Raw genomic sequence first — 54,628 nt, 5'->3', positions numbered from 1 at the left:
TTGTTCAGCATGGCCTTCCCGACGGTCGTGTCGCGGCAGCCCCTGGTGACCACCGGCGCGCCCATCGTAGTCACGCGTGCGGGCCCGCGGCGGGCGGGCACCCTGGGGTTGTGGCCCTGTCGTGATGTTGCGGGGCCACCGCGGGGGCGGTACGGCGGCGGTACGGGGGCGCCGGAACCGCCCGGAGCGGTGTCCGTCGTATGGACGTGGCATGGCCCAGGTGGAAAGCTCGAAGGACCGCGGGCGTCGCAGGAGCCGCCAGTGCACGCGGTGCCGCGTGTCCGCGCCCACAGTGACCTCACCGTCCACGGGAGGCAGGATCATGGGCGAAAAGGCGCAATCACATCCCGGGGCCGCCGGCAGGGCAGTGACGGCCGACCACCCCGAGTCCATACGGAACGTCGTGCTGGTCGGCCACTCCGGAGCGGGCAAGACCACCCTGGTGGAAGCCCTCGCACTCACGACGGGGGCGGTGAACCGGGCCGGCCGCGTGGAGGACGGCGGCACGGTCTCCGACTACGACGACATCGAGCACCGCCAGCAACGCTCGGTGCAGCTCTCGCTGGTCCCGGTCGAATGGGACGGCATCAAGATCAACGTACTCGACACCCCCGGCTACGCCGACTTCGTCGGGGAGCTGAGGGCCGGTCTGCGAGCGGCGGACGCGGCCCTCTTCGTCGTCTCCGCCTCCGACGGCGTGGACGGCTCCACCCGCGCCGTCTGGGAGGAGTGCCAGGCCGTCGGCATGCCCCGCGCGATCGTCGTCACCCACCTGGAATCCGCCCGCGCGGACTTCGAGGAGATGACCCGGCAGTGCGCGGAGGCCTTCGGCGCCGACGACCCCGACGCCGTACTCCCGCTCTACCTCCCGCTGCGCGCCCCCGAGGGCCCCGACGGACACGCGCCCGTGACCGGCCTGGTGGGACTGCTCTCCCGCAAGCTCTTCGACTACTCCACCGGCGAGCGCGTGGCGTCCGAACCCGGCGAGGACCAGCTGCCCGGCATCGAGGAGGCCCGCAACCGGCTCATCGAGGGCATCATCGCCGAGAGCGAGGACGAGACCCTGATGGACCGCTACCTCGGCGGCGAACAGGTCGACGTCAAAACCCTCGTCCAGGATCTCGAACGGGCCGTGGCGCGCGGCACGTTCTTCCCCGTCCTCGCCGCCGCCCCCGCCGCCGACGGCGCCCGCGAGGGCCTCGGCACCGAGGAGCTGCTGGAGCTGATCACCGGCGGCTTCCCCACCCCCTTCGAACACCCGCTGCCCGAGGTCACCACCCTCGACGGCAGGCCCCGCGAACTCCAGCCGTGCGACACCGAGGGCCCCCTGGTCGCCGAGGTGGTCCGCACCTCCTCCGACCCCTACGTCGGCCGCGTCTCCCTGGTCCGCGTCTTCTCCGGCACCCTGCGCCCCGACGACACTGTCCACGTCTCCGGACACGGCATGACCGACCGGGGCCACGAGGACCACGACGTCGACGAACGCATCGGCGCCGTCTCCATGGCCTTCGGCAAACAGCAGCGCCCCGTCCCGCACGGGGTCGCCGGCGACCTGGTCTGCGTGGCCAAGCTGAGCCGCGCCGAGACCGGCGACACGCTCTCCGCCAAGGACGACCCGCTGCTCATGGAGCCCTGGCAGATGCCGGACCCGCTGCTCCCCCTCGCCATCCAGGCCCACAGCAAACCCGACGAGGACAAGCTCTCCCAGGGCCTGGCCCGCCTGGTCGCCGAGGACCCGACCATGCGGCTCGAACAGAACCAGGACACCCACCAGGTCGTCCTGTGGTGCCTGGGCGAGGCCCACGCCGACGTCGCCCTGGAACGGCTGCGCAGCCGCTACGGCGTCCAGGTCGACGTCGTCCCGCACAAGGTGTCGCTGCGCGAGACCTTCGCCGGCAAGGCCGCCGGACGCGGCCGGCACGTCAAGCAGTCCGGCGGCCACGGCCAGTACGCCATCTGCGAGATCGAGGTCGAACCGCTGCCGAACGGCTCCGGCATCGAGTTCGTGGACAAGGTCGTCGGCGGCGCCGTACCCCGGCAGTTCATCCCCTCCGTGGAGAAGGGCGTACGCGCCCAGGCCGCCAAGGGCGTCGCCGCCGGATACCCGCTCGTCGACGTGCGGATCACCCTCCTCGACGGCAAGGCCCACTCGGTCGACTCCTCCGACGCCGCCTTCCAGACCGCCGGCGCCCTCGCCCTGCGCGAGGCCGCCGCCGAGACCCGCATCCACCTCCTGGAACCGGTGGCCGAGGTCACCGTCCTCATCCCGGACGACTACGTCGGCCCCGTCATGAGCGACCTCTCCAGCAGGCGCGGCCGCGTGCTGGGCACCGAACAGATCGGCACCGGACGCACGTTGGTGCGCGCCGAGGTCCCCGAGTTCGAGATCGGGCGCTACGCCATCGACCTGCGCTCCCTCTCCCACGGCACCGCCCGCTTCAGCCGCGCCTACGCCCGGCACGAGCCGATGCCCCCTCAGGTGGCCGACCGCATCCGTGAACAGGCGGGCGACACCCCGTAGTTCACCCGGCGTACGCCGAGCGCACCGGCGGGCGGCTTCGGTCGTCCGCCGGTGCGCTGTCGGTGCCCGCGGCTAGGCTGATCAAGCCGTTCGCGGCGGACCCCGGCACACCGGTGCCCGCACGACGGCCCGTTCAAGATGGCCTGTTCAACAGGTGTGCGAGACACGGAAGTCGGGAAGGCCGCAGGAGCGAGAAGGCGGCGATGGGGGCGGGAATGTCAGTCGGAACGGAGTGGGACGGGCCACAGGTGCCCGTCTCCGGCGACGAGGGCCAGGCGGCGACCTTCGCGCTGGCCTCGGCGGCCTACCGGGACAACGCGATCGAGGACATCAAGAAGACCGACAACGAGTGGCACCAGTCCACCGTCAACGCCGGCCGCGTCCGCCTGTTCCGGCCCAACCTCGGCGAGGCCTTCTCCCGCGCCGTCGTCGACCGGCTCCTCGCCTCCGGCCGCAAACCGCTGATCCAGTCCTTCGGCGCCGAACCCCAGGTGATCGTCGAGCACTGCCTCGCCGCCAACAACATCCGCCGCGACCGCGACAACAAACTCTCCACGATCATGGTCGTCTGCGGCCTGATCTTCCTGCCCGGCCTCATCGCCTGGCTCGTCGTCTTCCAGCTCCGCGCCTTTCTCGCCAAGCGCGACGACAAACGCGCCGGAGCCATCGGCACCGCCCTCCTCGCCGGAGTCGGCCTCCTCGCCGTCCTCTTCCTGCTGAAGCTCCCCTTCAGCGGCTTCTGGGGCTGGTACGCCCGCGCGGCCGTCGTCGCCCCCGTCCTCGGCTGGTACTGGGCCAAGCGCGTCTGCGAGCAGACCGCCGCCGACCTGCGCGCCCGCTGGGACGGCCTGCTCTCCGGCAGCAGCGTCGGCGCCAAGGTCCCCGAGGCCGTACCCCGCAGCCCCGGCGAGACCGCCGCCGAACAGCTCCGCCAGTCCCTGGCCCGGCTCAGCGCCGAACAACGCTCCAACTCCGTCTTCTACGCGGGCCCCAAGGGCATCCTCGGCATGGGCACCCGCTGGGGATCCTGGCAGCTCGCCGAGGACCTGGTGCCCGCCGAGACCGGCCGCGAGATCCACCCCTTCCGCAGCTGGGACGTCATACGCTCCATCCACGACCAGCTCCGGATGCTGGAGCGCGGCCCGCTCAACACCGGCGGCTTCCCCCGCCCGTCGATACGGCACTGGATCGTCACCCCCATCGGCGAGAACGCCAAGGCGGTCTCCCGCCCCGAGGGCACCGACGTCGAGGCCTTCCAGGTCAAGCAGCACGCCATACAGGAGATCTGCAACAAGCAGCAGTTCGGCAGCGGCGACCGCCACTACCTCGGCGTGCAGTGGACCCTCTGGGACGGCCAGCTCGTCATCACCATGATGACCACCGTGACCGTGCTCCACGAGACCCTGCGCATCGAGGTCACCGGCCACGCCCTCGGCCCGGTGAACCCCCTGTTCACCTCGAAGTCCGAGGCGCCCACCAAGACGGTCACCAAGTCCGTCAAGCGCTGGGAGAGCCGCACGGTCAAGCTGCCCCTCGTCGACACCGACGAGGTCGTACGGCTCGCCGTGCGCGCCCCGCTGACCTGGTACCCGCCGCTGCTCAACTGGCTCGGCGGCTCCATCGCCCTGCCCGAACCCTTCGGCCTGCGGCACGCCTGGGCCGACCAGCCCTGGCGCCACCGCTTCATGGCCGACGACGCCCTGCGCGCGGCCACCCCGGTGCTGCGCGTGGTGCACGCCGCCGCGATCAAGGTCCTCAAGGAGAACGGCGTGGACACCGAGAAGTTCGGCGCCCGCTCGTCCTTCCTCAGCGGCCAGGTGCAGGACCCGACGCCGGGGAAGGCCGACCTCTACAACGCGTAGGACCTCCGGAGGCGGGACCTCCGGAGGCGTTCCCGGCGGGGGGGGGCGCGGTCGGCGTCAACTCGCCGGCCAGGCCTCCGCCAGCATCTTCCGCGTGTCCGCGAGCAGCTGCGGCAGCACCTTCGTGTGCCCCACCACCGGCATGAAGTTCGTGTCCCCGCCCCAGCGCGGCACGATGTGCTGATGCAGATGGGCCGCGATACCCGCACCGGCCACCGCGCCCTGGTTCATCCCGATGTTGAACCCGTGCGCCCCGGACGCCGTACGCAGCGCCGTCATCGCCTGCTTGGTCAGCTCCGCCAGCTCGGCCGTCTCCGGGCCGGTCAGATCGGTGTAGTCGGCCACATGCCGGTACGGCACCGTCATCAGATGGCCGCCGTTGTACGGATACAGGTTGAGCACCGCGTACACGTGCTCACCCCGCCGCACGATCAGCCCGTCCTCGTCGGATTTCGCCGGAATCACACAGAACGGGCAGCCGTCGTCCGCACCCGGACCACTCGGCTTGTTCTCACCCTGGATGTAGGCCATCCGGTGGGGCGTCCACAGGCGCTGGAACGCGTCCTGCGTCCCCACTCCGATCTGCTGCTCCGGCTCACTCGTCATGCTAGGCAGCATATGGCTTCGCCCGTTCGCGGCGTGTCGCCGGGGCGGCACGAGGGACCCGAACGGCCAAGCTGACCCGGTGGACCACGACAGCCCCAAGGCACGCTGGGAGCGCCGCGCCGAGATGCCGCTCACCGTGGCCTCGATGACGTTCCTCGGCTGCTACGCCGCCCTCGTCCTCGCCCCCCGCCCCGGCACCCCGTGGGACGACCTCTGGCTTTCCCTGCTCTTCGCCTGCTGGGCGCTCTTCGCCGCCGACTACGCCGTGCGCTGGACCCTCAGCGGCCAGGGCCCCGGCTTCATCCGCGACCACTGGCTGGACACCCTCGTCCTGATCCTGCCCCTGCTGCGCCCGCTGCGCATCGTCCGCGTCTACGAGGCCATGGAGCACCGGCGCGGACTCCCCCGGCTCCCGCTGTACGCGCGCGTGATCGTCTACTCCGGGCTCTCCACCCTGCTCATGGGCTTCACCGGCGCGCTCGCGGTCTACCAGCAGGAGAAGGACGCCCCGGCCTCCCAGATGAAGAACTTCGGCGACGCCGTCTGGTGGGCCTGCTCCACCCTCTCCACCGTCGGCTACGGCGACATCGTCCCGGTCACCACGGGCGGCCGGGTGATCGCCGCCGCGATGATGGCGGGCGGTCTGGCGCTGCTCGGGGCGGTGACGGGGTCGTTCTCGTCGTGGCTGCTGCAGGTGTTCTCGCGGGAAGAGGACGAGCCCCCGAGGAAATAGTCCTCGGGGGCTCGTTCAGGGGCCGATCGGGGTCAGACCTGGACCCGCTCCTCCACAACCTTCGCGATCTTCGCGATGGCGTCGCCGAACGGGATGCCGTTCTCCTGCGAGCCGTCGCGGTAGCGGAAGGAGACCGTGTCCGCGTTCATGTCCTCGTCGCCGACGATGATCATGAAGGGGATCTTCTGGCGCTGGGCGTTGCGGATCTTCTTCTGCATCCGGTCCGAGGAGGAGTCCACCTCGACCCGCAGGCCCTTCTTCTTGGCCTCGGCCGCGAACTTCTCCAGGTACTCGACGTGCCCGTCACCGATCGGGATGCCGACGGCCTGCACGGGGGCGAGCCACGCCGGGAAGGCACCCGCGTAGTGCTCCAGGAGGACGGCGAAGAACCGCTCGATGGAGCCGAACAGCGCGCGGTGGATCATCACCGGCCGCTGCTTGGTGCCGTCGGCCGCCGTGTACTCCAGGTCGAACCGCTCGGGCAGGTTGAAGTCGAGCTGGATGGTCGACATCTGCCAGGTACGGCCGATCGCGTCTCGCGCCTGGACGGAGATCTTCGGGCCGTAGAAGGCGGCACCGCCCGGGTCGGGCACGAGCGGCAGGCCCTGCTTCTCGGCGACCTGGCGCAGCGTCTCGGTGGCCTCTTCCCAGGCGTCGTCCGATCCGACGAACTTTTCCGGGTCCTTGGTGGAGAGCTCCAGGTAGAAGTCGGTCAGACCGTAGTCGCGCAGCAGGCCGAGGACGAAGGTGAGCGTCGTGTCGAGCTCCTCCGCCATCTGCTCACGGGTGCAGTAGATGTGCGCGTCGTCCTGGGTGAAGCCGCGGGCCCGGGTGAGGCCGTGCACGACGCCCGACTTCTCGTACCGGTACACGGTCCCGAACTCGAAGAGGCGCAGCGGCAGTTCACGGTACGAGCGGCCGCGCGCGTCGAAGATCAGGTTGTGCATCGGGCAGTTCATGGGCTTGAGGTAGTAGTCCACGCCCTCGTCGAGCTGCATGGGCGGGTACATGCCGTCGGCGTACCAGTCCAGGTGGCCCGAGGTCTCGAAGAGCTTCCCCTTCGTCGCGTGCGGGGTGTAGACGAACTCGTAGCCCTCTTCCTCGTGGCGGCGCCGCGAGTAGTCCTCCATGGTGCGGCGGATGATGCCGCCCTTGGGGTGGAAGACGGCGAGGCCGGATCCGATCTGCTCCGGGATGGAGAAGAGGTCCAGCTCGTTGCCGAGCTTGCGGTGGTCGCGCTTCTCGGCCTCGGCGAGGAACTCCAGGTGCGCCTTCAGCTCGTCCTTGGACGGCCAGGCGGTACCGTAGATGCGCTGGAGCTGCTTGTTCTTCTCGCTGCCGCGCCAGTAGGCCGAGGCGTTGCGCATCAGCTTGAACGCCGGGATGTTCCGGGTGGAGGGCAGGTGCGGACCCCGGCAGAGGTCCTTCCAGCACAGCTCGCCGGTCTTGGCGTCCAGGTTGTCGTAGATGGTCAGCTCGCCGGCGCCGACCTCGACGTCCGCGCCGTCGTCGGAGGAGGCCGAGCCCTTGAGGCCGATCAGCTCCAGCTTGTACGGCTCGTCCGCGAGCTCCTCGCGGGCGTCCTCGTCGGAGACCACGCGGCGGGAGAACTTCTGGCCCCGCTTCTGGATCTCCTGCATCTTCTTCTCGATGGCCTTGAGGTCATCGGGGTGGAAGGGCTTCTCCACGTCGAAGTCGTAGTAGAAGCCGTCCTTGACCGGCGGGCCGATGCCGAGCTTGGCCTCGGGGAACAGCTCCTGCACGGCCTGGGCCATCACATGCGCGGTGGAGTGGCGCAGGATGTCGAGGCCGTCCTCGGAGGAGATCTCGACGCCCTCGACCTCGTCGCCGTCGGACAGCTCGTGGCTGAGGTCCTTCAGCTCGCCGCCCACGCGCGCGGCGATGATCGAGCGCTCGCCCGCGAAGAGGTCGGCGGCCGTAGTGCCCGTCGTCACCACGCGTTCTTCCCGCTCGGAATCGCGTTGGATGATCACACGGACGTCTGACACCGGTCTCTCCTGACTGAAGTGGGATGCGGCGCCATACCAGGAGCGCGCGCACAAGGGATCGTACCGACCCGCCCCCGTCCACCGCGAAACGGTTACTTTCCGTCCCCTTCGCCGTACGTCTCGCCGCACGCCTCCTCGAAGGAGCCGAGGTTCTCCTGGAGGGACTTCATCAGCCGGTCGCGCTCGGCCTCGTCCACCTGGACGGGGACGACGCCGGTGGCGCCGGTGAGCCTGCGGAAGCCGCCCCGGCGCTCCAGCCTGCCGTGTACGCGCACCGGGAGGCCGACGAGGTGGGCGTAGCCGGCGATGCGGTAGTCCTCCTCGCCGAGGGTGAGGCGCAGATGGGCCACCTCGGCGCCGGTGAGCACCCGGAGCCGTACGGTGCCCGCGCCGCGCGGTCCCGAGCGGCGCAGGCGGACGACGACGCCGGTGACCGCGACGGGCACGGAGGGCTCGGCGCGCAGATAGCGGGCCGCGGCGGCGCGCAGGACGGGCAGGTCGCCGGGTGAGAACTCGACGGGTTCGGCGTGGGCGGCGCAGCCGTCGGGGACGCCGGCGGCCGGCGCCCAGGCGACGGTGACGCGGGCGCCCTCGCTGCCGCGGACGAGGACGGTGAGCGCCTCGGTCAGTTCGCGGCTGACGCCGGCGGCGACGGCGCCGTCGAAGGCGTCGGCGCGGCCGGTGGCGCGCTGGTAGTCGACGGCCTCGCGGGTGGCGTGCAGGGCCTGGTGGAGGCGGACGGCGAGGGGGCGCCCTGCGGGCAGGGGTGCGAAGGCGGTGAGGCGGCGGCCCTCGGCGGCGGGTCCGACGAGCACCTTGTCGAGGAGGGCCGCGGCGGCGCCCCGGTGGCGGGCGCCGTGGTAGCCGGCCGGGGCGCGGGTGGCGAGGGCGGCGGCGAGGAGGGTGCGGCGGGCGGCGGTGCGCAGGTGTTCGTCGGCGGTCCAGGGGGTGGCTCCGGCGGGGCCGCAGGGGGTGTCGCGCTGCCAGCGGATCTCGTCGCTGGGGACGGCGAGGGCGATGAGCACCTCGCGGGCGGTGGGGGCGGTGCTGCGGGCGAGGGCGTCCAGGGCTTCGCCGAGGAGGTCGTCGCTGTCGGGGAAGGCGCGGTTCTCGGGCACGAGGAGGCTGGTGCCGGGTCCTGCCGGGGCGGGCGGGGTCCAGCGGCCGTAGCGTCCGGTGGCGCCGCCGCGTCGTTGCCAGCCGTGGCGGTGCAGGAGCGTGGTGAGGGCGGCGGGGTCGACGCGGGCGGGGTCGGGGGTCTCGTGCCAGGGGAGCTGGTCGGGGTGGGCGCGCGGGTGGTGGACGGTGGTGTCGTCGCCGGAGTCGTCGGAGCGGCTTCTCATGGTCTGCCTCCCGTCCCGACGCGCGTCATGATCTCGCAGAGCGCGCGGTCGTCGAAGATGCGGGTGACCGGGACGCGCACGGTGGTGCGGTGGCGTCCGGTGACGGGGTGTCCGGCGAGGTTGACCCAGTAGCAGCAGTGGCGGAGGTCGAGCCGGTCGTGTCCGGCGCGCAGCCAGTCCTCCTGGGCGCGCGGGACGATCATGACGACGAGGATCTTGTGCACCGAGACGGGGGTGCGGGCGAGCTTGCGCAGATGGTCGTTGTCGAGCGTGAAGGAGAAGGTGGGCCCCGGCGGGTGGGGGGCGATCTGGTAGGTGCACTTGAGCTGCACCTTGATCGTCACTTCGTCGTCGACGGTGTGGCCAGGTGCGCTGTGGCTGACGTGCCAGTCGATGCCGTTGTCCGGGAAGGGCTGGGACAGGGAGCAGCCCGCGGCGGCGGCGACCGCGTGCAGATAGCCGACCTGCAGCGTCTCCATGCAGGCGGTGGTGGCGAGTGTGCCGCGAACCAGTCCCGTGCGTTCGGGCAGCAGCCCGCCCCGCTCGGGCTGCGCAATGGCCATGACCAACAGCCTTCCCAGCCAAGGGTTTCCCCGTCGCGGGCCGCTGAACTGCAAAGACCCGTACTCCTGTTGTCTCCGTCCGGCGTACGGCGCAAACAGCCCGGGTATCACCAAACGGGCAGAAGACGGCATGTCATCTGTCGTGGGTGAACGAGGAGTTGGGTTGGGATGACTTGCTGGTACGAAGGGGCCCTGGCCGCCTTCGACACGGAGACGACGGGTGTGGACGTCGAGGGCGACCGGATCGTGTCGGCCGCCGTCGTGGTGCAGGACGCGCCGGGTACGCGGCCCCGGGTGAGCCGGTGGCTGGTGAACCCGGGGGTGCCGGTGCCCGAGGAGGCGACGGCGGTGCACGGGCTGACGGAGGAACACCTCCAGCACAACGGCCGCTGGCCGGCGCCGGTGATGTACGAGATAGCCCAGCAGCTGGCGGAGCACACGGCGATGGGGCGGCCGTTGGTGGTGATGAACGCGCCGTTCGATCTGACACTGCTGGACCGGGAGTTGCGGCGGCACCGGGCGTCGTCGCTGGACCGCTGGTTCGAGGGGGCGCCGCTGCGGGTGCTGGATCCGCGGGTCCTGGACAAGCAGCTGGACCGCTACCGCAAGGGCCGCCGCACGCTGACGGATCTGTGCGAGCACTACGGCGTGGCCCTGAACGACGCGCACGACGCGGCGGCGGACGCGCTGGCGGCGCTGGACGTCGTGCGGGCGGTGGGGCGGCGCTTCTCGGCGCGCCTTGAGCGGTTGTCCCCTGCGGAGCTGCACGCGTTGCAGGTGGGCTGGCACGCGGCGCAGGCGCGGGGCCTGCAGGCGTGGTTCGCGCGCAGTGGTTCGCCGGAGACGGTGAGCACGGAGTGGCCGTTGCGGGCCGAGCTGTCGGCGGCGGCGTAGCGGGTGGGGGCGGTTCCGCGTGGGCGTACGACGACGGCCCACCTGCTGGTAGGCAGATGGGCCGTCGGTCCGGGTGGGCGATACTGGGTTCGAACCAGTGACCTCTTCGGTGTGAACGAAGCGCTCTTCCGCTGAGCTAATCGCCCGGGAACGCACTGAACAATACAGGTCTCGGCGGGGTTCCTCCAAACCGCCTCGGAACGGTGCGCGGGCCGGGGGTGCCGAGGTGTGTCCGGGTGCCGGTGGCGGAGGTCGTGGGCGGGGTGCCGGGCGCACCCCGCGCGGTGTGCTCCTGGTGCGCTCCCGGTGTGTGCGGCATTGCGCGTGCGCTTCCCATGAAGTGACTTGTACTCATATGACCTGTCGGAACACAGGACTTGAGGATTCCGGAATTCCGGGTGGGGCTGCGGGGTGCCGTGGAAATGCGGGTGCAATGGGAATTGCGGGGGCGGTCGCGCAATAGGGTCCGGGGGTATTTCCGGCGACGGCCTGAATGGGGTGGTTCGGCGCGCGCGGGGCGGTCCGTCCGGAAGTCGGTCTTGACGGGTGTCCGCGGGGAGCGGCGGGCGCGGAGCGTAGCGCATATGCCGACGGCCCGCCTGCTGGCAAGCAGGCGGGCCGTCGGTCCGGGTGGGCGATACTGGGTTCGAACCAGTGACCTCTTCGGTGTGAACGAAGCGCTCTTCCGCTGAGCTAATCGCCCGGGTGCAGAGAGAACATTACCGCATGTCAGGGGGTGGTTCCGACCGCCCTAGATCTTCCAGGGCGCCACGAAGCCGAACTTCCAGACGTAGATCCCGGTGAGCACGCCGATGATCACCAGGCCGATGACGGTCAGGGTGATGTTGCGGCGGCGGACGCGGGGATCGAGGGCACGCTGTGTCGCGGCGGTGACCTTGCGCTTCGTCCAGCGCAGGACGAGCTGGGCCCAGACGAACTCGGTGGCCCAGATCATCATGCCGCCGAAGATCACGGCCCAGCCGGGGCCGGGCAGCGGGAGCATGACGACGCCGGCGGCGACGACCGCGAGGCCGACGAGGAAGACGCCGACCTGCCAGCTCACGTGGAGGGCGCGGCGGCGCTTGATGAACGAGGGTGCGCGGGAGCCGAGGCCCTGCCCGGACCCGTCCTCGTCCGCCCCCGTCTTGTCCGTCACGACAACCTCACCCGGATCGTCACTCCCCGTATTCATACCGTCGAACCCTACCCGAGTGTTTCCAGTCACCGGAATGGTGGCAGATGTCGCACAAGTTCTCGGCCGGAAGAGGTACGGAAACTCATGCAAAACCCCCAGAGGGGTTTACAACGGCACCGTAGGTGGCATGTCGATTTCGCCGACGTGCGAATCCCCGAGCGCACACTGAGCGAAAGGCCCTGGCGCTTATGAACACCACGGTCAGCTGCGAGCTGCACCTGCGCCTCGTTGTGTCGAGCGAGTCCTCCCTGCCTGTCCCCGCAGGCCTGCGGTACGACACGGCCGACCCCTACGCCGTGCACGCCACCTTCCACACCGGAGCCGAGGAGACCGTCGAGTGGGTGTTCGCCCGCGACCTCCTCGCCGAGGGGCTGCACCGGCCCACCGGCACCGGCGACGTCCGCGTCTGGCCATCGCGAAGTCATGGCCAGGGCGTCGTGTGCATCGCCCTCAGTTCTCCCGAGGGTGAGGCTCTGCTGGAGGCCCCCGCACGGGCCCTGGAGTCCTTCCTGAAGCGGACCGACGCCGCCGTGCCGCCCGGCACGGAGCACCGGCACTTCGATCTGGATCAGGAGCTCTCCCACATCCTGGCGGAGAGCTAGACCGCCGCCCGTCCAAGACGCCCGGCGCCGTCCACTCGGGGAGACGGCTCGGGCCCGCATCGCCGTATACCGGCAGGCTGGGCGCCGTCACCGTGCACACGCGCGGTGACGGCGCCCAGCCGTGTCCGCACGCCCCCCGCCCCCGCGTCCGTCCGCCCCGGCCGGGAACCCGGACGGCGCGCGGGGCGTTGCCCGGGCAGTCACCCGGGGCGGGCCCGGTGCGGCGGCCTCGGTTGTCGCTACCATCGGCCAGCATCGGCGGGCGTCCGCCCGACCCCCAGGCCAGGGAGCGAAACGTGCTGATCACCCACGACACCCGGTGCGCCCTCGACACCGTGGTGGATCTGGTGAACACCGCGCCGGAGGACGACACGGCGGCGGACGGGCTGCCGGACGTCGAGGCGCTCACCGTGTTCGTGCGCGGCCACGCGGTCAGTGACGTGGGGGTGCTGTCCGAGTTCGACCTGTCGGCGGTGCGCCGGGTGCGGAGCCGGTTCGCGAGGATCTTCGCGGCACCGGACGCGCGGGCGGCCGCGGGGCTGATCAACGAGCTGGTCGCCTCGGCGGGCACCACTCCGCGCCTGACGGACCACGACGGCTACGACTGGCATGTGCACTACTTCGCCCCCGGGGCGTCGCTGGCCGACCATCTCGCCGCCGACTGCGGGATGGCGCTCGCCTTCTTCGTGGTGGCCGGGGAGCAGGAGCGGCTGCGGCGCTGCGAGGCTCCGGACTGCCGGCGCGCCTTCGTGGATCTGTCCCGCAATCGCTCGCGCCGCTACTGCGACAGCCGCACCTGCGGGAACCGGCTGCACGTGGCCGCGTACCGCGCGCGGCGCAAGGAGTCGGAGTCGGCGGGCTGAGACGGCGGGCGCCCGCGGGGCCGGCGGGGCTTCGGGTCGACGCCGGTCCCGGCGGGTGACGCCGGGACGGACGCGTACGGCTCACAGCAGCAGCAGGTCGTGCAGCGCCGCCATGAGGATCAGACACCCGATCACCGCTAGGAAGATCATCAGCGGTGGCTGGGAAAGGGCGAAGAGGCACCCGCGCGGCTCGTCCTCCTGCGGCGGGGCCTCGCTCTGTGTCGTATCGACCATCTCGCCGGTGATGATGGACCACGGGGCGCCCTGTACGCGATCAACACACCTGTAAAGCGCGGGAGTCTGCGAAATTCGCACCGATTCGTTCGGCTCGCTCCGGGTCGTGAACGTTTTCGGACGTACCGGGGCGACCTGTGACGCCTCGCTCCATCAGGGCCGGGTCATATGCCGTGCTTCTTGAGGATGGCCTCGATGTCGCTGAAGTCGTCGCCGGCACCGGCACCGGCGGACGGGGCGGCGGGGCGGTCCGCGCGCTTACCGCCCCGGCCGAGGGACGGCGCCGAGGCGGCGGGCGCCACGGGGTCGGCCTCCGCGCCCCGTATCGCGCCCTTCCCGGCACGGCCGCGCCTGCGCTCGACCGCGCGGGTGAGCAGGAAGAGCACCGCGGACAGCGCCAGCACACCGAAACCCGCCCAGGCGAGGGGGCTGAAGGCCGTGCGGGCGAGCCAGCCCACGACGCCGGTCATCACCAGGCCGACCGGCACCAGCGAGTAGGCCGTGACGCGCAGGGCGGTCAGGAAGCGCTTGCGGTAGGCCGTGACCGCGGCGATGCCCAGGCCCGCGGCGGAGACGGCGGAACAGATGGTCTCGGCAAGCATCCGGTCCTCCAGACGGGTCCGGCCGGCGGGGCGCCGACGCGACGACGACACGAGGCGCACGGTGCGCTTCGTCCCTTCCATCCTGCACCGCCCCCGCCCCGCGATGCCATGCCCCGGCCCGCACATCAGGGAGATCTCGGGGTCGGGACCGGAGATCTCTCGGGGTGACGGGGAGCGCCGAGGTCAGGGCCTGGAAGACTGGGGCACATGAACGACTCCTCCCCCGCACGCGTCGAGCCCGTCGTCCTCGATGTGTGGTGTGAACTTCAGTGCCCCGACTGCCGTACCGCCCTGGACGACGTCCGCGCCCTGCGCGCCCGCTACGGTGACCGGCTCGACGTGCGGCTGCGGCACTTCCCGCTGGAGAAGCACAAGCACGCCTTCGCCGCCGCACAGGCCGCCGAGGAGGCCGCGGAGCAGGGGCAGGGCTGGCCGTACGTCGAGGCCGTGCTCGGGCGGGTCGAGGAGCTGGAGCGCGGGGGCGAGAAGCTGCTGATCGAGGTCGCCCGTGAACTCGGCCTGGACGCCGAGGAGTTCGACACCGCGCTGATCGACGGCCGGCACATCCTGATCGTGGACGCCGACCAGGCCGAGGGCAAGGCGATCGGTGTCACCGGCACCCCCACCTATGTCATCGGCGGCGAGCGCCTGGACGGCGGCAAGAGCCAGGAGGGGCTGCGCGGGCGCATCGAGGAGATCGCGGACCGGCTGCTGACCGAGCGGGCCTGAGCCGACACCTCCCCCCGCCGGGCGCCGGAGACCGGATCACGCCCCCGGCCCGCGCCCGGCCCGGCCCGCTCCACGCCCGGGCCGCCCCCGCTCCGCGCCTGGCCTCGCCCGCTCCACGCCCGGTCCAGGCGGCCCCCGCTCCACGCCCGGCCCCGCCCGGCCTCGCTCCACGCCCGGTCCGCGCCGCTCTCGCGCCGCCCTCGCTCCGCGCCCGGCCCGCGCCCGCGCCGCGCCCGGCCGCCCCGCCCCCGGTCCCGCCCCCGGCCGCCCAGGAACGCCACCCGCCCCCCCCTAAAGCAGCGGCTTGGCGAAGGAGCGTTCCGTCGTCTCGTAGCCGAGCGACTCGTACAGCCGCTCGGCGGGGACGTTGTCCGCGAACACGTTGAGTCCGAGGCGGGTGCGGCCCGCGCCGATCGCCTGGCGCTCCGCCAGCAGCATGAGCGTGCGGCCGTGCCCCCGGCCCCGGTGGGCGGCGGCGGTCTCGACCTCGTAGACGTACGCGCCGGAGTCCGTCAGGGCCACCCACAGGAGGCCGACCCGCGTGCCCTCGTGCTCCAGGACGCTGAAGAGCATGCCCTCGGTCTCCGGGCCGCGCGGGAGCAGCGTCTCGTGGTCCCGGTGGGCCTTGGCGCGGGCGGCGGCCTCGGGGACGCCGCGCTTGATCCAGTCGCGGGCGTAGTCCTCGCGCGCGTACTCCTGCCACGTGTCGTACTCGGCCGGGGTCATCGGCCGTACGTGGCTGCCCGGCGGCAGTCCGGGCGGGGTGTCCCCCAGGCTCTTGGCCATCCTGCGGTTGCGCGGCGCGTAGCCGAGGACGGTGGCGAGCCGCAGCGCCGCCTCCGCCCCGGCCGGGACCGCGGCCTCGATCTGGACGCACCCCCACCCGCGCGCCACCTCCTCGGCCGCGAGCGCGGCCACCGTGGCCCGGCCGCGCCGCCGGTCGGGCTCGTCCACGCGCAGCTCGGCGATGCGGGCGACCGAGGCGCCGAGGGACGGGGAGGTGCCGAGGTGGATCTCGCCGACGTGACGTCCGTTCACGCACACCTCGTAGCGGCGTGAACAAGTTCCGTCGGCGTGCTGCTGAAGCGGCTCGGCCGGCCGCAGGGTGGTGGTCATCACCGGAGTTCTACCCGCTCCGGGGCGTCGGTTCAGCTGTATTTCCCGACCGGTTCCCCCGGACCCGCGCCGACTCCCTTGTTCCGCTCAGGGGTTGAGGTCCTGCCGGGACCGCTCCTCGAAGATCCGCATCGCCTTGGCGGTCACGGGGCCCGGGGCGCCGGGCAGTTCGCGGCCGTCGACGCGGTGCACGGCCTGTACGTCGCGCAGGGTGGAGGTCAGGAAGATCTCCTCGGCGCGCTCCAGGACGTCCAGCGGGAGGTCGGTCTCCTTGGCGCCGGTCCACTCCACGGTGAGGGCGCGGGTGATGCCCGCGAGGCAGCCGGAGGCGACCGGCGGGGTGTGGAGCTCGCCGTCGAGGACGACGAAGACGTTGGAGCCGGTGCCCTCGCAGAGCTGTCCGACCGTGTTGGCGAACAGCGCCTCGGACGCGCCCTGTTCGTGGGCGCGGGCGAGGGCGACGACGTTCTCGGCGTACGAGGTGGTCTTCAGGCCGGTGAGCGCGCCGCGTTCGTTGCGGGTCCAGGGGACGGTGATCACGGCGGTGGAGTCGGGGCGGCGGGTGGTCTCGCCGAGGGCGACGAGCAGGGTGGGGCCGTGCTCGCCCCGGTCGGAGCCGAGGGGGCCGTGGCCGCCGGTGTAGGTGATGCGCAGCCGGCCGAGCGGCATGGGGTTGGCCTGGAGGACGGCCTCGCAGGCGCGGTGCAGCTCGTCGTGGTCGGGGTCGGGCAGGCCGAGGCCGCGGGCCGAGCGGGTGAGCCGGTCGAGGTGGCGGGTGAGCGCGAAGGGGCGTCCGTCGACCGCCTTGACGGTCTCGAAGATGCCGTCGCCCACGGTGAGCCCGTGGTCGAAGACCGAGACGCGCGCGGACTCGGCGTCACGCAGTTCGCCGTCCAGCCAGATCCTCATGTGAGTGCCTCTCCACTTTCCTGGTACTCCCCCGACGCTATCGCGAGCAGCCGGGACGCCTTCAGTTCCGTCTCGCGCCACTCCCCCTCGGGGTCGGACCCCCAGGTGATGCCGGCGCCCGCGCCGAAGCGGAGTTCCCCGGCGGCCCGGTCGATCCAGAAGGTGCGGATGCCGACGGCCAGCCCGGCGGTGCCCCGGTCGGCGTCGACCCAGCCGACGGCGCCGCAGTAGGGGCCGCGCGGGGCGGGCTCCAGGGCCTCGATGATCCGCAGGGCGCTCGTCTTGGGGGCGCCGGTGACCGAGCCGGGCGGGAAGGCGGCGGTGAGCAGCTCGGGCCAGCCCGCGCCGGGGCGCAGTTCGCCCCGGACGGTGGAGACCAGGTGGACGAGCCCCGGGTGCTTCTCCACCGCGCACAGGTCGGGGACGGTGACGCTGCCGGTGGCGCAGACGCGGCCGATGTCGTTGCGGACCAGGTCCACGATCATCACGTTCTCGGCGTAGTCCTTCTCCAGGAGGTCGGCCTCGGTGCGGCCTGTGCCCTTGATGGGGCCGGACTCGACGGTGTGCCCGGCGCGGCGCAGGAACAGCTCGGGCGAGGCGGTGGCTATCTCCACCCCGTGCTCCGGGAGCCGGACCGTTCCTCCGTAGGGGGCGGGGTTGCCCCGGGCCAGAAGGGCGGTGAGGGCGTCCACGTCGGCGCCGGGGGCGACGGGCGCGCTGAGGACGCGGCAGAGGTTGGCCTGGTAGACCTCGCCGGCCGCGATGTGTTCCCGGATGCGGCGTACGGCGGCGGTGTACGCGGCGCGGTCGAGGGAGGAGGTCCAGGCGTCCCGCGCGGGTCCGCGCCAGGCGCCGGGGCGCGGGGCGGGCACCGGCTCCTCCCGTACGTGCGCGAAGCGGGCGCAGGTCAGGCCGCCCTCGAAGTCCGCGACGACGGCCCAGAAGCCCTCGGAGTCCAGCGCGGCCGGGTCGCCGGTGACGTCCAGCAGGCCGGTGGCGACGCGGTCGCCGAAGCGGGCCATAGGGGGGAGAACGGGAGGAAGGTGAGGCACGTGGCCGAGTCTAGGCGGGGCCCCCGGGGGCGGTCCGGGGCTGGTCCGGCGATGCCCGCGAGGCCCTCCGGGAGGACCGTGACCATGCCGTTCGCGAGGTGCACCGCAGCACGCTGCGCAAACGCGTTTTTGTCCTGGCCGAGGAATCCGCTAAAGTTCAACACGTCGCCGGGACGCGGAAGCGGACCGAAACGACAAGCGGACGTAGCTCAGTTGGTAGAGCGCAACCTTGCCAAGGTTGAGGTCGCGAGTTCGAGCCTCGTCGTCCGCTCGCTGGAAACAGGGGTCATCCCGATCCCCTACACTCCTGGTGGAGTGGCCGAGAGGCGAGGCAACGGCCTGCAAAGCCGTCTACACGGGTTCAAATCCCGTCTCCACCTCCAAGGACGATTAGCTCAGCGGGAGAGCGCTTCCCTGACACGGAAGAGGTCACTGGTTCAATCCCAGTATCGTCCACTGGATCTTCTCGGAGATCCGATCCCGCGCGATTAGCTCAGCGGGAGAGCGCTTCCCTGACACGGAAGAGGTCACTGGTTCAATCCCAGTATCGCGCACGCAGTGCCCACGGTCCGCTCCATGGAGTGACATCGAGTGATCGTGGTCCCGAGGACGATTAGCTCAGCGGGAGAGCGCTTCCCTGACACGGAAGAGGTCACTGGTTCAATCCCAGTATCGTCCACACACCGGAAAAGCCCCGGCCGTCTCGTACGGCCGGGGCTTTTCGCTGCTCTCGGCTCAGCTGGAGAACAGCATGTGGCCGAAGCTCTTGTGGCGGTGGTGGCCGCCGTAGTGACCGCCGTGGCCGCCATGGCCGCCGCCGTGCGGGGCGCCCCAGGCGGGGGCGGGCGGGGCGGCCGGGTACGCCTGCGGGGCGGGGGGCTGCGCCCACTGGGACTCCACGCGGGTCAGCGCCTCCAGCTCGCCGTAGTCCAGGAAGATGCCGCGGCAGCCGTCGCACTGCTCGATCTGGATGCCGTTGCGGTTGTAGGTGCGCATGGGCGCGTGACACTTCGGGCACTGCATCGTCGGCTCAACTCCTCGCCGTAGGGTCCTGCTTGGTGTTTCCCCAGGACAGACTCCGTCCTGCCCCGGCCGGTTGCACCCTATTCCGGGAAATCCCGGCTCAACCGGCCGGGGTCCGGCGACCGTTACGGGTGGGCGGTCATGCGGGCGCAGGCGTCCACCACGGCCTGCTCGACCTCGTCCGGTGAACGGCCCGCGGCCAGCGCCTTGCTGAGCGCCAGGGCGGCGGTCTGCACGGTGAGGGCGCGGGCGGGTACGTCCAGTACGGGCCAGGGGTCGCCCTCGGGCGGTACGGCGGGGCCGCCGGCCGCGCGGTACGCCTCCAGGAAGCGGGTCCACTCCTCGGGCGGCAGCAGCCCGCAGGCGTACCAGGCGGCGGGCCGGGCGAGGTCCCAGGCCGGGACGCCGGCCCCGAGGTCGTCCACGTCGATCAGGCGCCAGGGGCCGTCGGGCGCGGGATGCCGGACGAGCTGGCCGAGATGCAGATCGCCGTGGCAGAGGGCGGGTGCGCCGGGCGCGGGGTCCTCGCCTCGGGCCCAGCCGGGCAGCGCGGCCCAGGCCCGCAGCACCGGGGCCGCGTCGGGGCAGGGGGTGGCTTTGAGGGCCTTCTCCAGCCTGGATGTCGCGGCGGCCGCCTTGTCCGGTCCGCGCATCGGGGGCAGCGAGGTGTCCAGGGGCGTGCGGTGGAGCCGGGCGAGGAGGGTGGCGGCGGCTTCCCAGGGGGCGGCGTCGGGGTCGTCGCGGTCGACGGGGGTGCCGTGGGGCCAGTACGTGACGAGACGGCCGTCCACGGCTTCGGGGGTGCCGCCGAGCGGGGCGAGCAGAACGTCCGGGAGAGCGGCGGCCACCGCCAGGCGCCGGGCGAGCGCGTCGGGGTCGGTACCGGGGGCATGGGCCTTCGCGACGGTGTCGCCGTGCCGGACGACGGTGGCGTCGGGCCGGTCGGCGAGGAGCCCGGTGGGGCAGGGGCAGGGGGTCGCCGTGCCGGGGTGGACGGTGGCGGCGAGATGGACGGTCAGGGCGTCTGGGGTCACGGGGGCCTCGGGGCGGGGTGGCGGGGTGCGGTGAGGGTACGGGGGCGCTCCGGGCGCCGGACGACCGGGGGGCGACACGCGCAGCCGGCACGCGAGCTCGGCGTACGGAGCCCGGAGCCCGGAGCCCGGCACCCGGCACCCGGCACCCGGCACCCGGCTGACCACAGCCCGCACACGCACCCGCGCCCCCGGCGCCCTTTCCGGACTGACGAATGGCGGTCACTGCGATGTCCCGACGTCGTCAGACAGGGCGATGATCGCGGTCGGATAGGTTCTGGCCATGGTTGATGACTGGCGGACGGACCGGATCGGGAGTGCCCTGCGAGGCGAGAACCCCGCAGTTCTGCGGCGCTTGAACGCGGGATTCGCGGCGATCGGCGATGTGCAGTTCCTCCCGGGCTACTCAGTGCTCCTGGTGGACGATCCCGAGGTGGAACGGCTGTCGGACCTGCGCCGGGACAAGCGGCTGGCCTTCCTGTCCGACATGGACCAACTCGGGGAAGCGGTCGAGCGAGCATCGCGTCACCTGGACGCGGCTTTCCGGCGGGTCAATCTGGAGATCCTGGGCAACACCGATGGGTTCCTGCACGCACACGTGTGGCCCCGGTTCGAGTGGGAGCCGGCCGACCTGGTGCGCATGCCGGTGTGGCTGTATCCCCGCGAGAGGTGGACCGAAAAGCAGTACGCACTCGGACCGCAGCACGACCCGCTGCGTGCAGCGATCGGGGACGAGCTGGACAGACTGCGGTCCGCGAACAATTGATCTTGTGGCGGGTCGTGTCGGATGCGCAACAACTACCGGCGAAGTCATGCCCCGCCCCGAAGACCCCCGTCCTCAATGCCGCAGCATCATCACCAGCAGCAGCACCAGCCCGATCAGCAGCGCGCCACCCACCGAGGCCAGGGTGATCTTCGTCGCGCTGTACGGGCGTTCGCCGATGACTTCGCCGGTGCGGGCGTTGACCATCACCGGCCAGGTCTTGCCCGCGTGGACGTAGGTGAGGAACCAGACGGGCAGCAGGAGCAGTTTGTAGGTGAGGGCGCTGTAGGAGGTGGACATCGAGAGGACCCGCTGCTCGTTGCCGCCGATGTCCCGTTTGCAGTCGGCGCGGATCACCGGGGCCATGCGGGCCTTCGCCGACTCGAGACCGGCCTCGGGCTCGACGTCGTAGCGGACGGTGCGGAAGCCCGCGAGGTACTCCTCCTGGTACGGGACGGTCTCCTCCAGGGGCCAGGGGGCGAGTTCGTCCAGTTCCTTTTCCGGGACCTGGGTGCTGCCGGGCACCAGTACGTCGTCGAAGAACCGGTCGACCGTGCCGAACGCGGGCTGCCAGTCGGTGTGCCGTACGCGCCGGGTACGGCCCTCGGAGTCCTCCTCCTCGACCCAGTAGTAGTCGCCGCGCTGGCCGGAGTACCGGGTGCTGGTCTGCGCGTCGTACGTCCAGTGCGGCAGGTAACTGCCCCGGAAGGTCTCGGCCTCGGTGACCTTCTTCAGCTCGTCGGGCGCGAACCAGCGGGACTTGGTCCACTTCGCCAGCGCGTCACGGGCCTGGTCGCGGCTCACCCCGAAGGGCAGCACCGCCTCGGGCACCACGCGTTCGGTGCCGGAGGCCTCGGAGACCAGCGGGGTGGCGCAGAAGGGGCACTTGTCGCTGAGGGTGTCGCTCTCGGTCACGGCGTGGCAGCCGGGGCAGGTGTACGTCTTGACCCGGTCCGGAGCGGCGGCCCGGTGGGGCAGCGCGGCCAGTTCCTCGATCGGGTGCTCGGTGACCTGCCGGGGTACCGGCGTGATGTCCTGCTCGTGCTTGCAGTAGGGGCAGCGCAGCGCGTACGTCCCGGGCGCGTACTCGCTGACCCCGCCGCACGCCTCGCACTGGAACGCCCGGTCGGGCGCGGGCGCGACGTCCTGGTCCGTCAACTCTGTTCTCCTTGTGACCTGTTGCCGAAAAGTCCGCGCTCAGCCCTGCGGGGGCAGCGGCGGCGGAACGTCGGCGAACAGCGGCGCCAGCTCCGGGATTCCCTCCGCGGGCTGCCAGGCGGCCTGCCCGCTGCGCCAGACCAGGGTGGCGCGGGTCAGGTTCCCGGCCGCCACCTGCCCGGCCAGCGCGCTCTCGTCGTACGGGCCCTGCTGCTGTCCGCCGACGGCGAGGAACCAGCGCGGGGCGGTGGGCAGCGGCGGCGGGACGTCGGCGGAGGCGGGGGCGGGGACGGGCTGTGCCGCCGGGACCGGCGGGGCCGTCGCCGCACCGGACGCGCTCTGCGCGATCCGCTGGCCCAGCGCCATGCCCACGCCCAGGCCGACCGCGTCGCCGCCCGTCCCGGGGTTGGCGGCGGCGATCGTCATCGCGTCGGCCGCCTGGAGCTTGGCGTAGTCGTCCAGGTTGCCGGTGACGGCCATCCGGGAGCGGGTGTCGATCGCCGCCTCGACCTCCGGCGGGACGCTGATGTTCTCGATGTGGAAGCGGGGGACGGCGATGCCGGTGGCGGCCAGCTCCTGGGTCAGCGCCTCGGCCAGCTGCCGCCCGATGCCGTCCTGCCGGGCGGCGAGGTCGAGCAGCGGTACGCCGGCGGCGCCCAGCGCGGAGCCCAGCTTGGAGACGATCAGCTGCCGCAGGTGCTCGCCGACCTCCTCGGTGCGGAACTGCGGGTCGGTGCCGACCAGTTCGCGCAGCAGCGCGGCGGCGTCCACCACCTTGGCGGCGAAGGTGCCGAAGGCGCGGACGCGGACCATGCCGAAGTCGGCGTCCCTGAGGATCACCGGGTTCTGGGTGCCCCACTTGAAGTCGGTGAACTGCCGGGTGGTGACGAAGTAGACCTCGGCCTTGAAGGGCGACTCGAAGCCGTGCTTCCAGCCCTTCAGGGTGGACAGGACCGGCATGTTCCGGGTGGAGAGGGTGTATGTGCCGGGCTGGTAGACGTCGGCGAGGCGGCCCTCGTTGACGAAGACGGCGACCTGCGACTCGCGCACCACGAGCTGGGCGCCCATCTTGATCTCGTTGCCGTGGCGCGGGAAGCGCCACACGATGGTGTCCCGGCTGTCGTCGGTCCACTCGATGATGTCGATGAACTCACCGCGGATACGGTCCATCAGCCCCATGACAATCCCCCACTCCCCCTGTTTCCGAAGGACCGCACATCCCGGGACGAAGGGCACCCCGGCGATCGAGCGATCAGCCGACAGTATGCCCATCACAGTGCAGGCTGTCGTGGTCGGGGCCGGACAGCGCAATGCCGGCGCAGCTCCCCAGCTGCGCCGGCATTCGTGCCGTCCGCCGCACCCCCGTCCCCACGGGGTTGAAAGGATGGATGGATGGAGCCCGGACCGCTCTTCCGGGTCTGGAGCGCTGGTCAGCGCCCCAGCATCGCACCCACGGACGACGCCTGTGTGGCCACCGTCTCCCACCCGTCGAAGACGAGGAGGAGCAGCAGTGCCAGGGGCAGGGCCATGAGGGTCGCCACCGCCGGGTGGCGGCGGCCGGTCCGGCGGGGGCCGGGCGTGGTGCGCCTCGGTGCCGTGTGGGCCATGATCCCTCCAGGCTTTCCCTGGTCGTGCTCGGTGGTTCTTGTGTTGTCGCGCTTCGTGAACAGCGGCGGGCGTGTGACCTCGGGGGACGAGTACCGCACCCGCCGCTTGACCTCAAATGTAGGCGCGGGGCGCTATCCCGGGCGTCATGCCCTCGTACCGAATGGCGGGCCTCCCGGAGGATGAGCCCTCCCGCACGGAGTACTCCCCTGGGTGGAGACCCCGCTCCGGTTCTCGGGGTCTTCCCGGAGGGGTCGCCCGTTGCCGGCGCCGGGGACCGCCGCAGGGGCCGCTCTCCACCCACGGGTGGATACGTATGACTTCGGTCACTTTGACCTCCTCGTGGTGACCCGCGTCGCCCGGGAGCGGGGCGGAGGGCGCGGCGGCGGACCGCCGGGGACCGGTCCCGCGCGGCCCCCTCTCGCGGCCGACGGGCCGGTCACTGATCCACAACACCCTTGTCTGGTCGACTTGTTGATATCCAGCGACTCTCAACAGCTCTGCAATTGACCGTCTGCTGACCGGGCTTCACCTGGCGTGGCCGTCCGCGCAATCCGTCGGTACCGGAGGGCGCGGCCTCTGCGCGCGGGCGGCCGTGGAAACGTAAGCTGGGCCGAGTCACAGGGACCGGGCAGCGGGGATGAACATGGCGATGATGCGCCTGAGGCGCGAGGACCCGCGCGTCGTCGGCTCGTTCAGGCTTCACCGACGGCTCGGCGCGGGCGGGATGGGCGTGGTCTACCTCGGCTCCGACAAGAAGGGGCAGCGGGTCGCGCTGAAGGTGATCCGGCCGGACCTCGCGGAGGACCAGGAGTTCCGGTCGCGGTTCGCGCGGGAGGTGTCGGCGGCCCGGCGCATCCGGGGCGGCTGTACGGCGCGGCTGGTGGCCGCGGACCTGGAGGCGGAGCGGCCGTGGTTCGCGACGCAGTACGTGCCCGGGCCCTCGCTGCACGACAAGGTGGCCGACGAAGGCCCGCTGGTCGCGGCCGAGGCCGCGGCGATCGGGGCGGCGCTGTCGGAGGGACTGGTCGCCGTCCATGAGGCGGGCGTGGTCCACCGGGACCTGAAGCCGTCCAACATCCTGCTGTCCCCCAAGGGCCCCCGGATCATCGACTTCGGCATCGCCTGGGCGACGGGTGCCTCCACGCTCACGCATGTGGGCACGGCGGTGGGCTCCCCCGGCTTCCTGGCGCCGGAGCAGGTGCGCGGGGCCGCGGTGACCCCGGCGACGGACGTGTTCTCGCTGGGGGCGACCCTGGCGTACGCCTCGACCGGTGACTCGCCCTTCGGACACGGCAGTTCCGAGGTGATGCTGTACCGCGTGGTGCACGAGGAGCCCCAGCTGCACGGTGTGCCGGACGCGCTGGCCCCGCTGGTGCGGGCGTGTCTGGCCAAGGACCCGGACGACCGGCCGAGCACGCTCCAGCTGTCCCTGCGGCTCAAGGAGATCGCGGCGCGCGAGGCCCAGGGCCTGGGCGACGTACGGCCGCCCGTGCCGCGCACCGCGGAGGGCGACCGGGGTGCCGGGCGCCTGGTGGACACCTATCCGGACCAGCACCGCACGACCCAGCGGCGGCCCTCCCCCTCGGGTACGCCGCTGCCGCGCGGTGCCACGCCGGCCCGGGGCGGGGCCCCTTCGCGGGGCGGCTCGCGGCCGGGCGCGTCCCGTACGACCCCGGCGCCGCGCCCGCGCTCCACGGGCAACGGCCGCCCGGCCGGACCCCGCAGCGGTGCCGGCCGCCCGGCGCCCCGTACGACGGGCACCCGGCTGCGCCCGGCCAATCCACGGCTGCTGCGCCAGCGTCTGTTCGTGTTCGTGGTGGTGACGCTGCTGGTCGCGCTGGGCATCGCCCTGGCGCAGGGCTGCACGGGTCCGTCCCGGGGGCTCGGCGGCGCCGGCGGCCACCAGACGCACGTCCAGCCGAAGACCGGTCCGGGGGGCGACGCGGTGCCGGTGGAGCGGGAGTACGACCCGACGCCACGGCCCGGCGGTTCCTCAACCACCGTCAAGTAGGCCGCCGGGCGCGGCGGTTCTACGGGTTGCGGCAGGTCGCGTAGAACGCCACCGCCGACGCCGCCGCCACGTTCAGCGAGTCGATGCCCGCCGACATCGGGATGCGGACCAGTTTGTCGGCGGCGTCCATGGCCGCGCGGGACAGGCCGTCGCCCTCGGTGCCGAGCATCAGGGCCAGCTTCTCGTGGTGCTCGGCGGCCAGTTCGTCCAGGGTGATGGAGTCCGGGCCCAGACAGAGGGCCGCGATGACGAAGCCCGCGTCGTGGAGGGTGCCCGCGTCCTGCGGCCAGGTGTCGAAGCGGGCGTAGGGGACGGAGAAGACGGCGCCCATGGAGACCTTGACCGCGCGGCGGTAGAGCGGGTCGGCGCAGCGGGGGGTGAGGAGGACCGCGTCCACGCCGAGTGCGGCCGCGTTGCGGAAGGCGGCGCCGAGGTTGGCGTGGTCGACCATGTCCTCGAAGACGGCCACGCGGCGGGCGGGGGCCAGTACTTCGGCGGCCGTCGGCAGGGCGTTGCGGCCCATGGAGGCGAGGGCGCCGCGGTGGACGTGGTAGCCGGTGACGCGTTCGGCCAGTTCGGGGCTCACGCAGTAGACGGGGGCGGGGAGTTCGTCGATGACGTCCCGCATCACCTCGGTCCACTTGGGGGTGAGCAGCATGGAGCGCGTGTCGTAGCCCGCCGCCCGTGCCCGGCGGATCACCTTCTCGCCCTCCGCGATGAACAGCCCCTCGGCGGGCTCGCGCCTGCGGCGCAGCTCCACGTCGGTGAGGTTCGTGTAGTCGTGCAGGCGGGGGTCGTCGGGGTCCGTGATGGTGATGAGTTCGGCCACGGGAAGATGCTGCCTCGTTCTGGAGAGCTGAAGAGAGAAAAGAGTGCGGGCGCGGGTGCCTCAGGCGTCCGGTGTCGCCGGGCCCACCGCGACCACCTCGCCGACCACGATCACGGCGGGCGGCTTCACCGCCTCGCGCCGTACCGTCTCGGCGACCGTGGCGAGCGTGGCGTCCACCCGGCGCTGGGCGGCGGTCGTGCCCTCCTGGACCAGGGCGACCGGGGTGTCGGGGGACTTGCCGTGGGCGATGAGGGTCTCGGCGATGCGGCCCATCTTGTCGACGCCCATGAGGATCACCAGGGTGCCGGTGAGCTTGGCGAGCGAGGGCCAGTCGACCAGGGAGCGTTCGTCGTCGGGGGCGACATGCCCGCTGACCACGGTGAACTCATGGGCGACGCCCCGGTGCGTGACGGGTATCCCGGCCGCGCCCGGCACGGACACCGAGCTGGTGATGCCGGGGACGACCGTGCAGGGGATGCCCGCCTCGGTGAGCGCCTGGACCTCCTCCATGCCCCGGCCGAAGACGAAGGGGTCGCCGCCCTTGAGCCGCACCACGGACTTGCCCTGCTTGGCGTGCTCGATCAGGGCGTTGTTGATGGCCTCCTGGGCCATGTACCGGCCGTAGGGGATCTTCGCCGCGTCGATCACCTCGACGTGCGGCGGGAGTTCGGCGAGCAGATCGCGCGGGCCGAGCCGGTCGGCGATGACCACGTCGGCCTCCGCGAGCAGGCGCCGGCCGCGCACGGTGATCAGGTCCGGGTCGCCGGGGCCGCCGCCGACCAGGGCGACTCCGGGGGTGCGGGTACGGAAGTGGGGGGCGACCAGGGTGCCGTCGCGCAGGCCGGCCACGACCGCGTCGCGGACGGCGGCGGTGTGCCGGGGGTCGCGGGCGCGGGCGGTGGTGGTGAGGACGGCGACCGTCACGCCCTCGCTGGTGCCGGTGGCCGGGGTCCAGGCGGTGGCCGCGTCGGCGTCGTCGGAGCGTACGCACCACACGCGCTCGTGCTCGGCCTCGGCGGAGGCGGTGGCGTTGGCGACCTGGTCGCTGGTGGCGATCAGGGCGTACCAGGCGCCGTTCAGATCGCCCTCGGCGTACGGCCGCCGCTCCCAGGTGATCTCGCCCGCGTCCGCCATCGCCTCGACGGAGGGAGTGGCCTCGGGCGAGATCAGCAGCACGTCCGCGCCCGCCGCGATCAGCGCCGGCAGGCGGCGCTGGGCGACCTGGCCGCCGCCGAGCACGACCACGCGGCGCCCTGCCAGGCGGAGACCTACGGGGTAGGCGGGGTGTTCGGCCATGAGGTGCGGCTCCTCGTCCAGCTCTGCGGTAGGCGCGCTACGGCTGCGGAGCGGCCCTGACGTGCGGATTTTACGGCGCCGGGGCGGGCGGTGGCACGGGCGGTCCGGTGGGTGAACACCGGGCCGCCCGGCTCGCGGGACTCGGCCGCCCCTGAACGTCCAGGGGTGGCCGGCTTCCCTGAGATGACCTACTTCTCGCTGACGCCCGCCGAGTCGAACGTCGCCACCTCGTGCATCGCGCGCGCCGTGCTCTGCACCAGCGGCAGCGCGAGCAGCGCGCCGGTGCCCTCGCCCAGGCGCAGGTCGAGGTCGACCAGCGGGCGCAGGCCCAGCTTGTTGAGCGCGGCCACATGGCCGGGCTCGGCGCTGCGGTGTCCGGCGATGCAGGCGGCCAGCACCTCGGGGGCGATGGCACGGGCCACGAGGGCCGCGGCCCCGGCGCTGACGCCGTCCAGGATCACCGGCGTACGCAGCGAGGCGCCGCCGAGCAGCAGGCCGACCATGGCCGCGTGCTCGAAGCCGCCGATGGCCGCGAGGACGCCGATCGGGTCGGCCGGGTCGGGCTGGTGGAGTTCCAGCGCACGCCGGACGACCTCGGTCTTGCGGGCCAGCGTCTCGTCGTTGATGCCGGTGCCCCGGCCGGTGACCTCGGCGGGGTCGGCGCCGGTGAAGACGGCGATCAGCGCGGCGGACGCGGTGGTGTTGGCGATGCCCATCTCACCGGTGAGCAGCGCCTTGTTCCCGGCGGCGACCAGGTCGCGGGCGGTCTCGATGCCGACCTCGATGGCCGCCCTGGCCTCCTCGCGGGTCATCGCGGGCCCGGCGGTCATGTCGGACGTGCCGCCCCGGATCTTGCGGGGCAGCAGGCCGGGGGTGGCGGGCAGGTCGGCGACGACGCCGACGTCCACGACGCACACCTCGGCGCCGACCTGGCTCGCGAAGGCGTTGCAGACCGCGCCGCCGCCGAGGAAGTTGGCCACCATCTGGCCGGTGACCTCCTGCGGCCAGGGGGTGACGCCCTGGGCGTGCACGCCGTGGTCACCGGCGAAGATCGCGACGGCCGCGGGCTCCGGGATCGGCGGCGGGCACTGGCGGGAGAGCCCGGACAGCTGCGCGGAGATGATCTCCAGCATGCCGAGCGCGCCGGCCGGCTTGGTCATGCGCTTCTGCCGCTCCCACGCCTCGCCGAGCGCCTTGGCGTCGAGCGGGCGGATCTGTGCGACGGTCTCGGCGAGCAGGTCGTGGGGTTCCTCTCCGGGCAGGGCGCGGCGGCCGTACGTCTCCTCGTGCACGACCCAGGACAGCGGGCGGCGCTTGGACCAGCCGGCCTGCATCAGCTCGGGCTCGTCCGGGAACTCGTCGACGTACCCGACGCACAGGTAGGCGACGACCTCCAGGTGCTCGGGCAGGCCGAGCGCGCGGACCATCTCGCGCTCGTCGAAGAAGCTGACCCAGCCGACGCCGAGGCCCTCGGCGCGGGCGGCGAGCCAGAGGTTCTCGACCGCGAGCGCGGAGGAGTACGGCGCCATCTGCGGCTGGGTGTGCCGGCCGAGGGTGTGGCGGCCGCCGCGCGTGGGGTCGGCGGTGACGACGATGTTCACCGGGGTGTCGAGGATGGCCTCGATCTTCATTTCCTTGAACTGCTTCGCCCGGCCCTTGGGCAGCGACTGGGCGTACGCCTCGCGCTGGCTCATGGCCAGGTCGTGCATCGCGCGCCGGGTCTCGGCGGACTTGATGACGACGAAGTCCCAGGGCTGGGAGTGGCCCACCGACGGGGCGGTGTGCGCGGCCTCCAGGACGCGGAGCAGCACCTCGTGCGGGATGGGGTCGCTGCGGAAGCCGTTGCGGATGTCGCGGCGCTCGCGGATCACCTTGAGCACGGCCTCGCGCTCGGCGTCGTTGTACGCGGGGGCGGCGGGGCCCACGAACCCGGCGGGGAGGAGTTCCTCCGCGGCGAGGGACGCGTCCTGGGCCTGCTCGTCCCGGTCCTCGTGGTTCTCCTGGTCCTCCTGGTCGGCGGCCAGGGTGTCCAGGTCCTCCGCGCTCTGGACGACGTCCGGCTCCTCGACGGCCTGCTCGGGCAGCTTCAGCGGCTGCGGCGGGGTCGGCGCGAGGTGCGGGGCGGTGGGCAGCCGGCCGTCGACCGGCACGAACTGACCGAGCGTCTGGTCCGGGTGCGCCTCCAGCGGGACGGCGGAGGGCAGCGGGGCGGCGGCCTCCGGCGGCGCGACGAGCTGGGGGCCCTGGGTGGGGGCGGGGGCCTCGTCGGCGACGGGGGCGGGCTCGGCGGGAGCCTCGGCCTCCGGGGCGGGTACGGGCTCGGGCGCCTCGGGGGTCGCCTCGGGGGTCGCCTCGGCGGCGGCCGGTACGGCGGGCTCGGCACCCTGCGGGTCCGCGTCGACGGGGGCGGCGGCCTGCGGCTCCGGCTGGGCGGTGTCCGGGGCCGGGGCCTCCGGCTGGGCCGCGTCGGGCACGGGGACCTGGGCGGCGTCGGCCTCCGCCGGAGCGGCGGCATGCGGCTCCGCCTCCGCCGGGACGACGGGCTGCGCGTCGGCTTCGGCCGGGACGGCCACCTGCGGGTCCGCGTCCGCCAGTACGGCAGCCGGCGCGGCCGCTTCGGCTGGGGCGGCGGTCTGCGGGTCCACGTCGGCGGGCGCGGGAACGTGCGGCTGGGCTTCGGCCGGGACGGCCCCCTGCGGGTCCGCGTCAGCGAGCGCGGGAGCCTGCGGCTCGGCCTCGGCGGCCTGCGGCGGGGCCGCGTCGGGGGCCGGGGCCTGCGCGGGGTCGGCCTCGGCCGGGACGGCGGCCTGCGGGTCCGGCTCGGCCGGAGCGGCGGCGAGCGGCTCCGCTTCGGCCGGAGCGGCGGCCTGCTGGGCCGCGTCGGGCGCGGGGACCTGTTCCGGGTCGGCCTCGGCCGCGAGGCCGGCCTGCGGGTCCGGCTCCACCGGAGCGGCCGCCTGGGCCGGGATGGTGGCGTCGGCCACCAGGGCCGCGTCGGCGACCGGCTCCGCGTCGGCTGGGGCGGCGACCGCCTCGACCGGCGCGGCCACCTCCGGCGTCACGGGCTCGGCCTGCTCGGCCGGGGTCTCCACCGCGGCGACAGCCTCGACCGCCTCCTGCGGCTCCTCCACCGCCGGACCGACAGCCTCGGCCTCCGGCGCCACGACGGCACCCTCGGCCGACGAAGCGTCGACGGCACCCTCGGCAGGCACAGCCTCAGCGGCAGCGACCTCGTACACCCCGTCGTGCCCGTCCGCCGGCTGGACCCCGTCGTGTGCGTGCACGACGCCGGCCGCCTGGGTGGCCATGCGGGCCATCGCGGCCTGGGCGGGGTCGGCGGCGGTGCCGGGGACCGGGCCAACCGTTTCGGCGGCCGGGGCGGCAGGCGCGGCCACGGCGGCGGCCAGGTTCCACTGGCCGGTGCCCTGCGCGACGGGCTCGTAAAGGTGCTGCGCGTCCGGGTACTCGGCGGCCGGCTGGACGGGCTGCCGTACGGGCGCGCCCGCCGGGCCGCGATCGGCCAGCGAACGCACCGGGCTGGCGGAGGTGTCGGGGATCGGCGGGCCGAGGTGCAGCGGCCGGCGCGGCGGCTGCGGGGCCTGTCCGTGCGGGGCCGACAGGATGGGGGACGGCGTCACGGAGACGGGGCCCGCCTCGGGCAGCCGTACGCCGGTGAGGTCGACCTGGCCGCTGTCGCGGCCCGACGCCTCGTGCGCGCCGGGCTGGTGGACGGCCTCCACGACCGGTTCCGGCGCGGGCGGCGGCACTTCGTTGCCCCACGCGCCCTGGGCGCCCGGCAGCAGCAGGTCTTCATCCCCGGCGGGCGCTTCGGCGACGTAGGTGTAGCCGTGGGCGGGGGCGCCCGGCTGCTCCACCATGCCTGCGCTCTCCGGCTGTCCCTCGCCCGGGATCTGGCCGGTGTCGGTCATGCGTACCCCTCGCCCATCGCTTCAGTGCTCCTACGACCAGCTCACCCGGAACGGCGCACCGACCGCCCCGTAGTGAGAACGAGCGTCCGTGCCCGGCGGCACGAACGGCCGCCAGAAATGACGACAAAGCCATTCAGTGGCATGAAAACCGCTAGTGGCATTGTCCCGCCGTCGCGCCGTCGCGACAGCTTGATCCGCGACTGCCCGTTGTGGACTGCGCCACGTCGCGCGTCCTGTGGTGTCGCCGTACCCCACCCACCCCCAAAACGGGCGTGCGTTCTGGACATTGGCGAACGAACTTCCGGGACGCCGGTGCGGTACAACGATCGGCCAGCCTACCGCGCGCGGTACGACAACAGGATCACGGGGCGGGCGCGGGCTGTCCTTTCCGCCCCGGTACGCCCCTCGGGTCAGCGCGGGGGTTCGCGGCGGGGCAGTTCGCCCGTGAGCAGGAACGCGACGCTCCGCTCGGTCTCCGTCCAGGCGCGGGTGTCGAGTTCGACGGCCTGGAGGAGGGCGCACTCGACGCGGTAGCCGTGCTCGGTCAGGTCGCGGCCGACGAGTTCGGCCGCGTCGCGGGTCGCGGCGTGGGTGACGATGCGCTGCGGACGGCGGTCGGCGACGGCGGAGACCACGGCCGGTCCCCCGCAGCCGACGCGTACGACGTCGGGCTCGGGCAGGTTCTCCAGGACGTGCGGTGCCTGGCCGTGGACGATCTGGAGCTGGACCCCGAAGGCGCGCGCGGCGGCGTCCGTGCGGGCGCAGGCGGCCGGGTCGTGGTCGACGGCGATGACGGCGGCTCCGGCGCGCGCGGCGTCCACGGCGAAGGCGCCCGCGCCGCAGCCGATGTCCCACACCAGGTCGCCCGTGCGGGGCCCGAGGCGCGCGAGCTGGGCGGCGCGCAGCAGTTCGCTCTCGCCCTCGCCGAGTCCGCCGCCGTACGCCTCGTCGGGCTGGGTCCAGCCGCGCGGGCCCACGGCGGGGTCGCGCCCGGCGATCCAGCCGCCGCCCTCGACGGCGCCGGGGTGGCCGCCGATGACGATGACGACGTTGGGGTCGCGCCAGGTGTGGTCGGCGGCCTTGTCGGAGGTGACGACGCTGACGCGCTCGTTCTCGGTGCCCAGTTCCTCGCAGATGACGAAGGTGCGGTGGACTCCTTCGAGGAGGAGACCGAGTTCGGCGGGTCCGGCGCCGGGCGCGGTGAGGACGGCGACCTTGGGGTGGGCGCGGCAGACGTTGACGGCCCGGCGCAGGGTGCGCGGGTGGGCGACGACCACTTGGGCGTCGTCCCAGGGCATCCCGGCGCGGGCGAAGGCGGCGGCGACGGAGGAGACGCCGGGCACGACCTCGACCTCCAGGCCGAACTCGGGGTCGCGCAGAGCCCGGACGACGCCGAAGAACCCGGGGTCGCCGTCGGCGAGCACGGCGGCGGTGCCGCGGTGGGCGGCGATGCGGCGGGCGGCCAGGGTGAGGCTGCCGAGCCGGACGCGTTCGGCGCCGGCCGGGATCTCGGGCAGCGTCAGATGGTGGGCGGCGCCCGCGACGAGCGTGGCGGCGCCGAGCGCGCCGCGTGCCGCCTCGGTCAGCGGCGAGCCGTCCCAGCCGATCACCGTGACCCGGTCGGCCATCGTCGTCAGTCTCCAGGTCTTCGCGGGTCGTCAGGGGGGTGGCCCAGGTGCGGGCTCCGTGAGGTTACCTGGTCGGCCGGGAGGGCGCGGGCCCGGGTGGTGTCCGGTGTCCCGGGACCCGGGCGGGGTTCAGTTCCAGTCGGAGTAGTCGGCGTACGAGCCGAAGCCGCGGCTGTCGGAGAACTGTTCCTCGGTGCCCTCCAGGTCCTCGGGCAGCAGGCTCCAGACGATGAAGTCGGTGCGCAGGTCGGTCCAGGTGCCGTCCTCGGTGCGGACGTGCACTATGCAGGCGTTGCGCAGGACGCCCTCGCTGATGCAGCCGATCTTCTGGGCGACCTGCTGGGAGGCGGCGTTGTCGGCGGCGGTGCGCAGTTCGAGGCGCTCGAACTTCTGGTCGCCGAAGAGCCACTGGGCGGTGGCGAGCGCGGCCTCGGAGGCGTAGCCCTCGCCGCGGGCCCAGGGGGCGATGATGTACGACAGCTCGCTGGACCTGATCTGCCAGTCGGTCTTGGTCAGTTGGACGATGCCGACGAGGCGCTGGGTGAGGAACTCCGTGACGGCGAGGTCGAGTCCGCGTCCTGCGGTGCGTTCGGCGGGGGCGTACTCGGTGATCCAGTGGTGGGCGCCCTCCTCCGTGAACGGCTGGGGCACGTCCGTCCAGGCGGCGACCTGTTCGTCGTTCATCATCTCGGCGAGCGCGGGCACGTCGTCCTCGTCGAGGGGGCGCAGCACCAACCGCTCCGTGCTGATGGAGATGTTGGGGAAGGTGCTAGTCATGCGCCGCTCCGTAACGTCGGATCGTTTTATGAGGGGCCGTCAGGAAGCCCCGCTGAACTGCCAGCATGAAGCATGTAACCACTGAAACGCACGACGGGCCCCTCCCCCGCCGTCCCGTGGGTCACGGGAACCCCCCTTGCGGGGTGCGGGAGCGGGGCCGTACGTGCCGCGTGCGGCGGGCCGGGCCGGATCAGTCGCCGCTGACCGGCAGGACCGAGCCCTGGTACTTGTCCTCGATGAACTTCTTCACCTCGGGCGAGGTCAGCAGCTTGGCGAGCTTCTTGACCCGCGGGTCCTTCTCGCTGCCGCGCTTGACGGCGAGGAGGTTGGCGTAGGGGTTGTTCTTCGCGGACTCCAGGTAGATCGAGTCCTTGGTGGGGCTGAGGCCGGCGTCCTGGGCGAAGTTGTTGTTGATGACGGCCGCGGCCATGTCGTCCAGCGAGCGCGGGAGCTGGGCGGCCTCCATCTCCTTGAACTTCAGGTGCCGGGGGTTCTTGACGACGTCCGCCGGGGACGCCTGGGCACCGGCGCCCTTCTTGAGCCCGATGACCCCGCTCGCGGCGAGGAGCTTGAGCGCGCGGGCCTCGTTGGTCAGGTCGTTGGGCACGCCGACGGTGGCTCCGTCGGGGAGCTTGGTGACGTCCTTGACCTTCTTGGAGTAGACGCCCATGGGCGGCAGGTAGGCGTCGACCACCGGTACCAGGTCGGTGCCCTTGGACTTGTTGAAGTCGTCCAGGTAGGGCTTGTTCTGGTAGAGGTTCGCGTCGAGCGAGCCCTCCTGGAGCGCGGTGTTCGGCAGGACGTAGTCCGTGAACTCCTTGACCTGGAGCTTGAGTCCGGCCTTGGCGGCGAGGTGGCCCTTGATGTAGCCGAGCACCTCGCCGGCCGGGACGGGGGTGGCGCCGACGACGAGTGCGCCGTCCTTGTCACCACCGCTGTCCGAGGCCGAGCCCGAGCCGCAGGCGGTGAGGCCGAGGCCGAGCGGGAGGGCGGCCGCCACCGCGAGCCATACGGTCTTGCGCATGTCGATCCCCTTGTCGTTCGTGCGCGTCAGTCGTGCGCGTCGTGCGGGCGCGTCAGTCGTGCGCGTCGTGCGGGCGCGTCAGTCGTGCGGGCGCGTCGGTCAGAACGAGGGGATGACGGAACCCTGGTACTTGTCCTCGATGAACTTCTTCACCTCGGGCGAGGTCAGCAGCTTGGCGAGCTTCTTGACCCGCGGGTCCTTCTCGTTGCCCTTCTTCACGGCGAGGAAGTTGCCGTAGGGGTTGTCCTTCGGGGACTCCAGGACGAGGGCGTCCTTGGCGGGCTTGAGGCCGGCGGATATCGCGTAGTTGCCGTTGACCACGGCCGCGTCCACGTCGTCCAGGGAGCGCGGGGTCTGGGCGGCCTCGACCTCCTTGAACTTCAGCTTCTTGGGGTTCGCCGTGATGTCGGCCGGGGTCGCCTCGTTGCCCACGCCGTCCTTGAGCGTGATGAGCTTGTCGGCGGCGAGCAGCTTGAGGGCACGGGCCTCGTTGACGGCGTCGTTGGGGACGGCGACGGTCGCACCGCTCTTCAGCGCGTCGGCCTTCTTGACCTTGTGGGAGTAGAGGCCGAGCGGCTCCAGGTGCACCGTGACGACGGGCACGATGTGGGTGCCGCGCTTCTTGTTGAAGTCGTCCAGGTACGGCTGGTTCTGGAAGTAGTTGGCACCGACGGAGCCGTCCTCGGTCGCCGTGTTCGGCGTGATGTAGTCCGTGAACTCCTTGACCTGGAGGTCGAGTCCGGCCTTCTTCGCCAGGTTCTTCTTGACGAAGTCGAGGATCTCGGCGTGCGGGGTCGGGCTCGCGGCGACGATCAGCGGTCCGCTGTAGTCGGAGGAGCCGGCGGAGTCCTTGCCGGAGCCGCAGGCGGTCAGCCCGAAGGCGAGGGCTCCGGCGGCGAGGACGGCGGTGGTGAGCTTGGCGGTGTTACGCACGAAAAGTGCCTTTCCTTATGGTGGTGCGACCCCGTGTACGGGTGAACGGGGAGTCTGGGGTGTCCGGGACGCGGGACGAGTCCGCCCCCGCCCGGCTCAGGCGACCTTGGAGACGTCGGCCGCGGCCGGCTCGGTGGCCTTCAGCAGCCGCAGCTTCGGCGCGGGGCCGGAGCGTCCGCGGCCGTGCAGGGAGCGGGCGGCGAAGTCGCCGGCGAACTGGATGAGCGAGATGACGACGGCGAGGATGCCGACGGTGATCCACATCAGCTCGGTCTCGAAGCGCTGGTAGCCGTAGCGGACGGCGAGGTCGCCGAGGCCGCCGCCGCCGACGGTGCCGGCCATGGCGGAGTAGCCGATGAGGGCGATGATCGTCGTGGTGGTGCTGGCGATCAGGGACGGCAGCGACTCGGGGACCAGGACCTTGCGGACGATGGTCCAGGTGTTGCCGCCCATCGACTGCACGGCCTCGACGAGTCCGCCGTCCACCTCGCGGACGGCCGTCTCGACCAGGCGGGCGAAGAACGGGATGCCGCCGATGGCGAGCGGGACGATCGCGGCCGTCGTGCCGATGGTGGTGCCGGTGACCCAGCGGGTGAAGCTCATCAGCGCGACCATGAGGATGATGAACGGCATCGAGCGGCCGACGTTGACTATCTGGCCGATCACCTTGTTGGCGACCACGTTCTGGAGCAGGCCGCCCCGGTCGGTGAGGACCAGCAGGATGCCGAGCGGGAGGCCGACGGCGACGGCGATCAGGGTGGACCACAGGACCATCGAGAAGGTCTCGGAACACGCCTGGGACAGCAGGGGCTGCATCTCGGACCAGGTCACTTGGCACCATCCTTCACCAGCACGGGCGCCTGGCCCTGGACGTCGATCTGCAGGCCCTGTTCGCGCAGGAAGCCGATGGGCACCACGTTGTCCTCGTAGCGGCCGGGCAGTTCGATGCGCATCCGGCCGACCTGGAGGCCGCCGACGGTGTCGATGGCCGCGCCGAGGATCGAGATGTCGATGTTGTAGGTGCGCGAGAGCTGGGAGATGACCGGCTGGGTGGCGGCCTCGCCGTGGAAGGTGATGTCGAGGACGGTGCGGTCGTCCCCGGAAGCCTCGCCGCCGACCGGGAAGAGGGCGGAGGCCAGCTGGGAGCCGGGGGTGGCGAGCAGTTCGCTGACGGTGCCGGATTCCACGACGCGTCCCTTCTCCATGAGTGCGGCGGAGTCGCAGATGGACTTCACGACGTCCATCTCGTGGGTGATGAGCAGCACGGTGAGCCCGAGCTGCCGGTTGAGGTCGCGCAGCAGCTGGAGGATCGAGCGGGTGGTCTCGGGGTCCAGCGCGCTGGTGGCCTCGTCGGACAGGAGGACCTTGGGGTCTCCGGCCAGGGCGCGGGCGATGCCGACGCGCTGCTTCTGGCCGCCGGAGAGCTGGGCCGGGCTGGCCTTGGCCTTGTCGGCGAGGCCGACCAGGTCGAGGAGTTCCAGCGCCTTGCGCGAGCGCTCCTTGCCGGACTTGCCGAGGATCTCCAGCGGCAGTTCGACGTTGTCCTGCACGCTCCGCGAGGAGAGCAGGTTGAAGTGCTGGAAGACCATGCCGATGTGCGAGCGCGCCCGGCGCAGTTCCCGTCCGGCGCGCGGTCCGCGTCCCGCGAGCGCGGTGAGGTCCTGCCCGGCCACGGTCACGGTGCCGGCGGTGGGGCGCTCCAGCAGGTTGACGCAGCGGATCAGGGAGGACTTTCCGGCGCCGGACTGGCCGATGACGCCGTAGACCTCGCCTTCGCGGACGTGGAGGTCCACGCCGTCGAGGGCGGTGACCTCGCGGCCTCGGGAGCGGTAGACCTTGGTCAGGCCCGATGTCGTGATCACAGGATTTCCGTCACTGTCGAGTGCGCGGGCGCGGGTGGGCCCGGCACGGGTGCTTGCGTTCGTATGGGGACGCGGCACGGTTCTCGCGGTGGCGATGGGGACCGGGGGAACCCGGGGAGAACGGCGTGTGCGCGAAAGGCGGCACGGGGTCCGGTACGCCGGTGTTCCGGACGATCGACCGCGGCTCTCGCTTCGGGGCGCGAGGCTCAGATGGTGCGGGGGCCCTCTAGAAGGCGCACATTCGACACATACAACGAGCACCGGGCGTCATGGTCGCCTCGGTCGCAAGGGTGCGGCTGCTCGTCGTGGTCATGCGGGCCAGTAAAGCAGACGGACGCTCCTGACCGGAGACCGCTGTCCACATGCTGGACAGCGGCGGACACCCCTGGTGGACGGGGCGGAGGCGCCCCTTCCGCCGCCCGCACCCCGTTCGGCCAAGCCTGACAAGGGCATCGGGCCGCCGGCCGGGGCGGCTGCCCGGCTCACCGGCCGGCCGGGTTGTGGCCTACGCCACGGCCGTCACACCCGTAGGGGGCGGGCGGCGGCGTAGGCCGGGGGCGGCGGCGGGCGTCCGTTTCGGCCGTAATAGGGTCTCGGCATGCTCAACGCCCTCTTGCTGGTGACCGGGGTCGCCGCGCTGCTCCTCGCCGCCTGGTGCGGCTGGGCCGCGTACCGGGACCAGCCCACCAAGGACTGGCACCTGATCGGCATGGCCGTGGTGTCGGTCCTCGCGCTGGCGCAGCTGGTGGCCGGGGTCGTACGGCTGGCCCGGGGCGAGCGTCCCGAGCAGGGCACGACGATCTTCGTGGCGTATCTGCTGGGCGCGCTCGCGTGCGTCCCCGCGGCCGGGTTCATGTCGCTGGCCGAGCGGACCCGCTGGGGCTCGGTGACGGCCGCCGCGGGCGGTGTGGTGCTTGCCGTGCTCGAAGTACGGCTCTTCGACATCTGGGGAGGCTGAAGTGACGGCGCTGGAGGAGAAGCCGGCCCGGCTGATCAGCGGGCCGGGGATGCTGCTCGTCTGGTTCTACGGCGTGATGGTGGTCGGCGCCGTGTCGCGCTCGGTGTACCAGATCGCCACGGAGTTCGACCGGGCCCCGCTCGCCTACGCGCTCTCCGCGCTCGCGGGCGTGGTCTACGGCTTCATCACGTACACCCTGGTCCGGGGCGGCGAGACGGCCCGCCGGGCGGCGCTGGTGTGCTGCGCCGCCGAGCTGGCGGGCGTGCTGGTCGTGGGCACCTGGACCCTGGTCGAGCCGTCCGCGTTCCCCGACGCCACCGTGTGGTCGGACTACGGCATGGGGTACGTGTTCATCCCCGTGCTGCTGCCGCTGTCCGCGCTGTACTGGCTGCGCAAGGCGCGGCTGCGCGCGGACGTCACGCGCTAGGGCCTGCCTTTCGGATCAGCCCGAGTCGCGCGGGCGGTGGCCGGGCGGGGCGTCACGCGGTGGCCGCGTAGGCGCCCGCCTTCTTCTCCAGCACGATCATCTCCACCCCGTCGGCGCCCTGGGAGCGCCCCACCGCCTGGTATCCGGCGCGGCGGTACAGCCGCAGCCCGGCGTCGCTGCGGTGGCCGCTGTGCAGCCGGAACACGGTCGCGCCGCGCTGCTCGGCGAGGGCCGCCTCGGCCGCGCCGAGGAGCCGGGCGCCGATGCCGTGGCCCTGGAGGCGGGGGTGGACGCAGAGCGTGCCGATGGCGGCGGCGCCGTCCTCGGTGAGGCGGCCGCGCACCGAGCCGACGATCTCGTCGCCGAGCCGGGCGACGAAGACGCAGTCGGCGGCGACCTCCTCGCGGACCGAGTCCAGGCTCTGGACGAGCGGGTCGATGCGGTAGTTGCCGTACCGCGCCGCCTCGCTCTGGAAGCACAGGTACTGCAGCCTGAAGATCTGTTCCGCGTCCTGCTCGGTCGCCGCCGAGATGGTCACGCTCATGCCCATGTGCGCACGCCTCCCGCTCACCTGATCAGCCGTCGTACCCCACACCTATCCCCGCACTCCGTCGGCCGCAACCTCCGGCGCGAGCAATCGCCGCAGACATCCCAGACATCGGGAACGTTCCGGGCCGAGACTGCCCTGTGAGATACCCAACTCCCCCGCGATCTCGCGGTAGGTGGGGTCGTGCGGGGAGAGCAGCGCCTCCAGGAGCCGGGGGCAGCGTCCGGGCAGCCGCCCGACCGCCTCGCGCAGCAGGCCGTACCGGGCGGCGGCCAGGGCGAGTTGCTCGGGTCCGGGCCGGGCGTCGTCGGCGGGCTCGGCGCCGTAGGGGCGCTCGCGCCGGACGGTACGGCGGCTGCGGCGTGCCTCGGCGCGCACCGCCCGGCGCAGCCAGCGCTGCGGGTCGGGCGGCGGTCCGTCGGCCGCCAGACGCTCCAGGAGCCGTACCCAGACGGCCTGTTCCAGATCGCCCGGCTCGCCGCCGCCGGCCTGTGCCTCGGCGGAGGCCTCGGCCGTGAGCAGCGGGCGCAGGGCGGCCATCAGGTCGTGCGTCATATGCGCGAGGACGCGCCGCCCCGGCCCGGGGGTTTCCGGGACGGGGCGGCGTCACCCCCATCAGGGAGGAACGGTCGCGGAGTTGACGCCGGGGCTCAGTGGCCGAGGAAGTCCGCGCGGGCGAGCAGGGCGGTGTCGGCGTTGTCGGTGAAGACGCCGTCGATGCCGGTGGCGAAGTAGGTGCGGAAGGCGCCGAAGGCGTCGCCGTAGGCGTCCGGGGCGCTGCCCTTGCGGTACTCGGCCGGCAGGAAGGGGTTCTCGTTGCGCATCGTGTACGGGTGGAGGACCAGGCCGACCTTGTGGGCGTCCGCGACCAGGGTGGTGGGGCTGCCCAGGGTGCCGTCGGACTTCTTCGGGATGACCAGGTCCAGGGTGGGGCCGATGCCCTGCGCGTAACCGGCGATCTCCCGCAGCCCCTTGGGGGTGACCAGGTCCGCGACGGTGCGCGGGTCGCCGGTGGCGGTGAAGTCGTAGGGGCGGGTGCCGGCCTGGTCGAGGAGGACGACCAGCGGGTTGTCGACCAGGCGGTTCATGCGCTGGATGCTGGTCGGCTCGAAGGACTGGAGGATGACCGGGGAGTTCCGGCCGTCCTTGCCGTACTTGTGGAGCAGCTTGGCGACCCGCTCCTCCAGGCCGAGCCCCAGCGCGCGGAAGTAGGTGGGGTGCTTCAGCTCGGGGTAGATCCACACCTGGCGGCCCCGCTCGCGGGTGCGCCGGTCCTGCCACTGGAGGACCTCTTCGAAGGTGGGGATCGGCCAGCGGCCGTTGTAGAGGGTGTTGTGCGGCCGGTTGGCGGGGATGCGCTCGACCGCGCGCAGCGTGCGCAGCTCGGCGAGTGTGAAGTCCTCGGTGAACCAGCCGGTGACGGACACCCCGTCGAGCAGCTTGGTCGCCTTGCGGTCCGCGAACTCGGGGTGCGACGCCACGTCGGTGGTGCCGCCGATCTCCGGCTCGTGCCGGCAGACGAGATGCCCGTCCTTGGTGGGCACCAGGTCGCCGGCCTCCACGATGTCGGCGCCGAGTTCGAGCGCCAGGTCGTACGAGCCGAAGGTGTGCTCGGGGCGGTAGCCGCTGGTGCCCCGGTGGCCGATGACCGTCGGCTTGGGCAGGCTCTTCAGCCCGCCCCCGCCGTGTCCGGCCGTACGGGTGTCCGCCGCGCGGGCGGCGCCGGGCAGCCCGAGGACCGCGCCGCCCGCTCCGAGCACCGCGGCGCCGAGGACCGCCCGCCGTCCGGTGCCCTGGGGGGACCGGTTCGTCTGCTCGCTCTCCATGCGCGCCTCCTGCCGTGGGATGGTCGAATGCGCGCTGATCGTAGGTGGGGTGGAGTGACCTGCGGGAGACCCCGGAACGAACACGCGGGTGCCAGGGGGTGTCCGGTGGGGGTGGTGAGGTGACGGTTCGTCGGGTCCGTCCGCGAGGGCCTCCGGGGGCCGTACGGGTGCGACACCTGTCACATCGCGGGCACCCTCCGTGAGGAAGACCCGCAGGTAAACCAGCGTCAACATCACGTAAGACCTCGGTGAACCGCGCGGGCCCGACGTGCGTTTCCCCGGTTGCCGCGAGTAATGTCCTCACCTGCACAGTCTCATAACGATCCCGTCGGCCTCGGAGGACCTGTTGTCCCGCTTCCACCTCATCAAGGCAGTGCTCGGACCGGTCATGCGCCTGATGTTCCGCCCGCAGGTGGAGGGGATGGAGAACATTCCCGGCGACGGGCCGGTGATCCTGGCGGGCAACCACCTCACCTTCATCGACTCCATCGTGCTGCCGGTCGTCTCCAAGCGGCAGGTCTGCTTCATCGGCAAGGACGAGTACGTCACCGGCAAGGGCCTCAAGGGCCGCGCGATGGCCTGGTTCTTCACCGGCGTCGGCATGATCCCGGTCGACCGGGACGGCGCGAACGGGGGCGTGGCCGCGCTGATGACCGGGCGGCGGATTCTGGAGGAGGGGCGGATCTTCGGCATCTACCCCGAGGGCACGAGGTCGCCTGACGGCCGTCTTTACCGGGGTCGCACCGGTATCGCCCGGCTCACCCTGATGACCGGGGCGCCTGTCGTCCCCTTCGCCATGATCGGCACGGACAAGTTGCAGCCGGGCGGTAGTGGGATGCCGCGGCCTGGGCGGGTGACGGTGCGGTTCGGTGAGCCGATGGAGTTCTCCCGGTATGAGGGGATGGACCGGGATCGGTATGTGCTGCGGGCGGTCACGGATTCCGTGATGGCTGAGGTCATGCGGTTGTCCGGGCAGGAGTACGTGGATATGTACGCCACGAAGGCCAAGGCCGCCTGAGCGCCGTAGGGCTTCTGTTCGATTGCGGGTGCGGGTGCGTCGTGGCTTGTCGCGCCCACGCGGCGGTAGCCGCATATCGACACAGCCCCGCGCCCCTTAAAAGCACTTGTCCAGCCGTTGCCTGCCTAGCAGGAACCAGGCTGCAACCGCCGTCGTCAAGAGCACCGCTGCCCCCGCTCCGCACGCCATGTGCAGGCCGTGTACGAAAGCTTCTCTGGATGCTTCCAGGAGATCATGCGCGGCCGGCGGGGGCATTTTCGCTGCCGTTTCCACCGCCGCGCCCAAGGACTCGTGAACCGTCTTCGGCGTGCCCGGCGGGGCCGTGAAGTCGCGGTACGCCGCCGTCACGATCGAGCCCAGCAGGGCGATGCCCAGGGCCGCGCCGAGTTCGTAGGCCGTTTCCGAGACGGCGGAGGCCGCTCCCGCCTGGTTCTTGGGGACGCTGGAGAGGATCACGTCGGCGGTGACGGTGAAGGAGAAGCCCGCGCCGACACCGACGACGAGGAGCGCGGTGCCGAGGAGCGGGTAGCCGGTGGACTCGCTGATCGTGGTGAGGGCGGCCAGGGCGAGGCCGATGGCGGCCAGGCCCGCCGAGACCACCGCGCGGACCGAGAAGCGGCGGGCGGCGCGGCCCGCGAGGAGGCCGGACGCGACCGCGCCGACGGCGGCGGGCAGTTCGGCCAGGCCCGCTTCGAACGGGGGCCTGCCCTGGACCAGTTGCAGATACTGGGAGAGGAAGAAGACCAGCCCCGACATGCCGAGCACGGTGAGCAGGTCGGCGAATACGGCTCCGCCGAAGCCCCGGCGCCGGAAGAGGCGTACGTCCAGGAGCGGGGTGGGCAGGGCGAGTTGGCGGCGCACGAAGCCGTACAGCGCGGCCGCGCCGAGCAGGCCTGCGGTGAGGGCGGGGGCGGTGGGGCCGTGGGTGGCGGTCTCCTTGACCGCGTAGACCACGCCGAGCATGCCGGTCAGGGAGAGGGCGACGCTCATCAGGTCCCAGGGGCCGGGCCTCGGGTCGCGGGACTCGGGCAGGACGCGGGCGCCGACGAGGACCAGCAGGGCCGTCACGGGCAGGTTGATCAGGAAGACCGAGCCCCACCAGAAGTGCTCGAGCAGGAAGCCGCCGACGACGGGTCCGACGGCCGTACCGGCGGAGGCGGTGGCGCCCCAGACGCCGACGGCGAGGCTGCGTTCGCGCGGGTCGTGGAAGAGGGTGCGGATCAGGCCGAGGGTCGCGGGCATGAGGGTCGCGCCCGCCGCGCCGAGCAGGGCGCGGGCGAGGATCATGAGGCCGGGGGTCGTGGCGTAGGCGTTGAGGACGGAGAGCGCGCCGAACGCCGCCGCGCCCCACAGCAGGACGCGCTTGCGGCCGACGCGGTCGCCGAGGCTGCCCATGGAGACGAGCAGTCCGGCGATGACGAAGGAGTAGACGTCCCCGATCCACAGCAGCTCGGTGCCGGAGGGGTGCAGGTCCTCGCTGATGAAGGGGGTGGCGAGGCCGAGGACGGTGGCGTCGACGGCCACGAGCAGTACGGCCAGGGTCAGGACGGCGAGCGCGAGCCAGCGGCCGGGGCGCGGTGCTGTCCGCGTGGCGACGGCCGGCCGCAGGGTGCCGGTCATGGTTCCTCGTTCCTGAGGGCGCCGCCGAGCAGCAGCTCGGCGACCATGGTGGGGAAGTCGCGGGCGGCCACGCGGCCGTCCAGGGTGGCCCAGGCGCACGAGGTGATCAGCCCGTACAGCGCCTCGGTGAGCCAGGCGGGGGTGAGGTCGATGCGCAGCTCGCCCTCGCGCTGTCCGCGCCGGAACAGGGCGCCGATCCGGGTGTCCAGGCGCTGCCAGCCCTCGTTCAGCCCGTGCCCCTCCCAGAGCTGGCTCTCGCCGTAGAGGAAGGCGAGCAGTCCGGCGGCGGGCTGGAGTTCGCGCACCAGCCGGCGTACGGCCTCGCTCGCGGGGCCCTCCTCCAGGCGGGCGCGCTCCAGCGCGGCCTCGCACTCCGCGATGCCGAGGGCTTCCAGCGCGCGGACGAGCGCGTCGCGGCCGGCGAAGTGGCGGTGCAGGGTGGCGCGGCTGATCCCGGCGGCCCGGGCGACCTCGTCCATGGTCGCGGTGGATCTGCGGGTCAGCAGGGCGGCGGCACTGCGCAGCACATGGTCTCGGTCCAGGGCCATGAGACAAGGGTACCTCTGGTGAGACACTGGTGTCTCACCATGGGCATGCGTGACTCAGGCCGGGTCCGGCGTGGCCGTCAGTGCCAGGGCAGCTGTCCGCGCCGCTCCCAGTACGCGCGCGGGTCCTCCGCCAGGGCCGCGAGCCGGGCGAGCTGCTCCTCGTCCAGGTCGACGGCGGCCGCGTGCAGGTTGGAGGTGAGCTGGGTGACCGTCGCGGCGCCGGAGAGCACCACGTCGGCCCAGGGGCGGCACAGGATCAGGGCGAGGGCGACGGCGTCGGCCCCGAGACCGGTCTCCCCGGCCACCTCGCGCAGGGGCGCGGGCGCGGCGGCCCCGGCGAGCCTGCCGTTGGCCATGCCCTCCTTGACGATCACGGTCAGCCCGGCGTCGTGCGCCTCCGCGAGGGCGGCTCCCGCCGAGGTCTCCAGGGCGTTGTACGTCGACTGCACGGTACGGAAGAGGCGCGCGCCGTCCACTTCCACTCGGAGCGCGGCCCGGATGGCGTCGGCCTGCGCGGGGCCGCTCGTGGAGAAGCCGACGGTGAGACCGCCGGCCGCCGCCTCCGCGAGCCTCTCGTGCAGGGCGCGGTCGGCGAGGGCCGGGCTGTCGGGGGTGAGGGAGTGGATCTGGTACAGGTCGAGCCGGTCGCCCAGCAGGGCGTCCGTCTCCACGCGCTGGCGGTCGTAGGTGGCCGGCGAGTGGTCCTTGACCTCGTGCCGCTCGGCTTCGGTGGACCAGCCGGCGGTGTAGGTGTACCCCCACTTGCTGCCGACGACCACGTCCTCCACGTCGTCGCGTGCGCTGAGCCACTCCGCCAGGAACTCCTCCGCGCGGCCGTAGGAGCGGGCGGCGTCGAAGTAACGGACACCCTGCGCGTAGGCGGCGTCGAGGAGTTCGTGCGTACGGGCTCGCAGCGCCTCCACACTGCGGTCCTCTCCGAGGTCTTCGGCCCGGCCCAGGTTGATGTAGCCGGGGCGGCCCACCGCGGCGAGTCCGAGGCCGATGCGGCGGGTCGGGGTCGTCGCGGCTGCGAGGCGGGCGAAGGGCATCTCGGGCTCCGTTCGGTCGGTCCGGTACGGCTCGACGGCCAACGTAACCCGGCCGACGCCGACGCATCCCGGTCGGCCCACGCACACTCCACGGCCGGAGTCGCCGTGACCGGTGGTCAGACCGCGTCCGGCTGGACCGGGTCCAGCACCACGCTCTCGGCCAGAGTGCGCCGCGCGTACGTCACGTAGCGCTCGAACAGCTCGGGCTGGGCCGAGCGGGCGATGTCCAGGACGGGCATGTCGGCGCGCCGGACGCCCGGCAGATAGGGGGAGACGCGGCAGATACCCGTCTCGGAGTCGGGGTCGACGAGGGAGACATAGCTGGTGGGGAGCTGCCGGGTGAGGTACACCGCCATGCGCCCGGGATGCCCCTCGGCCGCGAAGTCCTGTGCCACGCGGAGCAGTTGACGGGCCGATTCGGCGGCTCTGCCCGGCATGCCGGGGTCGCCGACGCTCTCCGCGTACGCGGTGAACACCGCTGTCGCGGGATCCGCCACGATGTACGTGATGTGCACGCCCTGGGCCAGCAGCCGGCGCACCGGGGCGGTGAAGTCCTGTTCGGGGCGGGAGACGTACAGGCTCGCCAGGCTGCGCAGCGCGACGCCGACTTCGATGATCTCCCGCTGCGCCCCGGCGATGAACCGGGCCTTCTCCGCCGGCGAGGGCCGGCCCCCGGCGTGGACGGTCAGTCCGCGCTCGCCGTCGGCGGACGGGGACAGCCGGGCGTCGAGGACCTCGGTCATCTCCGTCAGGAACCGGTGCCGCTCGGCGTCCCGCAGGAACAGGTCGTAGTAGAAGGGCACGGCGACGGCGGCCGCCGCGAAGAGGGCGAGTTCGTTGAGCACGGCCCACCAGAAGCCGTCCCGGCCGTTGGAGAGCGTGGCCAGGATCAGGCCGACGAGGAGCACGCAGAGCGCCAGCACGACGCGGAATCTGCTCAGCAGCCGGGTGATCCCGGACGCGCCGTCCTGCATGGTGACCCCCTGCGCTCCCCTGCCCCGCTGTCTGCCCGGGGAGGCAGGGGTTCACACGCCTGCCGCGGGGCCGTGGTCACCGCCGGGTGGCCGCCCCGGCCCATGCCTGCTGCACCGCGAGGTCCGCCTTGACCTCCGCGAGCTGGACCGCCACCGCGCTCGGTGCCGTGCCGCCCCGGCCGTTGCGGGACGCCAGGGCGCCCGGGACGTTCAGGACCGTGCGGACCTCCGGGGTGAGGTGGGCGGAGATCTTGGCGAACTGTTCGTCGGTGAGGTCGTCCAGTTCCTTGCCCTCGGCCTCGGCGGCCTTGACGCACTCGCCCGCCACCTCGTGCGCCACGCGGAACGGCACGCCCTGCTTGACCAGCCATTCCGCGATGTCGGTGGCGAGGGAGAAGCCGGCCGGGGCCAGTTCCTCCAGGCGCTCGCGGTGGACGGTGAGGGTGGCGATCATGCCGGTGAAGGCGGGGAGCAGGACCTCCAGCTGGTCGCAGGAGTCGAAGACCGGCTCCTTGTCCTCCTGGAGGTCGCGGTTGTAGGCGAGCGGGAGGGCCTTGAGGGTGGCCAGCAGCCCGGTCAGGTTGCCGATCAGACGGCCGGACTTGCCCCGGGCCAGCTCCGCGATGTCCGGGTTCTTCTTCTGCGGCATGATCGAGGAGCCGGTGGAGAAGGCGTCGTGCAGGGTGACGAAGGAGAACTCCTTCGTGTTCCAGATGATGATCTCCTCGGCGATCCGGGAGAGGTTCACCCCGATCATCGCGGTGATGAAGGCGAACTCCGCGACGAAGTCCCGCGAGGCCGTGCCGTCGATCGAGTTGCCCACACTGCCGTTCTCGAAGCCGAGGTCGCGGGCGACCGCCTCCGGGTCCAGCCCCAGGGAGGACCCGGCGAGCGCGCCGGAGCCGTACGGCGAGACGGCCGTGCGCGCGTCCCACTGGCGCAGCCGCTCGGCGTCCCGGGACAGGGACTGCACATGGGCCAGCACATGGTGGGCGAAGAGCACCGGCTGGGCGTGCTGGAGGTGGGTGCGGCCGGGCATGGCCACGTCCGGGTGGGCCTCGGCCAGGCCGATCAGGGCGTCCTGGAGGTCCGCGATCAGACCGCCGATGATCCGGGCGTGGTCGCGCAGATACATCCGGAAGAGGGTCGCGACCTGGTCGTTCCGCGAGCGCCCGGCGCGCAGCTTGCCGCCGAGGTCGGGACCGAGGCGTTCGAGGAGGCCGCGCTCCAGCGCGGTGTGCACGTCCTCGTCGGCGATGGTGCCCACGAAGGAGCCGTCGGCAACGTCCGCTTCCAGCTGGTCGAGCCCCGCGAGCATCCGCGTCAGCTCGTCCTCGGTGAGCAGGCCCGCCGTGTGCAGCACGCGCGCGTGGGCGCGGGACCCGGCGATGTCGTAGGGGGCGAGCCGCCAGTCGAAGTGGACGGACGCGGACAGCTTCGCCAGGGCCTCGGCGGGACCGTCGGCGAAACGGCCGCCCCAGAGCCGTACGTCACCGCTGTTGCTGCTCACTGCGTTGCTCCTCAAGCTCGTGATGTGCCACCGCCTCCCCACCCTTGCAGGTGAGGAGGCGGCTGTCCCTCTGCTGACTGTCAAACGACGCTGCTTGCGCGAGGTCCCGTTACGCCAGGTCCCGCTTGGCGGCGATCTTCGACGACAGGCTGTAGATGTCGATGAAGCCCTTGGCCGCGGCCTGGTCGAAGGAGTCGCCGGTGTCGTAGGTGGCGAGGTTGAAGTCGTACAGCGACGACTGCGACCGGCGGCCGGTGACGACGGCGCGGCCGCCGTGCAGGGTCATGCGGATGTCGCCGGAGACGTGCTCGTTGGCCTCGGAGATGAAGCCGTCGAGGGCACGCTTGAGCGGCGAGAACCACTGGCCGTCGTAGACCAGTTCGCCCCAGCGCTGCTCCACCTGCCGCTTGTAGCGGGCGAGTTCGCGCTCGACGGTGACGTTCTCCAGCTCCTGGTGGGCGGTGATCAGGGCGATGGCGCCCGGAGCCTCGTACACCTCGCGGGACTTGATGCCGACGAGACGGTCCTCCACCATGTCGATCCGGCCGATGCCCTGGGCGCCGGCGCGCTCGTTGAGCTGCTGGATGGCCTGGAGGACGGTGACGGGACGGCCGTCGATGGCGACCGGGACGCCGCGCTCGAAGGTGATGACGACCTCGTCGGCCTCGCGGGGCTCGGCCGGGTTGGAGGTGTACTCGTAGATGTCCTCGATCGGCGCGTTCCAGATGTCCTCCAGGAAGCCCGTCTCGACGGCGCGTCCGAAGACGTTCTGGTCGATGGAGTACGGGGACTTCTTGGTGGTCGCGATCGGGAGGTTCTTCGCCTCGCAGAAGGCGATCGCCTTGTCGCGGGTCATCGCGTAGTCACGGACCGGGGCGATGCACTTCAGGTCGGGGGCGAGGGCGACGATGCCGGCCTCGAAGCGGACCTGGTCGTTGCCCTTGCCGGTGCAGCCGTGGGCGACCGTGGTGGCGCCGTGCTTCTGCGCGGCGGCCACGAGGTGCTTGACGATGGTCGGCCGCGAGAGGGCCGAGACCAGCGGGTACCGGTCCATGTAGAGGGCGTTCGCCTTGATCGCCGGGAGGCAGTACTCCTCGGCGAACTCGTCCTTGGCGTCGGCCACTTCGGCCTCCACCGCACCGCACGCGAGGGCGCGCTTGCGGATGACGTCCAGGTCCTCGCCGCCCTGGCCGACGTCCACCGCTACGGCGATGACCTCGGCGCCCGTCTCCTCGGCGATCCAGCCGATGGCGACGGAGGTGTCCAGTCCGCCTGAGTAGGCGAGTACGACGCGCTCGGTCACGGGTTTCTCCTCACGTGCATTCGCTGTTATGCATGAGTATGCAGAACTCCGCATGATTCGTCAATCGCAGCGCGCGGGTAGGCACCGGGCATGGGAAAGACATATGAGCGCATCGAGGGCAGGCTGCGGAGATTCATCGAGGACCAGCCCCTCTTCTTCACCGCGACCGCGCCCCTGTCCGGCGACGGCACGGTCAACCTCTCCCCCAAGGGCCTCAAGGGCTCCTTCGCCGTCCTGGACGAGCTCACGGTGGCCTATCTCGACTTCGCCGGCTCCCACGCGGAGACCATCGCCCACCTGCGCGAGAACGGCCGGATCACCCTCATGTGGTGCGCCTTCCAGGGCCCGCCCACCATCGTCCGCGTCCACGGCCGCGGCGAGGCCGTCCTCCGCGACGACCCCCGCTTCCCGGGGCTCCTCGCCGCGTTCCCGGACATCGACCCCACCCGGCACGGCCTGCGGGCCGTCATCGTCGTCCGCGCCGACCTGATCCGCGACTCCTGCGGCTACGCCGTCCCGTTCATGGCCTACGAAGCGGACCGCGAACTCCACGCCAAGCGCTTCGCCCGCGAGGACGACACCTCCCTGAGCGCGTACTTCGCCAAGAAGGACCACATCGCCACGAGCATCGACGGCCTGCCGGGGCTGCCCCTGCCGCTGCCGCCGACGACCGCCTGAGACATCACCGCACACCGCTGAACACTCCGCGCGTACCGCTCGTATCTGTGGGCCAAGGGTCAAGTCCCCACGGAGGAACCGTGACCACCACGCTTGCGGGCGGACGTGCCGCCCGCCGCCAGACGATGCGCCGCATTCGGCCGCGCCGCTCCCCCGCCGTTCCGCTGCTGCTGGCGGTGTGGGCCGGAGCGGTGGCCGTGTTGTGGCTCTGGTGGCACAACACGCCGTCCATCGCGGACAACGCCGGCCGGATTCTGAACGCGGGCCGGATCACCGGGCTGCTCGCCGGATACCTGATGGCGCTGGTCGTGCTCCAGATGGCGCGCGTACCCGCCCTGGAGCGGCGGGTCGGCTCGGACCGGGTGGCCCGCTGGCACGCGATGAGCGGCCGCTACACGCTGAGCCTGGTCCTCGCGCATGTCTTCCTCATCATGTGGGGGTACGCGCTCCAGGCGGGCAAGTCCCTCGGGGACATCGTCCAGCAGACGATCGACTCGGTGAACCAGCTGCCCGACATGGGCAAGGCGGCCATCGGCACCGGCCTGTTCGTGGTGATCGGGCTGTCGTCCATCGGTGTGGTGCGGCGCAGGCTGCCGTACGACACCTGGTACCACGTGCACCTGCTGACGTACGCGGCGGTGTTCCTGACGTTCTGGCACCAGATCACCACCGGCAACGACTTCGCGGTGGAGCCGACGGCCAAGACCTTCTGGTACGTGCTCTACGGCGCGGTGACCGCGCTGGTGCTCTGGTACCGGATCTTCGTGCCGATCCGGCTGAACCTGCGGCACCGGATGCGGGTGGAGGCGGTGATCGAGGAGTCGCCGGGCATCGTGTCGGTGCTGATCTCGGGCCGCAAGCTGCACCGGATGGGCGCGCAGGCGGGCCAGTTCTTCCGCTGGCGGTTCCTGGCCCCCGGAATGCGGTTCAGCTCGCACCCGTACTCGCTGTCGGCGGCACCCCGCCCGGGGATGCTGCGGATCACCGTGAAGGCGATCGGCGACCACAGCGCACGGCTGCGCGAGCTGACGCCGGGCACGCGGGTGTGGGCGGAGGGGCCGTACGGCGCGCTCACCGCGCAGCGGCGCAGCCGGGGCAAGGTGCTGCTGGTCGCGGGCGGGGTGGGCATCACGCCGATGCGCGCGCTGTTCGAGACGCTGCCAGGGGCGGCCGGTGACATCACGCTGCTCTACCGGGCCAACACCACGCAGGACCTGGCCCTGTGGGACGAGCTGGCGACCATCGCCGAGGAGCGCGGCGCCCGGCTGATGTACGCGGTGAACAGCCCGGAGGGGCGGCGCCCGGACATCTCGGCGGAGAACCTCCAGCGCAAGATCCCCGACATCGACCGGCACGACGTCTTCATGTGCGGCCCGCCCGGTTTCGCGCAGTCGGTGTACGAGGCACTGCGCGGCGCCGGGGTGCCGGCCCGCCGTATCCACCACGAGTCGTTCGAGATGTGAGCGGCGCTCACCGAAGACCGTTCGCACAGGACTTGGAGCCCAGGAAGTCATGAGGAAGAGCCACCCGATTCGGCGGGTCGTGCTGGCCACCGCCGCGACCGTGTCCGGTGTCGTACTGCTGCTGTCGCTGAAGCCCGCCTCCGATCCGGCCTCGGCGTCGGCGGCGGGCGCGGCCCCGCAGCAGACGGCGGCCGCGCAGGAGTCGCCGCAGGGCGGGGCCGAGCAGGCCGGCGCCCAGGGGACGGTGACCGGTGACGTGACCCAGACGCAGTACGGGCCCGTGCAGGTGCGGCTGACCGTCAGCGGCGGGAAGATCACCAAGGCGGAGGCGGTCCAGGCCCCGAAGGGCGGGACCAGCGACCAGAAGACCGCGCTCTCGGTGCCCAAGCTCAACCAGGAGGCGGTGGCGGCGCAGAGCGCGGACATCGACTCGGTGTCGGGGGCGACGTACACGAGCGCGGGGTACAAGAAGTCGCTCCAGTCGGCGCTGGACAAGGTGAAGGCGGCGGCGCCCGCTCCGGGCTCCGGGTCCAAGCCCGGTTCGGGCTCAGGTTCCGGCTCCAACTCAGGCTCAGGCGGCGCTGGTTCGGCCGAGGCGGCCGCTCCCCGTACGGTCACCGGCAAGGCCGTGCAGACGGCGTACGGCGCCGTCCAGGTGCGGATCACGGTCAGCGGCAAGAAGATCACCAAGGCCGAGGCGGTCCAGGCGCCCAAGGGCGGCACGAGCGACCAGAAGACCGCGCTCTCCGTGCCCAAGCTCAACCAGGAGGCCGTGGCCGCCGGGAGCGCCGACATCGACTCGGTGTCCGGGGCCACCTACACCAGCACCGGCTACAAGCAGTCGCTCCAGTCGGCGCTGGACCAGGCCGGTGGCTGAGCGGGTGGCCGAGCGGGCGCGGGACTCCGCGGTGCGGCACGCGGAGGAGGTCATGGGGACCGTGTTCTCCTTCGACGTGCGCGGCGGGGAGCCGGACGCGGTGCGCGCGGCGCTGGACGAGGCGGTCGCGGGCCTGCACCGGGTGGACGCGGTGTTCAGCACCTACCGCGAGGACAGCGAGGTCTCCCGGCTGGCCCGGGGCGAGCTGACGGTGGACCAGTGCGCGCCGGAGGTCGCCGAGGTGCTGGACCTCGCGGCCGAGGCGGAGCGGGTCAGCGAGGGCTGGTTCAGCCCGCGCTACCGGGGCACCCTCGACCCGACCGGGATCGTCAAGGGCTGGTCCGCCGAGCGGGCGGCCCTGGCGCTGGCGGCCGTGGACGGGGTGCGCGGGGTCAGTGTGAACGGCGGCGGCGATGTGCAGATGTGCGGCGCGCCCGAGCCGGGGCGGCCCTGGCGGGTGGGCGTGGCCGACCCGTTGCGGCCGGGCGGGCTCGCGGCGGTGATCTCGGCGGCCGGCACGGACGAGCTGTCCGTGGCGACCTCGGGGACGGCCGAGCGCGGCCCGCACATCGTGGACCCGCGCACCGGCAAGTCGGCGGTGAGCGACCTGGTCGCGGTGACGGTGGTGGGACCCCGGCTGACCTGGACGGACTGCTGGGCGACGGCCGCCTTCGCGATGGGCTCGCGCGAGGGGCTCGCCTGGCTGGAGTCGCTGCCGGACGTGGAGGGCTTACTCATCACGGCCGGGGACGAGGTGCGCTGTACCGGGGGGCTGGCGACGCGGCTCGGCTGACCTGCCGCCGTATCGCGCCTACGCGGCGCACCGGGCAAGGGGCGTACGGGAGTTGTGAGACTCCGGTACGCCCCTTCGCCGTGTGGCCTTGGCCGTGTGTCCTTGGCCGTGTGCCGGTTCGTCACTGGCCGTTCTGGGCCAGCCGCAGCAGATGGTCGGCGAGTGCCTGGCCGCCGGTGGGGTTGCGGCTGATGAGCAGCAGGGTGTCGTCGCCGGCGATGGTGCCGAGGATGTCGTGCAGTTCGGCCTGGTCGATGGCCGAGGCGAGGAACTGGGCGGCGCCGGGCGGGGTGCGCAGGACCACGAGGTTGGCGGACGCCTCGGCGGAGATCAGCAGCTCCTGGGACAGCCGCCGCATCCGCTCCTCCTTGGCGGACTCCCCGAGCGGCGCGCGCGGGGTGCGGAAGCCGCCCTCGCTGGGCACCGCGTAGATCAGGTCGCCGTCGGTGTTGCGGATCTTGACTGCGTTCAGCTCGTCGAGGTCGCGGGAGAGCGTCGCCTGGGTGACGCTCAGCCCGTCGTCGGCGAGCAGTTTGGCGAGCTGGCTCTGCGAGCGCACCGGCTGCCGGTTGAGGATGTCCACGATCCGGCGGTGGCGGGCGGTGCGGGTCTGCGGCACCGCGGGACCGGCACCCCCCGCCTGTCCGTGGTCCTGCGCCTGACTCATCGTCGTCTCATTCTCCGGCTCGTCCGTCCTCTCGGCTTGCGTCGAGGATGCCGGGCAGCGCCTGGAGGAAGGCGTCCGCCTCGTCGTCGCGCAGGTTCAGCGGGGGCATGAGCCGTACGACGTCGGGGGCGGGCGCGTTCACCAGGAACCCGGCTTCCTGGGCCGCCGCCTGCGCCTGCGCCGCGTACGGTCCGGTGAGCACGATACCCAGCAGGAGCCCCGCACCCCGTACATGGTCGACCAGCGGGTGGCCGAGCGCCTCGATTCCGGCGCGCAGGTTCTCGCTCTGCCGCTTGGTGTTGGCGAGGAGTCCCTCGGCCTCGATGGTGTCGAGGACGGCGAGTCCGGCGGCGCAGGCGACCGGGTTGCCGCCGAAGGTGGTGCCGTGCTGGCCGGGCTGGAGCAGGTCGGCGGCGCGGCCGAAGGCGAGGGTGGCGCCGAGCGGGAGTCCGCCGCCCAGGCCCTTGGCGAGGGTGACGATGTCGGGGAGTACGCCGTCGTGGGCCTGGTAGGCGAACCAGTCGCCGGTGCGGCCGACGCCGGTCTGCACCTCGTCCAGGACCAGCAGGGCGCCGGTCGCGGCCGTGATCGCGCGGGCGGCCTTGAGGTAGCCGGGCGGGGGGACCACGACGCCGTTCTCCCCCTGGATCGGCTCGATGATGACC

52 protein-coding genes and 7 tRNA genes (2 of these 59 only partly in view) are annotated in these 54,628 nt (G+C 72.4%); 21 read left to right on the top strand and 38 right to left on the bottom strand.

Annotation, left to right across the window (positions count from 1 at the left end):
* Positions 1-65 carry the 5' end (the start) of a phosphatidylinositol phosphate synthase gene (gene pgsA, locus AB0898_RS05665; protein WP_407078291.1) on the bottom strand. It extends 664 nt beyond the left edge of the window, so only the first 65 of its 729 coding nucleotides appear in the window; it begins with the start codon at positions 63-65; its stop codon lies off the left edge, out of view.
* A gap of 257 nt (positions 66-322) precedes the next feature.
* Between pgsA and AB0898_RS05660 the strand changes: the two genes are divergently transcribed.
* Together AB0898_RS05660 and AB0898_RS05655 are read left to right on the top strand one after the other, a co-directional pair.
* Positions 323-2,521 (top strand): elongation factor G-like protein EF-G2, encoded by a 2,199-nt coding sequence (locus AB0898_RS05660; protein WP_366801532.1) that lies wholly within the window; start codon positions 323-325, stop codon positions 2,519-2,521.
* A gap of 215 nt (positions 2,522-2,736) precedes the next feature.
* Positions 2,737-4,383: a hypothetical protein gene (locus AB0898_RS05655; protein WP_366801531.1), complete on the top strand. Its 1,647-nt coding sequence runs from the start codon at positions 2,737-2,739 to the stop codon at positions 4,381-4,383.
* Between the two features lie 57 nt (positions 4,384-4,440).
* Here the strand turns inward: AB0898_RS05655 and AB0898_RS05650 are convergent, their stop codons facing one another.
* Entirely contained in the window at positions 4,441-5,001 is a 561-nt protein-coding gene (locus AB0898_RS05650) for an HIT domain-containing protein (RefSeq protein ID WP_366801530.1), read from the bottom strand.
* 67 nt (positions 5,002-5,068) lie between these two features.
* On the opposite strand from AB0898_RS05650, the gene AB0898_RS05645 reads away from it, so the two are divergent.
* Positions 5,069-5,722, top strand: coding sequence for an ion channel (locus tag AB0898_RS05645; protein WP_366801529.1), 654 nt, complete (start codon positions 5,069-5,071; stop codon positions 5,720-5,722).
* Between the two features lie 32 nt (positions 5,723-5,754).
* Here the strand turns inward: AB0898_RS05645 and thrS are convergent, their stop codons facing one another.
* From thrS to AB0898_RS05630, 3 genes are all read right to left on the bottom strand, one after another.
* Positions 5,755-7,731, bottom strand: coding sequence for a threonine--tRNA ligase (thrS, locus tag AB0898_RS05640; protein WP_366801528.1), 1,977 nt, complete (start codon positions 7,729-7,731; stop codon positions 5,755-5,757).
* 92 nt (positions 7,732-7,823) lie between these two features.
* Positions 7,824-9,074, bottom strand: a complete 1,251-nt coding sequence (locus AB0898_RS05635) for a hypothetical protein (protein WP_366801527.1) — start codon at positions 9,072-9,074, stop codon at positions 7,824-7,826.
* On the bottom strand, positions 9,071-9,637 hold the full coding sequence (locus AB0898_RS05630) for a DUF4365 domain-containing protein (RefSeq protein ID WP_366801526.1): 567 nt from the start codon (positions 9,635-9,637) through the stop codon (positions 9,071-9,073). Before AB0898_RS05630 ends, AB0898_RS05635 begins: the two co-directional genes overlap by 4 nt.
* Before the next feature lie 168 nt (positions 9,638-9,805).
* Here AB0898_RS05630 and AB0898_RS05625 point away from each other — a divergent pair, with 168 nt between their 5' ends.
* Positions 9,806-10,531, top strand: a complete 726-nt coding sequence (locus AB0898_RS05625) for a 3'-5' exonuclease (protein ID WP_366801525.1) — start codon at positions 9,806-9,808, stop codon at positions 10,529-10,531.
* A 74-nt stretch (positions 10,532-10,605) separates the two neighbouring features.
* Here AB0898_RS05625 and AB0898_RS05620 read toward each other — a convergent pair.
* The 3 genes from AB0898_RS05620 to AB0898_RS05610 all read right to left on the bottom strand — a co-directional run bounded on the left by AB0898_RS05620 (position 10,606) and on the right by AB0898_RS05610 (position 11,723).
* Positions 10,606-10,677, bottom strand: a tRNA-Val gene (locus AB0898_RS05620).
* A gap of 485 nt (positions 10,678-11,162) precedes the next feature.
* Positions 11,163-11,234: transfer RNA gene (locus tag AB0898_RS05615), tRNA-Val, on the bottom strand.
* A 48-nt stretch (positions 11,235-11,282) separates the two neighbouring features.
* Positions 11,283-11,723: a TIGR02611 family protein gene (locus AB0898_RS05610; RefSeq protein ID WP_366801524.1), complete on the bottom strand. Its 441-nt coding sequence runs from the start codon at positions 11,721-11,723 to the stop codon at positions 11,283-11,285.
* Between the two features lie 191 nt (positions 11,724-11,914).
* Here AB0898_RS05610 and AB0898_RS05605 point away from each other — a divergent pair, with 191 nt between their 5' ends.
* Together AB0898_RS05605 and AB0898_RS05600 are read left to right on the top strand one after the other, a co-directional pair.
* Positions 11,915-12,328 carry an SsgA family sporulation/cell division regulator gene (locus AB0898_RS05605; protein WP_004002642.1) on the top strand — a complete coding sequence of 138 codons (414 nt, stop codon included), beginning with the start codon at positions 11,915-11,917 and terminating at the stop codon, positions 12,326-12,328.
* Positions 12,329-12,624: 296 nt separating this feature from the next.
* Entirely contained in the window at positions 12,625-13,191 is a 567-nt protein-coding gene (locus AB0898_RS05600; protein WP_366801523.1) for a CGNR zinc finger domain-containing protein, read from the top strand.
* Between the two features lie 81 nt (positions 13,192-13,272).
* On the opposite strand, the gene AB0898_RS05595 is transcribed toward AB0898_RS05600, so the two are convergent.
* Together AB0898_RS05595 and AB0898_RS05590 are read right to left on the bottom strand one after the other, a co-directional pair.
* The gene (locus tag AB0898_RS05595; RefSeq protein ID WP_199587679.1) at positions 13,273-13,425 is read right to left on the bottom strand and encodes a hypothetical protein; all 153 of its coding nucleotides are present in this window, start codon (positions 13,423-13,425) and stop codon (positions 13,273-13,275) included.
* Positions 13,426-13,589: 164 nt separating this feature from the next.
* Positions 13,590-14,027, bottom strand: coding sequence for a hypothetical protein (locus AB0898_RS05590; RefSeq protein ID WP_366801675.1), 438 nt, complete (start codon positions 14,025-14,027; stop codon positions 13,590-13,592).
* A 207-nt stretch (positions 14,028-14,234) separates the two neighbouring features.
* Here AB0898_RS05590 and AB0898_RS05585 point away from each other — a divergent pair, with 207 nt between their 5' ends.
* Positions 14,235-14,756 (top strand): DsbA family protein, encoded by a 522-nt coding sequence (locus tag AB0898_RS05585; protein WP_366801522.1) that lies wholly within the window; start codon positions 14,235-14,237, stop codon positions 14,754-14,756.
* Positions 14,757-15,047: 291 nt separating this feature from the next.
* Here AB0898_RS05585 and AB0898_RS05580 read toward each other — a convergent pair whose 3' ends face one another.
* From AB0898_RS05580 to AB0898_RS05570, 3 genes are all read right to left on the bottom strand, one after another.
* Complete coding sequence (locus tag AB0898_RS05580; RefSeq protein ID WP_366801521.1) at positions 15,048-15,872, bottom strand: GNAT family N-acetyltransferase; 825 nt, start codon at positions 15,870-15,872, stop codon at positions 15,048-15,050.
* An 87-nt stretch (positions 15,873-15,959) separates the two neighbouring features.
* Positions 15,960-16,781, bottom strand: a complete 822-nt coding sequence (locus AB0898_RS05575; RefSeq protein ID WP_366801520.1) for an aminodeoxychorismate lyase — start codon at positions 16,779-16,781, stop codon at positions 15,960-15,962.
* Positions 16,778-17,803, bottom strand: a complete 1,026-nt coding sequence (locus AB0898_RS05570) for a chorismate-binding protein (RefSeq protein ID WP_366801674.1) — start codon at positions 17,801-17,803, stop codon at positions 16,778-16,780. Before AB0898_RS05570 ends, AB0898_RS05575 begins: the two co-directional genes overlap by 4 nt.
* Positions 17,804-18,031: 228 nt before the next feature.
* Between AB0898_RS05570 and AB0898_RS05565 the strand changes: the two genes are divergently transcribed.
* From AB0898_RS05565 to AB0898_RS05545, 5 genes are all read left to right on the top strand, one after another.
* Positions 18,032-18,104, top strand: a tRNA-Gly gene (locus AB0898_RS05565).
* Positions 18,105-18,142: 38 nt separating this feature from the next.
* A tRNA-Cys gene (locus AB0898_RS05560) sits at positions 18,143-18,216 on the top strand.
* 1 nt (position 18,217) lies between these two features.
* A tRNA-Val gene (locus AB0898_RS05555) sits at positions 18,218-18,289 on the top strand.
* 26 nt (positions 18,290-18,315) lie between these two features.
* Positions 18,316-18,387 (top strand) — tRNA-Val (locus AB0898_RS05550).
* A 53-nt stretch (positions 18,388-18,440) separates the two neighbouring features.
* Positions 18,441-18,512 (top strand) — tRNA-Val (locus AB0898_RS05545).
* A 56-nt stretch (positions 18,513-18,568) separates the two neighbouring features.
* On the opposite strand, the gene AB0898_RS05540 is transcribed toward AB0898_RS05545, so the two are convergent.
* Both AB0898_RS05540 and AB0898_RS05535 read right to left on the bottom strand, forming a co-directional pair.
* On the bottom strand, positions 18,569-18,856 hold the full coding sequence (locus AB0898_RS05540) for a zf-TFIIB domain-containing protein (RefSeq protein ID WP_356103182.1): 288 nt from the start codon (positions 18,854-18,856) through the stop codon (positions 18,569-18,571).
* Positions 18,857-18,981: 125 nt separating this feature from the next.
* Positions 18,982-19,890 carry an aminoglycoside phosphotransferase family protein gene (locus tag AB0898_RS05535; protein WP_366801519.1) on the bottom strand — a complete coding sequence of 303 codons (909 nt, stop codon included), beginning with the start codon at positions 19,888-19,890 and terminating at the stop codon, positions 18,982-18,984.
* A 280-nt stretch (positions 19,891-20,170) separates the two neighbouring features.
* Between AB0898_RS05535 and AB0898_RS05530 the strand changes: the two genes are divergently transcribed.
* Positions 20,171-20,653 (top strand): diadenosine tetraphosphate hydrolase, encoded by a 483-nt coding sequence (locus tag AB0898_RS05530; protein ID WP_366801518.1) that lies wholly within the window; start codon positions 20,171-20,173, stop codon positions 20,651-20,653.
* A 72-nt stretch (positions 20,654-20,725) separates the two neighbouring features.
* Here the strand turns inward: AB0898_RS05530 and AB0898_RS05525 are convergent, their stop codons facing one another.
* From AB0898_RS05525 to AB0898_RS05515, 3 genes are all read right to left on the bottom strand, one after another.
* Positions 20,726-21,808 (bottom strand): hypothetical protein, encoded by a 1,083-nt coding sequence (locus tag AB0898_RS05525; RefSeq protein WP_366801517.1) that lies wholly within the window; start codon positions 21,806-21,808, stop codon positions 20,726-20,728.
* Positions 21,809-21,847: 39 nt separating this feature from the next.
* Positions 21,848-22,978: an SPFH domain-containing protein gene (locus AB0898_RS05520; protein ID WP_366801516.1), complete on the bottom strand. Its 1,131-nt coding sequence runs from the start codon at positions 22,976-22,978 to the stop codon at positions 21,848-21,850.
* A 260-nt stretch (positions 22,979-23,238) separates the two neighbouring features.
* On the bottom strand, positions 23,239-23,415 hold the full coding sequence (locus tag AB0898_RS05515; RefSeq protein ID WP_018549062.1) for a hypothetical protein: 177 nt from the start codon (positions 23,413-23,415) through the stop codon (positions 23,239-23,241).
* Positions 23,416-24,053: 638 nt separating this feature from the next.
* On the opposite strand from AB0898_RS05515, the gene AB0898_RS05510 reads away from it, so the two are divergent.
* The gene (locus AB0898_RS05510) at positions 24,054-25,427 is read left to right on the top strand and encodes a protein kinase domain-containing protein (RefSeq protein ID WP_366801515.1); all 1,374 of its coding nucleotides are present in this window, start codon (positions 24,054-24,056) and stop codon (positions 25,425-25,427) included.
* 19 nt (positions 25,428-25,446) lie between these two features.
* Here AB0898_RS05510 and AB0898_RS05505 read toward each other — a convergent pair whose 3' ends face one another.
* From AB0898_RS05505 to AB0898_RS05465, 9 genes are all read right to left on the bottom strand, one after another.
* Entirely contained in the window at positions 25,447-26,256 is an 810-nt protein-coding gene (locus AB0898_RS05505; protein ID WP_366801514.1) for an RNA methyltransferase, read from the bottom strand.
* A gap of 60 nt (positions 26,257-26,316) precedes the next feature.
* Positions 26,317-27,552, bottom strand: a complete 1,236-nt coding sequence (gene cobA / locus AB0898_RS05500) for a uroporphyrinogen-III C-methyltransferase (RefSeq protein ID WP_366801513.1) — start codon at positions 27,550-27,552, stop codon at positions 26,317-26,319.
* A gap of 188 nt (positions 27,553-27,740) precedes the next feature.
* A complete protein-coding gene (cobT, locus tag AB0898_RS05495; protein WP_366801512.1) occupies positions 27,741-31,481 on the bottom strand; it encodes a nicotinate-nucleotide--dimethylbenzimidazole phosphoribosyltransferase in 3,741 nt (1,246 codons plus the stop codon).
* Between the two features lie 410 nt (positions 31,482-31,891).
* The gene (gene cbiE, locus AB0898_RS05490; RefSeq protein ID WP_366801511.1) at positions 31,892-33,109 is read right to left on the bottom strand and encodes a precorrin-6y C5,15-methyltransferase (decarboxylating) subunit CbiE; all 1,218 of its coding nucleotides are present in this window, start codon (positions 33,107-33,109) and stop codon (positions 31,892-31,894) included.
* Positions 33,110-33,238: 129 nt separating this feature from the next.
* A complete protein-coding gene (locus tag AB0898_RS05485) occupies positions 33,239-33,886 on the bottom strand; it encodes a GNAT family N-acetyltransferase (protein WP_366801510.1) in 648 nt (215 codons plus the stop codon).
* Positions 33,887-34,076: 190 nt separating this feature from the next.
* Complete coding sequence (locus AB0898_RS05480) at positions 34,077-34,910, bottom strand: MetQ/NlpA family ABC transporter substrate-binding protein (protein WP_366801509.1); 834 nt, start codon at positions 34,908-34,910, stop codon at positions 34,077-34,079.
* A 99-nt stretch (positions 34,911-35,009) separates the two neighbouring features.
* Positions 35,010-35,843: a MetQ/NlpA family ABC transporter substrate-binding protein gene (locus AB0898_RS05475; RefSeq protein ID WP_366801508.1), complete on the bottom strand. Its 834-nt coding sequence runs from the start codon at positions 35,841-35,843 to the stop codon at positions 35,010-35,012.
* Between the two features lie 96 nt (positions 35,844-35,939).
* Entirely contained in the window at positions 35,940-36,674 is a 735-nt protein-coding gene (locus AB0898_RS05470; protein ID WP_366801507.1) for a methionine ABC transporter permease, read from the bottom strand.
* On the bottom strand, positions 36,671-37,705 hold the full coding sequence (locus AB0898_RS05465; protein WP_366801506.1) for an ATP-binding cassette domain-containing protein: 1,035 nt from the start codon (positions 37,703-37,705) through the stop codon (positions 36,671-36,673). Before AB0898_RS05465 ends, AB0898_RS05470 begins: the two co-directional genes overlap by 4 nt.
* A gap of 598 nt (positions 37,706-38,303) precedes the next feature.
* On the opposite strand from AB0898_RS05465, the gene AB0898_RS05460 reads away from it, so the two are divergent.
* Both AB0898_RS05460 and AB0898_RS05455 read left to right on the top strand, forming a co-directional pair.
* Positions 38,304-38,663 carry a hypothetical protein gene (locus AB0898_RS05460; protein WP_366801505.1) on the top strand — a complete coding sequence of 120 codons (360 nt, stop codon included), beginning with the start codon at positions 38,304-38,306 and terminating at the stop codon, positions 38,661-38,663.
* Position 38,664: 1 nt separating this feature from the next.
* Positions 38,665-39,090 (top strand): hypothetical protein, encoded by a 426-nt coding sequence (locus AB0898_RS05455; RefSeq protein WP_366801504.1) that lies wholly within the window; start codon positions 38,665-38,667, stop codon positions 39,088-39,090.
* A 52-nt stretch (positions 39,091-39,142) separates the two neighbouring features.
* On the opposite strand, the gene AB0898_RS05450 is transcribed toward AB0898_RS05455, so the two are convergent.
* The 3 genes from AB0898_RS05450 to AB0898_RS05440 all read right to left on the bottom strand — a co-directional run bounded on the left by AB0898_RS05450 (position 39,143) and on the right by AB0898_RS05440 (position 41,463).
* Entirely contained in the window at positions 39,143-39,640 is a 498-nt protein-coding gene (locus AB0898_RS05450) for a GNAT family N-acetyltransferase (RefSeq protein WP_366801503.1), read from the bottom strand.
* A gap of 45 nt (positions 39,641-39,685) precedes the next feature.
* Positions 39,686-40,192: a sigma-70 family RNA polymerase sigma factor gene (locus AB0898_RS05445; RefSeq protein WP_366801502.1), complete on the bottom strand. Its 507-nt coding sequence runs from the start codon at positions 40,190-40,192 to the stop codon at positions 39,686-39,688.
* 95 nt (positions 40,193-40,287) lie between these two features.
* On the bottom strand, positions 40,288-41,463 hold the full coding sequence (locus AB0898_RS05440; protein WP_366801501.1) for a glycerophosphodiester phosphodiesterase: 1,176 nt from the start codon (positions 41,461-41,463) through the stop codon (positions 40,288-40,290).
* A 388-nt stretch (positions 41,464-41,851) separates the two neighbouring features.
* Between AB0898_RS05440 and AB0898_RS05435 the strand changes: the two genes are divergently transcribed.
* A complete protein-coding gene (locus AB0898_RS05435) occupies positions 41,852-42,481 on the top strand; it encodes a lysophospholipid acyltransferase family protein (RefSeq protein ID WP_366801673.1) in 630 nt (209 codons plus the stop codon).
* 96 nt (positions 42,482-42,577) lie between these two features.
* Here the strand turns inward: AB0898_RS05435 and AB0898_RS05430 are convergent, their stop codons facing one another.
* From AB0898_RS05430 to AB0898_RS05405, 6 genes are all read right to left on the bottom strand, one after another.
* On the bottom strand, positions 42,578-44,101 hold the full coding sequence (locus AB0898_RS05430; RefSeq protein ID WP_366801500.1) for an MFS transporter: 1,524 nt from the start codon (positions 44,099-44,101) through the stop codon (positions 42,578-42,580).
* The gene (locus tag AB0898_RS05425) at positions 44,098-44,649 is read right to left on the bottom strand and encodes a helix-turn-helix domain-containing protein (RefSeq protein ID WP_366801499.1); all 552 of its coding nucleotides are present in this window, start codon (positions 44,647-44,649) and stop codon (positions 44,098-44,100) included. Before AB0898_RS05425 ends, AB0898_RS05430 begins: the two co-directional genes overlap by 4 nt.
* Positions 44,650-44,726: 77 nt before the next feature.
* On the bottom strand, positions 44,727-45,698 hold the full coding sequence (locus tag AB0898_RS05420) for an aldo/keto reductase (RefSeq protein ID WP_366801498.1): 972 nt from the start codon (positions 45,696-45,698) through the stop codon (positions 44,727-44,729).
* 116 nt (positions 45,699-45,814) lie between these two features.
* Positions 45,815-46,672, bottom strand: a complete 858-nt coding sequence (locus tag AB0898_RS05415) for a hypothetical protein (RefSeq protein ID WP_366801497.1) — start codon at positions 46,670-46,672, stop codon at positions 45,815-45,817.
* 76 nt (positions 46,673-46,748) lie between these two features.
* The gene (gene argH / locus AB0898_RS05410) at positions 46,749-48,182 is read right to left on the bottom strand and encodes an argininosuccinate lyase (protein ID WP_366801496.1); all 1,434 of its coding nucleotides are present in this window, start codon (positions 48,180-48,182) and stop codon (positions 46,749-46,751) included.
* Positions 48,183-48,291: 109 nt separating this feature from the next.
* Positions 48,292-49,485: an argininosuccinate synthase gene (locus AB0898_RS05405; RefSeq protein WP_366801495.1), complete on the bottom strand. Its 1,194-nt coding sequence runs from the start codon at positions 49,483-49,485 to the stop codon at positions 48,292-48,294.
* Between the two features lie 90 nt (positions 49,486-49,575).
* Between AB0898_RS05405 and AB0898_RS05400 the strand changes: the two genes are divergently transcribed.
* The 4 genes from AB0898_RS05400 to AB0898_RS05385 all read left to right on the top strand — a co-directional run bounded on the left by AB0898_RS05400 (position 49,576) and on the right by AB0898_RS05385 (position 53,296).
* Entirely contained in the window at positions 49,576-50,163 is a 588-nt protein-coding gene (locus tag AB0898_RS05400; protein ID WP_366801494.1) for a pyridoxamine 5'-phosphate oxidase family protein, read from the top strand.
* A gap of 80 nt (positions 50,164-50,243) precedes the next feature.
* Positions 50,244-51,626, top strand: a complete 1,383-nt coding sequence (locus AB0898_RS05395) for a ferredoxin reductase family protein (RefSeq protein WP_366801493.1) — start codon at positions 50,244-50,246, stop codon at positions 51,624-51,626.
* A 49-nt stretch (positions 51,627-51,675) separates the two neighbouring features.
* Positions 51,676-52,503, top strand: a complete 828-nt coding sequence (locus AB0898_RS05390) for an FMN-binding protein (protein WP_366801492.1) — start codon at positions 51,676-51,678, stop codon at positions 52,501-52,503.
* 52 nt (positions 52,504-52,555) lie between these two features.
* A complete protein-coding gene (locus AB0898_RS05385) occupies positions 52,556-53,296 on the top strand; it encodes an FAD:protein FMN transferase (RefSeq protein WP_366801672.1) in 741 nt (246 codons plus the stop codon).
* Positions 53,297-53,417: 121 nt separating this feature from the next.
* Here AB0898_RS05385 and AB0898_RS05380 read toward each other — a convergent pair whose 3' ends face one another.
* Both AB0898_RS05380 and AB0898_RS05375 read right to left on the bottom strand, forming a co-directional pair.
* Complete coding sequence (locus AB0898_RS05380) at positions 53,418-53,963, bottom strand: arginine repressor (protein WP_366801491.1); 546 nt, start codon at positions 53,961-53,963, stop codon at positions 53,418-53,420.
* A 7-nt stretch (positions 53,964-53,970) separates the two neighbouring features.
* Positions 53,971-54,628, bottom strand: the 3' portion of a protein-coding gene (locus AB0898_RS05375) for an acetylornithine transaminase (RefSeq protein ID WP_366801490.1). Its footprint extends 557 nt past the window's final position; 658 of the gene's 1,215 nt are visible here — the last part of the coding sequence; its start codon lies off the right edge, out of view — the gene reads right to left on this strand; it ends in the stop codon at positions 53,971-53,973.

It is taken from the genome of Streptomyces sp. NPDC005435, assembly GCF_040703155.1.
In the GTDB taxonomy this organism is placed as follows: Bacteria; Actinomycetota; Actinomycetes; order Streptomycetales; family Streptomycetaceae; genus Streptomyces.
This window is presented reverse-complemented; position numbering and strand designations above follow the sequence as displayed.

What these genes read in the sequence shown, in the direction of transcription:
- AB0898_RS05660 (WP_366801532.1), top strand. Translation starts at nt 323, where the DNA reads ATGGGCGAAAAGGCGCAATCACATCCCGGGGCCGCCGGCAGGGCAGTG.
- AB0898_RS05655 (WP_366801531.1), top strand. Translation starts at nt 2,737, where the DNA reads ATGTCAGTCGGAACGGAGTGGGACGGGCCACAGGTGCCCGTCTCCGGC.
- AB0898_RS05650 (WP_366801530.1), bottom strand. Translation starts at nt 5,001, where the DNA reads ATGCTGCCTAGCATGACGAGTGAGCCGGAGCAGCAGATCGGAGTGGGG.
- AB0898_RS05635 (WP_366801527.1), bottom strand. Translation starts at nt 9,074, where the DNA reads ATGAGAAGCCGCTCCGACGACTCCGGCGACGACACCACCGTCCACCAC.
- AB0898_RS05630 (WP_366801526.1), bottom strand. Translation starts at nt 9,637, where the DNA reads ATGGCCATTGCGCAGCCCGAGCGGGGCGGGCTGCTGCCCGAACGCACG.
- AB0898_RS05625 (WP_366801525.1), top strand. Translation starts at nt 9,806, where the DNA reads ATGACTTGCTGGTACGAAGGGGCCCTGGCCGCCTTCGACACGGAGACG.
- AB0898_RS05610 (WP_366801524.1), bottom strand. Translation starts at nt 11,723, where the DNA reads ATGAATACGGGGAGTGACGATCCGGGTGAGGTTGTCGTGACGGACAAG.
- AB0898_RS05605 (WP_004002642.1), top strand. Translation starts at nt 11,915, where the DNA reads ATGAACACCACGGTCAGCTGCGAGCTGCACCTGCGCCTCGTTGTGTCG.
- AB0898_RS05595 (WP_199587679.1), bottom strand. Translation starts at nt 13,425, where the DNA reads ATGGTCGATACGACACAGAGCGAGGCCCCGCCGCAGGAGGACGAGCCG.
- AB0898_RS05590 (WP_366801675.1), bottom strand. Translation starts at nt 14,027, where the DNA reads ATGCTTGCCGAGACCATCTGTTCCGCCGTCTCCGCCGCGGGCCTGGGC.
- AB0898_RS05585 (WP_366801522.1), top strand. Translation starts at nt 14,235, where the DNA reads ATGAACGACTCCTCCCCCGCACGCGTCGAGCCCGTCGTCCTCGATGTG.
- AB0898_RS05580 (WP_366801521.1), bottom strand. Translation starts at nt 15,872, where the DNA reads ATGACCACCACCCTGCGGCCGGCCGAGCCGCTTCAGCAGCACGCCGAC.
- AB0898_RS05575 (WP_366801520.1), bottom strand. Translation starts at nt 16,781, where the DNA reads ATGAGGATCTGGCTGGACGGCGAACTGCGTGACGCCGAGTCCGCGCGC.
- AB0898_RS05570 (WP_366801674.1), bottom strand. Translation starts at nt 17,803, where the DNA reads ATGGCCCGCTTCGGCGACCGCGTCGCCACCGGCCTGCTGGACGTCACC.
- AB0898_RS05540 (WP_356103182.1), bottom strand. Translation starts at nt 18,856, where the DNA reads ATGCAGTGCCCGAAGTGTCACGCGCCCATGCGCACCTACAACCGCAAC.
- AB0898_RS05530 (WP_366801518.1), top strand. Translation starts at nt 20,171, where the DNA reads ATGGTTGATGACTGGCGGACGGACCGGATCGGGAGTGCCCTGCGAGGC.
- AB0898_RS05520 (WP_366801516.1), bottom strand. Translation starts at nt 22,978, where the DNA reads ATGGACCGTATCCGCGGTGAGTTCATCGACATCATCGAGTGGACCGAC.
- AB0898_RS05515 (WP_018549062.1), bottom strand. Translation starts at nt 23,415, where the DNA reads ATGGCCCACACGGCACCGAGGCGCACCACGCCCGGCCCCCGCCGGACC.
- AB0898_RS05510 (WP_366801515.1), top strand. Translation starts at nt 24,054, where the DNA reads ATGAACATGGCGATGATGCGCCTGAGGCGCGAGGACCCGCGCGTCGTC.
- cobA (WP_366801513.1), bottom strand. Translation starts at nt 27,552, where the DNA reads ATGGCCGAACACCCCGCCTACCCCGTAGGTCTCCGCCTGGCAGGGCGC.
- cobT (WP_366801512.1), bottom strand. Translation starts at nt 31,481, where the DNA reads ATGACCGACACCGGCCAGATCCCGGGCGAGGGACAGCCGGAGAGCGCA.
- cbiE (WP_366801511.1), bottom strand. Translation starts at nt 33,109, where the DNA reads ATGGCCGACCGGGTCACGGTGATCGGCTGGGACGGCTCGCCGCTGACC.
- AB0898_RS05485 (WP_366801510.1), bottom strand. Translation starts at nt 33,886, where the DNA reads ATGACTAGCACCTTCCCCAACATCTCCATCAGCACGGAGCGGTTGGTG.
- AB0898_RS05480 (WP_366801509.1), bottom strand. Translation starts at nt 34,910, where the DNA reads ATGCGCAAGACCGTATGGCTCGCGGTGGCGGCCGCCCTCCCGCTCGGC.
- AB0898_RS05460 (WP_366801505.1), top strand. Translation starts at nt 38,304, where the DNA reads ATGCTCAACGCCCTCTTGCTGGTGACCGGGGTCGCCGCGCTGCTCCTC.
- AB0898_RS05450 (WP_366801503.1), bottom strand. Translation starts at nt 39,640, where the DNA reads ATGGGCATGAGCGTGACCATCTCGGCGGCGACCGAGCAGGACGCGGAA.
- AB0898_RS05445 (WP_366801502.1), bottom strand. Translation starts at nt 40,192, where the DNA reads ATGACGCACGACCTGATGGCCGCCCTGCGCCCGCTGCTCACGGCCGAG.
- AB0898_RS05440 (WP_366801501.1), bottom strand. Translation starts at nt 41,463, where the DNA reads ATGGAGAGCGAGCAGACGAACCGGTCCCCCCAGGGCACCGGACGGCGG.
- AB0898_RS05435 (WP_366801673.1), top strand. Translation starts at nt 41,852, where the DNA reads ATGCGCCTGATGTTCCGCCCGCAGGTGGAGGGGATGGAGAACATTCCC.
- AB0898_RS05430 (WP_366801500.1), bottom strand. Translation starts at nt 44,101, where the DNA reads ATGACCGGCACCCTGCGGCCGGCCGTCGCCACGCGGACAGCACCGCGC.
- AB0898_RS05425 (WP_366801499.1), bottom strand. Translation starts at nt 44,649, where the DNA reads ATGGCCCTGGACCGAGACCATGTGCTGCGCAGTGCCGCCGCCCTGCTG.
- AB0898_RS05420 (WP_366801498.1), bottom strand. Translation starts at nt 45,698, where the DNA reads ATGCCCTTCGCCCGCCTCGCAGCCGCGACGACCCCGACCCGCCGCATC.
- AB0898_RS05415 (WP_366801497.1), bottom strand. Translation starts at nt 46,672, where the DNA reads ATGCAGGACGGCGCGTCCGGGATCACCCGGCTGCTGAGCAGATTCCGC.
- AB0898_RS05400 (WP_366801494.1), top strand. Translation starts at nt 49,576, where the DNA reads ATGGGAAAGACATATGAGCGCATCGAGGGCAGGCTGCGGAGATTCATC.
- AB0898_RS05390 (WP_366801492.1), top strand. Translation starts at nt 51,676, where the DNA reads ATGAGGAAGAGCCACCCGATTCGGCGGGTCGTGCTGGCCACCGCCGCG.
- AB0898_RS05385 (WP_366801672.1), top strand. Translation starts at nt 52,556, where the DNA reads ATGGGGACCGTGTTCTCCTTCGACGTGCGCGGCGGGGAGCCGGACGCG.
- AB0898_RS05380 (WP_366801491.1), bottom strand. Translation starts at nt 53,963, where the DNA reads ATGAGTCAGGCGCAGGACCACGGACAGGCGGGGGGTGCCGGTCCCGCG.